Source organism: Streptomyces sp. NPDC058052 (assembly GCF_042885515.1).
Taxonomy (GTDB): domain Bacteria; phylum Actinomycetota; class Actinomycetes; order Streptomycetales; family Streptomycetaceae; genus Streptomyces.
In genome coordinates this window covers 110,903-151,619 of sequence record NZ_JBHVRX010000020.1, presented here as the reverse complement: position 1 = coordinate 151,619, position 40,717 = coordinate 110,903, and the positions used below count along the sequence as shown (strand labels likewise).

The 40,717-nt window shown below is 73.5% G+C and carries 29 protein-coding genes (1 of these 29 only partly in view); 19 read left to right on the top strand and 10 right to left on the bottom strand.

Going from position 1 to position 40,717, the window contains the following annotated elements; translation table 11 throughout:
• Positions 1–381: 381 nt before the first annotated feature.
• A complete protein-coding gene (locus tag ACFVU3_RS25925; RefSeq protein ID WP_390069744.1) occupies positions 382–1,572 on the bottom strand; it encodes a glycerophosphoryl diester phosphodiesterase membrane domain-containing protein in 1,191 nt (396 codons plus the stop codon).
• Between the two features lie 356 nt (positions 1,573–1,928).
• On the opposite strand from ACFVU3_RS25925, the gene mtrA reads away from it, so the two are divergent.
• From mtrA to ACFVU3_RS25895, 6 genes are all read left to right on the top strand, one after another.
• Positions 1,929–2,606 carry a two-component system response regulator MtrA gene (mtrA, locus tag ACFVU3_RS25920; RefSeq protein WP_030498730.1) on the top strand — a complete coding sequence of 226 codons (678 nt, stop codon included), beginning with the start codon at positions 1,929–1,931 and terminating at the stop codon, positions 2,604–2,606.
• A 1-nt stretch (position 2,607) separates the two neighbouring features.
• Positions 2,608–4,593, top strand: a complete 1,986-nt coding sequence (gene mtrB / locus ACFVU3_RS25915) for an MtrAB system histidine kinase MtrB (protein WP_390069742.1) — start codon at positions 2,608–2,610, stop codon at positions 4,591–4,593.
• A complete protein-coding gene (locus ACFVU3_RS25910; protein ID WP_390069740.1) occupies positions 4,583–6,448 on the top strand; it encodes an LpqB family beta-propeller domain-containing protein in 1,866 nt (621 codons plus the stop codon). The genes mtrB and ACFVU3_RS25910 overlap by 11 nt, the downstream gene beginning before the upstream one ends.
• Positions 6,449–6,559: 111 nt before the next feature.
• On the top strand, positions 6,560–7,360 hold the full coding sequence (locus tag ACFVU3_RS25905; protein WP_390069738.1) for a ComF family protein: 801 nt from the start codon (positions 6,560–6,562) through the stop codon (positions 7,358–7,360).
• A 292-nt stretch (positions 7,361–7,652) separates the two neighbouring features.
• Positions 7,653–8,339: a ribosome hibernation-promoting factor, HPF/YfiA family gene (gene hpf / locus ACFVU3_RS25900; protein ID WP_390069736.1), complete on the top strand. Its 687-nt coding sequence runs from the start codon at positions 7,653–7,655 to the stop codon at positions 8,337–8,339.
• A gap of 308 nt (positions 8,340–8,647) precedes the next feature.
• Complete coding sequence (locus tag ACFVU3_RS25895; RefSeq protein WP_390069734.1) at positions 8,648–9,412, top strand: response regulator; 765 nt, start codon at positions 8,648–8,650, stop codon at positions 9,410–9,412.
• Between the two features lie 10 nt (positions 9,413–9,422).
• Here ACFVU3_RS25895 and ACFVU3_RS25890 read toward each other — a convergent pair whose 3' ends face one another.
• Both ACFVU3_RS25890 and ACFVU3_RS25885 read right to left on the bottom strand, forming a co-directional pair.
• Positions 9,423–10,610, bottom strand: a complete 1,188-nt coding sequence (locus tag ACFVU3_RS25890; protein WP_390069732.1) for a winged helix-turn-helix domain-containing protein — start codon at positions 10,608–10,610, stop codon at positions 9,423–9,425.
• Positions 10,611–10,619: 9 nt separating this feature from the next.
• Positions 10,620–11,261 (bottom strand): GNAT family N-acetyltransferase, encoded by a 642-nt coding sequence (locus ACFVU3_RS25885; RefSeq protein WP_390069730.1) that lies wholly within the window; start codon positions 11,259–11,261, stop codon positions 10,620–10,622.
• Between the two features lie 239 nt (positions 11,262–11,500).
• On the opposite strand from ACFVU3_RS25885, the gene secA reads away from it, so the two are divergent.
• A complete protein-coding gene (secA, locus tag ACFVU3_RS25880; protein WP_390069728.1) occupies positions 11,501–14,305 on the top strand; it encodes a preprotein translocase subunit SecA in 2,805 nt (934 codons plus the stop codon).
• Between the two features lie 54 nt (positions 14,306–14,359).
• Here the strand turns inward: secA and ACFVU3_RS25875 are convergent, their stop codons facing one another.
• A complete protein-coding gene (locus tag ACFVU3_RS25875; RefSeq protein ID WP_390069726.1) occupies positions 14,360–15,142 on the bottom strand; it encodes an Rv3235 family protein in 783 nt (260 codons plus the stop codon).
• A 216-nt stretch (positions 15,143–15,358) separates the two neighbouring features.
• On the opposite strand from ACFVU3_RS25875, the gene ACFVU3_RS25870 reads away from it, so the two are divergent.
• Together ACFVU3_RS25870 and ACFVU3_RS25865 are read left to right on the top strand one after the other, a co-directional pair.
• Positions 15,359–15,865: a DUF6912 family protein gene (locus ACFVU3_RS25870; RefSeq protein WP_390069724.1), complete on the top strand. Its 507-nt coding sequence runs from the start codon at positions 15,359–15,361 to the stop codon at positions 15,863–15,865.
• Positions 15,866–15,889: 24 nt separating this feature from the next.
• A complete protein-coding gene (locus tag ACFVU3_RS25865; RefSeq protein WP_390069722.1) occupies positions 15,890–16,552 on the top strand; it encodes an HAD family hydrolase in 663 nt (220 codons plus the stop codon).
• Positions 16,553–16,594: 42 nt separating this feature from the next.
• Here ACFVU3_RS25865 and ACFVU3_RS25860 read toward each other — a convergent pair whose 3' ends face one another.
• Positions 16,595–17,149 carry a DJ-1/PfpI family protein gene (locus tag ACFVU3_RS25860; protein WP_383463926.1) on the bottom strand — a complete coding sequence of 185 codons (555 nt, stop codon included), beginning with the start codon at positions 17,147–17,149 and terminating at the stop codon, positions 16,595–16,597.
• 420 nt (positions 17,150–17,569) lie between these two features.
• Here ACFVU3_RS25860 and ACFVU3_RS25855 point away from each other — a divergent pair, with 420 nt between their 5' ends.
• Entirely contained in the window at positions 17,570–22,531 is a 4,962-nt protein-coding gene (locus tag ACFVU3_RS25855) for an NAD-glutamate dehydrogenase (RefSeq protein WP_390069720.1), read from the top strand.
• 132 nt (positions 22,532–22,663) lie between these two features.
• Here the strand turns inward: ACFVU3_RS25855 and ACFVU3_RS25850 are convergent, their stop codons facing one another.
• From ACFVU3_RS25850 to ACFVU3_RS25840, 3 genes are all read right to left on the bottom strand, one after another.
• The gene (locus ACFVU3_RS25850; RefSeq protein WP_390069718.1) at positions 22,664–23,974 is read right to left on the bottom strand and encodes a glycosyltransferase 87 family protein; all 1,311 of its coding nucleotides are present in this window, start codon (positions 23,972–23,974) and stop codon (positions 22,664–22,666) included.
• Between the two features lie 34 nt (positions 23,975–24,008).
• Positions 24,009–24,728, bottom strand: a complete 720-nt coding sequence (locus tag ACFVU3_RS25845; protein WP_390069760.1) for an ABC transporter ATP-binding protein — start codon at positions 24,726–24,728, stop codon at positions 24,009–24,011.
• 205 nt (positions 24,729–24,933) lie between these two features.
• Positions 24,934–25,881, bottom strand: coding sequence for an ABC transporter permease (locus ACFVU3_RS25840; protein ID WP_390069758.1), 948 nt, complete (start codon positions 25,879–25,881; stop codon positions 24,934–24,936).
• A gap of 222 nt (positions 25,882–26,103) precedes the next feature.
• Between ACFVU3_RS25840 and ACFVU3_RS25835 the strand changes: the two genes are divergently transcribed.
• Positions 26,104–26,727 carry a TetR/AcrR family transcriptional regulator gene (locus ACFVU3_RS25835; protein WP_390069716.1) on the top strand — a complete coding sequence of 208 codons (624 nt, stop codon included), beginning with the start codon at positions 26,104–26,106 and terminating at the stop codon, positions 26,725–26,727.
• Positions 26,728–26,948: 221 nt separating this feature from the next.
• Here the strand turns inward: ACFVU3_RS25835 and ACFVU3_RS25830 are convergent, their stop codons facing one another.
• Positions 26,949–30,908: an FHA domain-containing protein gene (locus ACFVU3_RS25830; RefSeq protein ID WP_390069714.1), complete on the bottom strand. Its 3,960-nt coding sequence runs from the start codon at positions 30,906–30,908 to the stop codon at positions 26,949–26,951.
• Positions 30,909–31,465: 557 nt separating this feature from the next.
• On the opposite strand from ACFVU3_RS25830, the gene ACFVU3_RS25825 reads away from it, so the two are divergent.
• The 4 genes from ACFVU3_RS25825 to ACFVU3_RS25810 all read left to right on the top strand — a co-directional run bounded on the left by ACFVU3_RS25825 (position 31,466) and on the right by ACFVU3_RS25810 (position 37,142).
• Complete coding sequence (locus tag ACFVU3_RS25825; protein ID WP_390069712.1) at positions 31,466–33,235, top strand: protein kinase; 1,770 nt, start codon at positions 31,466–31,468, stop codon at positions 33,233–33,235.
• Between the two features lie 184 nt (positions 33,236–33,419).
• A complete protein-coding gene (locus tag ACFVU3_RS25820) occupies positions 33,420–34,673 on the top strand; it encodes a serine/threonine-protein kinase (protein ID WP_390069710.1) in 1,254 nt (417 codons plus the stop codon).
• Positions 34,674–34,740: 67 nt separating this feature from the next.
• Positions 34,741–35,850, top strand: coding sequence for a peptide chain release factor 2 (gene prfB / locus ACFVU3_RS25815; RefSeq protein WP_390069708.1), 1,110 nt, complete (start codon positions 34,741–34,743; stop codon positions 35,848–35,850).
• 365 nt (positions 35,851–36,215) lie between these two features.
• Entirely contained in the window at positions 36,216–37,142 is a 927-nt protein-coding gene (locus ACFVU3_RS25810; RefSeq protein ID WP_390069706.1) for a hypothetical protein, read from the top strand.
• Between the two features lie 111 nt (positions 37,143–37,253).
• Here ACFVU3_RS25810 and ACFVU3_RS25805 read toward each other — a convergent pair whose 3' ends face one another.
• The gene (locus ACFVU3_RS25805; protein ID WP_384671217.1) at positions 37,254–37,436 is read right to left on the bottom strand and encodes a hypothetical protein; all 183 of its coding nucleotides are present in this window, start codon (positions 37,434–37,436) and stop codon (positions 37,254–37,256) included.
• 237 nt (positions 37,437–37,673) lie between these two features.
• On the opposite strand from ACFVU3_RS25805, the gene ftsE reads away from it, so the two are divergent.
• From ftsE to smpB, 4 genes are all read left to right on the top strand, one after another.
• Positions 37,674–38,363 (top strand): cell division ATP-binding protein FtsE, encoded by a 690-nt coding sequence (ftsE, locus tag ACFVU3_RS25800; RefSeq protein ID WP_053648390.1) that lies wholly within the window; start codon positions 37,674–37,676, stop codon positions 38,361–38,363.
• A gap of 21 nt (positions 38,364–38,384) precedes the next feature.
• A complete protein-coding gene (ftsX, locus tag ACFVU3_RS25795; RefSeq protein WP_390069704.1) occupies positions 38,385–39,302 on the top strand; it encodes a permease-like cell division protein FtsX in 918 nt (305 codons plus the stop codon).
• Positions 39,303–39,380: 78 nt separating this feature from the next.
• A complete protein-coding gene (locus ACFVU3_RS25790) occupies positions 39,381–40,574 on the top strand; it encodes a S41 family peptidase (protein WP_390069702.1) in 1,194 nt (397 codons plus the stop codon).
• 18 nt (positions 40,575–40,592) lie between these two features.
• Positions 40,593–40,717, top strand: the beginning of a protein-coding gene (gene smpB / locus ACFVU3_RS25785; protein WP_390069700.1) for an SsrA-binding protein SmpB. Its footprint extends 412 nt past the window's final position; the window shows 125 of its 537 coding nt (coding positions 1–125); the start codon lies at positions 40,593–40,595; the stop codon falls past the right edge of the window.

The window sequence follows — 40,717 nt, the reverse complement described above, 5'->3', positions numbered from 1 at the left end:
GGGACCCTGTGGGAGAGTAGGACGCCGCCGAACAATCATTGTGGGAAAGCCCCGCACCTCATGGTGCGGGGCTTTTCTGCGTTCACCGGGACTTTCGCGGGAACGGTTGTGAGGGATTCTGGGGGGTTCCCTCCCGGAGGGTGCCCCCCTTGTGCCGGGAGGTGCCGGCGGGGCGGTGGAGGGGCCGGTGGGGGCCTTCTCGCGGGTGCTTTCGGATGGTGCTGCCGCCTCCGTCCAGGGCGGTCCCGGGACGTGCGTACACGCGGGGCTCAGGAGGAGAGCGGGGAGAGGAACACCGGCCGGAACGGGGACAGCTCCCGTCCTCGGTGCCTTGAGGGCTCGAGGACGGGAGCTGTCGGGGGTTTCGCGGGGTGGGGCCCGTCAGTGCCGGGAGGGGGATTCCGCGGGGGTCTCGGCGGCCTTGGTGAGTTCCACGTCGAGGGACTCGCGGCGGATGCGCTGGTCCACGTAGAGAAAGACGGTGACGCCGGCCGCGACCGGGTACGTGAGGGCGCTGCTGACGATTCCGCCGACGGCCATCACGATCAGATAGGTCCAGGTGAGGGTCAGGCCGGACGCCGGGGCGCCCCCGTCGACGGCGAACGCGATCGCCGTGAACGGGATCGTCAGGACCATCGTGAAGACGGTGATGAGGAGCTGGGCCAGCACCGTGATGCCGAAGACGCGCCACCAGGAACCGGTGACCAGCTTCGCGGAGCGCTTCAGCGCCGCGACGACGCCCTGGCGCTCCAGCATCAGGGCCGGAGAGGCCAGGCTGAAGCGGATCAGCAGCCAGATGACGGCGAGGAACGCGGCCGTACCGCCGAGGAACGCCAGCGTCGCGCCGCCGGCGCCGCCGAGCAGCAGACCGGGGAGCATCGCCACGAAGGCGAGGAGCCCCGCGCCCAGCGGCAGCGCCAGGGAGAGCACGAGCAGCTGGGGCAGACGGGGGCTCGCTTCCCGCCACGCCTCGGAGAGGGTCACCGGACGGCCGAGGACGGCCCGGCTGACCACCACCGTGAGCAGGGCGCTGGTGAAGACCGAGGCGGCCACGGAAACCAGCATCGTCGGGCCCAGCTCGCTGACGGAGGCACGGAGATAGGCGGAGATCGCCTCCAGCTGCTCGGCCGGCGTCGCGTCCGCGTGCAGGGCCGGGGCCTTGGCGGACAGATAGCGCTGGACGAACATCAGGGCGACCTGAGTGACCACGGCCACCGGGATCGTGACCGCCAGCACCGTCCGCCAGTAGCGGCGGAGCGTCGAGACCGAGGCTTCGAGGATCTCGCCCACGGCCAGCGGGCGGAGCGGGATCACGCCCGGCTTCGGGACCGCCGGGCCGTGGCCGCCCCAGCCGCGCTGCGGGGGAGGCGTCGCCCAGGCGCGGCCGGGAGCCGGCGGGCGGTTGCGGCCGGGGGCCGGCGGGGACCACCGGCCGGCGGGCGGCTGGTCCTTCGACCACTGGGGAGCGGAGTCGTTCGGCTCCGTCGGGGAGGACTGCCCGGGGATCGCGGGGCCGTCCTGGCCGTCGGAAGGGGCGGATCCGGGCGTATTCCGGCCCGGAGTGTCGTTCACGGTCGTCCACCTCGGCGGATTGGGTCGCGGTGCCGGTCGGCGAACCGGCTCGGTCACGGCGGCCGTCCACGGGCGGGCGGCGGGCCGGCTGCCATCGTGTCATGAGGGGCCCCGCCGTGGCCCGGGGCGGAACTCCTTCTCGTACCGGGGTACGAAGGTTGTTCCGGAACGTGGGCGTTCGGCGCCCGGCGGGGTACGGTTCTGGGCGACCACGGGGGCACGGGGGTGACAGTCGTTACTGGCGGCGGGACGCGCGGACACAGGGAGTCAAGGCGCCCGTCCGAGACGTCGTCGCAGGTCAGTGAGGTATCTCACCAGCCGCCTTGAGACTGATACGGAAATGGGATGATGTCGATATGAAGGGACGCGTTCTCGTCGTCGACGACGACACCGCACTGGCCGAGATGCTCGGGATCGTGCTCAAGGGTGAAGGGTTCGAGCCGTCGTTCGTCGCGGACGGCGACAAGGCTCTCGCCGCATTCCGGGAGGCCAAGCCGGACCTGGTGCTGCTGGACCTCATGCTGCCCGGACGGGACGGCATCGAGGTGTGCCGGCTCATCAGGGCCGAGTCAGGCGTGCCCATCGTGATGCTGACGGCCAAGAGCGACACCGTCGACGTCGTCGTGGGCCTGGAGTCCGGGGCCGACGACTACATCGTCAAGCCGTTCAAGCCGAAGGAGCTCGTCGCCCGCATCCGGGCGCGGCTGCGGCGCTCCGAGGAGCCCGCGCCGGAGCAGCTCACCATCGGTGACCTCGTCATCGACGTGGCCGGGCATTCCGTGAAGCGGGACGGGCAGTCGATCGCCCTCACGCCGCTCGAGTTCGACCTGCTGGTCGCGCTGGCGCGCAAGCCGTGGCAGGTCTTCACCCGCGAGGTGCTCCTGGAGCAGGTCTGGGGCTACCGGCACGCGGCCGACACCCGGCTGGTGAACGTGCACGTCCAGCGACTCCGCTCGAAGGTCGAGAAGGACCCGGAGAGGCCGGAGATCGTGGTGACCGTCCGAGGAGTCGGCTACAAGGCGGGACCGAGCTGATATGAGCAAGGGCAGTGCTGCTCCGGAGTCCCGGGACCCCGGGGGCCGTACGGGGCGGGCTGCCGGACCGGGACGGGGGGGCTCGCGTACCGGCCGCCTGACGCGCGGAGGACGGCTTCTCCAGGACGGGACGCCGGGCGGACGGGTCTTCCGGATCGTCGCCCGGCTGGTCCGCCGGCCGCTGCTGCCGGCGATACGGCTGTGGCGGCGGAACATCCAGCTGCGGGTCGTCGCCGGCACCCTCCTGATGTCCCTCGGCGTGGTCCTGCTCCTCGGCCTCGTCGTCATCGGGCAGGTCCGCAACGGTCTGCTCGACACCAAGGAGAAGGCCGCCCAGATCCAGGCCGCGGGCGGGTTCTCCGCCGCCCAGGACCGGGCGGCGACCACGCCCTTCGTGCCCGGGCAGGACGGCGTACGGGCCGGATCCTCGGTGAACTGGCGCTCCACGCTCGTGGAGCAGCTCGCCAGCGGTGGCCAGAACGCGTTCAACGTGGTGGCGCTCTCGCTGGACTCCAGCGACACCGCGAGCCGCGGCGCCCGCGCCTCCGGCGAGGTCGACCCCGCGCGGTCCGTCCCCGCCGACCTGCGGCAGCAGGTGGCGCAGGGCAACGTGCCGTACCAGAAGTTCGGGCGCATCCACTACACCAGCGACAAGCAGTCCGAGCCGGGGCTCGTGATCGGCAAGCGGCTCAACGACGCCGAGGGCAAGCAGTACGAGCTGTACTACCTCTTCCCGCTGACCCAGGAGGAGGACTCCCTCGCCCTGGTCAAGACCACCCTGGCGACCGCCGGACTCTTCGTGGTGGTGCTGCTCGGGGCGATCGCCTGGTTCGTGGTGCGGCAGGTGGTGACCCCCGTGCGGATGGCCGCCGGGATCGCCGAGCGGCTCTCCGCCGGCCGGCTCCAGGAGCGGATGAAGGTCACCGGCGAGGACGACATCGCGCGCCTCGGCGAGGCGTTCAACAAGATGGCGTCCAACCTTCAGCTCAAGATCCAGCAGCTGGAGGAGCTGTCGCGGATGCAGCGGCGGTTCGTCTCCGACGTCTCGCACGAGCTGCGGACGCCGCTGACCACCGTCCGGATGGCGGCCGACGTCATCCACGAGGCCCGGGTCGACTTCGATCCCGTCACCGCGCGCTCCGCGGAACTCCTCGGCGACCAGCTCGACCGCTTCGAGTCGCTCCTCGCCGACCTGCTGGAGATCAGCCGCTTCGACGCCGGCGCCGCGGCCCTGGAGGCCGAGCCGATCGACCTGCGGCAGGTGGTGCGCCGGGTCATCGGCGGCGCCGAGCCGCTGGCCGAGCGGAAGGGCACCAGGATCGTCGTCGTCGGCGACGAGCAGCCCGTCGTGGCCGAGGCGGACGCCCGCCGGGTCGAGCGGGTGCTGCGCAACCTGGTGGTCAACGCCGTCGAGCACGGCGAGGGCAAGGATGTCGTGGTGAAGCTGGCCGCGGCCGGAGGGGCCGTCGCCGTCGCCGTACGCGACTACGGCGTGGGTCTGAAGCCGGGCGAGGCGACCCGGGTCTTCAACCGGTTCTGGCGGGCCGACCCGGCCCGCGCGCGGACCACCGGCGGTACGGGCCTCGGCCTGTCGATCGCCGTCGAGGACGCGCGGCTGCACGGCGGCTGGCTCCAGGCGTGGGGCGAGCCGGGCGGCGGTTCGCAGTTCCGGCTCACGCTGCCGCGCACGGCGGACGAGCCGCTGCGGGGGTCGCCGATACCCCTGGAGCCCGAGGATTCCCGGCGCAACCGGGAGCAGGCCGCCGGCCGGACCGCGTCGGTGCCGGCCCAGCCGGCCGGGGGGCGGCCTCCGCTGACCCCCGTGCCGCCGAGGATCCCGGCACCGCCGAGGGCGGCCGTCGACCCGGCGGCGCTGCCCGGCAGCGGGGCCCGGGTGGTGGCCCGGACGGCGGCGGAGACGGAGCACGGCCACGGCACGGGCGCGGCGGGGAACGCGGAGCGGGAGGACGGCACAGGTGGGCGCTGACGCGCGACTGCGGGCGGGGCGGGGACGGGGCGGACGGACGCTGGTGCTGGCCGCCTGCGGCGGACTCCTGGCGACGGGCTGCGCGGCCATGCCCGACAGCGGTGACGTCCAGGCGGTACGGGGGGCCAACCCCGGGGACTCGCAGGTGCGGGTCTACGCGGTCGCGCCCCGGGAGAACGCGGACCCGGACGAGATCGTCGACGGTTTCCTGGAGGCCATGACCAGTGACGACCCCGGCTTCGCGACCGCCCGCAAGTACCTGACCCAGAAGGCCGCCAGGAACTGGAAGCCGGAGCAGAGCATCACCGTGCTCAGCACCGCGCCCGACCGGCAGCCGGCCGACCGCAACGCGGACCCGGGGACCCAGGGCCGCGCCTACCCGATATCCGGCCGGACGATCGCGACCGTGGACGCCCGGCACGCGTACCAGCCGAAGAGCGCGGTGGAGTACGCGGAGGCGATCCACGTCGTGCAGGAGACCGACGGCAAGGAGAAGCGGTGGCGCATCGACGCCCTGCCGCCCGGCCTGGTCCTCGGTGAGGCCGACTTCCTGCGGAACTACCGGTCGGTCAACCGGTACTACTTCGCGTCCGGCGAGGACCTCCTGGTCGCCGACCCCGTGTACATCCGGCAGCGGCAGGACCCCGTCACCCGGATGGACCCGGTGACCCAGACGGTGAAGGCGCTCCTGGCGGGGCCCACGCACTGGCTGCGGCCGGCCGTCGACTCGCCCTTCCCGTCCGGCACGGAGCTGCGCAAGGGCGTCACCACGCTGACCTCGGACGACCAGTCCACGCTCAAGGTGCCGCTCAACGTGAAGGCCGACCGGTTCGGCGGCGAGGTGTGCCGGCGGCTGGCGGCCCAGCTGCTCGTCACGCTCGGCGACCTTCCCTCCGTACGGGTCGACCAGGTGGAGCTCCAGGACGTCGACAACAAGGTCGTGTGCCAGCTGGGGAAGGGGCAGGCGGCGGATTTCGAGGCGGTCCAGGACACCGGGCAGGCCGAGACCCCGTACTTCGTCGGCGAGGACGGCCGGATGATGGCGCTCACGTCCAGCGGGAAGGACTCGGTCCAGCCGACCGAGGTGCCGGGGCCGCTCGGCAAGGGCGCGGTGCGGCTGGGCTCGGTCGCCGTCGCCCGCGGCGGGACCCGGGCGGCCGGGGTCTCCGAGGACGGCGGTTCGCTCTACGTCTCCTCGATCACCACCGAGCAGGAGCAGCCGCAGGCGGTGCTCAGGAGCTCGGCGGGCGCCGCGGTGGATCCGAAGGACCGGCTCTCGCAGCCCAGTTGGGACGGTCGCGGCAATCTGTGGATCGCCGACCGGGCCAAGGGGCACCAGCGGCTGGTGGTCGTGCCCGACGGCACCGGCAAGTGGATCGAGGTCCGCGCGGACTGGCTGACGGACGACACCCGGGTCGAGTCGCTGCGGGTCTCGGCGGACGGGGTGCGGATCGCGCTCCTGATCACCCGCGAGGGGCGGACCACCCTCCAGATCGGCCGGATCGAGCGGCAGGACGGCATGGACGAGCAGGTCGTGTCGGTGGACGACCTCCGGCCGGCCGCGCCGCGCATGGAGTCGGTCTCGTCCGTCTCCTGGGCCGGGCCGTCGCGGCTCGTCGTGGTCGGCCGGGAGGCCGGCGGCGTGCAGCAGATCCGCTACCTCGAGACCGACGGCTCCACCTCCGCGAGTTCGGTGCTGCCGGGCCTCAACGGGGTCGACGGGGTGGCCGCGCCGTACCGGGAGAGCGAGCCGCTGATCGCCGCCTCCGGCAACGACGGGATCGTGCGGCTGATGCCGGGGGCCACCTGGCAGCCGGTGGTGAAGTCCGGGTCCGAGCCGGTCTACCCCGGGTAGGAGCGGTCCCGGGGGCTTGTTCGTCCCCGGGGTCCCCGGCCGGTCCCCGTTGTCCACAGGGCGTCGTCCACAGGGGTGGCGGGGGCTGCCGGACGTGGCCAGAGTGGTCGCATGCGGGGCTGGTGGCGCGAGATCTCCGGGCTGGTGCTGCCCGTCGCCTGCGAGGGGTGCGGGGCGCCTCGGGGCGGGCTGTGCGCGCGGTGCGCGGGCGAGCTGGCCGGGTCCGGGACGGGGGCCGTCCGGGTGCGGCCGGCGCCGGAGCCCGCGGGGCTGCCGGAGGTGCACGCCGCCGTGCCGTACGAGGGGGCGGTACGGGCGCTGCTGATCGCCCACAAGGAGCGCGGGGCGCTGGGGCTCGCCGCGGCGCTGGGAGAGGTGCTCTCGCGGGCCGTGGAGGCCGCCGTGGGGGAGTGCGGGGGGCGTCCGCTGCTCCTGGTGCCGGTGCCGTCCTCGCGGCGCTCGGTGCGGGCGCGGGGGCATGATCCGACGCGGCGGGTGGCGCTGGCCGCGGCGGCGCGGCTGCGGCGCGCGGGACGGCCGGCGCGGGTGGTGCCGGTGCTGCGGCAGCGGCGGGCGGTGGCGGACCAGGCGGGGCTCGGGGCGCGCGGACGGTGGGCGAACCTGGCCGGCGCGCTGGAGGTGGTGCCGGGCGGCGCGCGGCTCCTGGCGGCCGGACGGGTGGTCGTCGTGGACGACCTGATGACCACCGGCGCGACGCTCGCGGAGGCGGCGCGTGCCCTCAGGGTCGTACACCCTCCGTTCATCCCCGGAACGGCGGAAAGATCCCGCGGTGATTCCGCGCAGCACGAATTCGAACAGCGGGTGGCGGCTGTGATCGCATCATCTCCCGCTTCGTTCGAAATAAACCGGAACTCGCCAAGAACTTGGATCGTTGCAGGTGGTGAGAGGTGAAAGCCTCCGAATGGAGGTAAGTCTCGGCAGCGGGTGCCGACACCCGTCCGAAGGGGCTATGTTCGGTTGTGAGGGCGGACGAAAGTCCGATCCTTCGATGCATACATGGTTGCGCACAGGACAGGAGTTAAAGGCGAATTAACCTCTCGTCGACGGGGTGGCGATCTTGTCGACTGGGGAGGACGAGGTCGAAGTCGCCAAGTCCGAGCTCCGGTGGAACGCCGGGGCTGGTGCAAAGGGAGATGCCCGTCGGCCTAGGAGCCGGACGGGCGATCCGGGAACGGAGTTCTGCGTGGACATCGTCGTCAAGGGCCGCAAGACAGAGGTGCCCGAGCGGTTCCGCAAGCACGTGGCCGAGAAGCTGAAGCTGGAGAAGATCCAGAAGCTCGACGGCAAGGTGATCAGCCTCGACGTCGAGGTGTCCAAGGAGCCCAACCCGCGGCAGGCCGACCGGTCCGACCGCGTGGAGATCACCCTCCACTCCCGAGGCCCGGTCATCCGGGCGGAAGCGTCGGCCGGCGACCCGTACGCGGCCCTCGACCTGGCCAGCGACAAGCTGGAGGCCAGGCTCCGCAAGCAGCACGACAAGCGCTACACCCGCCGGGGCAACGGGCGGCTCTCCGCGGCGGAGGTCGCCGACGTCGTCCCCGGCGTCGCCCAGCTGAACGGCCACGGCGAGCTCGTCGCCGACGAGACCGGCGGCGAGGTGCCCACCACGATGATGGGCTCGATCGAGGTCCAGGGCGAAGGTCCGCTGGTGGTCCGCGAGAAGACGCACCGGGCCGCCGCGATGGGACTCGACCAGGCCCTCTACGAGATGGAACTGGTCGGGCACGACTTCTATCTCTTCGTCGACGCCGAGACCAAGCAGCCGAGCGTCGTCTACCGGCGCCACGCCTACGACTACGGCGTCATCCACCTGGAGAACGACCCGCTCGCCGAGAACAGCGGCGGCGCGGGCGGTGCGCTCGGCGGCTGACCCGTCGAACGGCTGACCGGCCGGCCCCGCCGACCGGTCCCCGCCGATCGGCCGACGGGCCGCCCGGAGGCCGGGCTGCGGCAGCGCTCTCCGCACACCGCGCCCGCACCGCACCATCCGCCACATGAGTACCGTCCGGTGCCCCTGGAGCGCTCCCCGCGCCCCCCAGGGGCACCCCTGTGCGCCCATGGGGCCACCCCGGGACCGCCGGGGCATGAAATCATGGCGCGCACGCCAACCGGTGCTTCCCGGGCAGTGGTTGGAGGACCGGAAATGAATTCAGGCCACGGCCTTCAGGGGGAGGAACGATGGCAGACAGCTTCGGCCCGGTGCTCAGCGGGCACGAGCGCGGCGCGCTCGCCCATGAGGGTGTTCAGGAAGGACCGGAATCGGCCAACGAGGTCTATCGCAAGGAGCCGATCCGGGTGCTGGTCGTGGACGACCACGCGCTCTTCCGGCGCGGACTCGAGATCGTCCTCGCGCAGGAGGAGGACATCCAGGTCGTCGGCGAGGCCGGCGACGGGGCCGAGGCGGTGGACAAGGCGGCGGACCTGCTGCCCGACATCGTCCTGATGGACGTGCGGATGCCCCGGCGCGGCGGCATCGAGGCGTGCACCTCCATCAAGGAGGTCGCGCCCAGCGCGAAGATCATCATGCTGACGATCAGCGACGAGGAGGCCGACCTCTACGACGCGATCAAGGCGGGCGCCACCGGCTACCTCCTCAAGGAGATCTCCACCGACGAGGTCGCGACCGCGATCCGCGCCGTCGCGGACGGGCAGTCGCAGATCAGCCCGTCGATGGCGTCGAAGCTCCTCACCGAGTTCAAGTCGATGATCCAGCGCACCGACGAGCGCCGTCTCGTCCCCGCGCCCCGGCTCACCGACCGCGAACTGGAGGTCCTCAAGCTCGTCGCGACCGGAATGAACAACAGGGACATCGCCAAGGAACTCTTCATCTCCGAGAACACGGTGAAGAACCACGTGCGGAACATCCTGGAGAAACTTCAGCTGCATTCCCGCATGGAGGCCGTGGTGTACGCCATGCGGGAGAAGATCCTGGAGATCCGGTAGGCGCCGGGCGCTACGCGTCCAGCGCCTTCGTGAGCGGCGGGGCCGCCTCCGGCGGGTCCACGCGCTCCACGCGGACCGCGTCGCAGCCGACCCACGCGGCGGCCTCGCGGAGCGCCTGGGCGACCGCGGGCACCGCCTTCGGGCCGTCCAGGGAGACCTGCTTGGCGACCAGGGTGCGGCCCTCGCGGGCCGGGTCCACGCGGCCGACCAGACGGCCTCCGGCGAGGACCGGCATCGCGAAGTAGCCGTGCACCCGCTTCGGCTTCGGCACGTACGCCTCCAGGCGGTGCGTGAAGCCGAAGATCCGCTCCGTGCGCGCCCGCTCCCAGATCAGCGAGTCGAAGGGGGAGAGGAGCGTCGTGCGGTGCCGGCCGCGCGGCTCCGTCGCCAGCGCCGCCGGGTCCGCCCAGGCCGGCTTCCCCCAGCCCTCCACCGTCACCGGCACCAGGCCCGAGTCCGCCACCACCGCGTCGAACTGCTCCGCCCTCAGCCGGTGGTAGTCGGCGATGTCCGTGCGCGTGCCGACGCCGAGCGCCTCGCCCGCCTGCCGGACGAGGCGCCGCACGCACTCGGTGTCGTCCAGGTCGTCGTGGCGCAGCGGCTCCGGGATCGCGCGCTCCGCCAGGTCGTACACGCGCTTCCAGCCGCGCCGCTCGGTGACGACGACCTCGCCGTACATCAGCGCCCGCTCGACCGCGATCTTGGTGTCGGACCAGTCCCACCACTCGCCCTTGTTCTTGGCGCCGCCGAGCTCGGTCGCCGTCCGCGGGCCCTCGGACCGCAGCTGGTCGATCACCTTGGCGTAGGAGCCGTCCGAGAGCGCGTGGTGCCAGTGCGGGCGGTCGCGGTAGGCGCGGCGGCGGAAGGCGAAGAGCGGCCACTCCTCGACCGGCAGGATGCAGGCGGCGTGCGACCAGTACTCGAAGGCGTGCCCCTCCGACCAGTACGCCTCCTCCACCGCCGGGCGGCCGACCGCGCCGAGGCGCGCGTACGGGATCAGTTCGTGCGAGCGGGCCAGGACCGAGATGGTGTCCAGCTGGACCTGGCCGAGGTGACGGAGCACCCCGCGGACCCCGGCCCGGCGGTCGGGGGCGCCGAGGAAGCCCTGGGCGCGCAGGGCGATCCGGCGGGCCTCGGCGGCGGAGAGGTCGGCGACGGGCTGGGGAGCGGGCTTCGGAGCGGTCGGCACGGTCGTCATGCGGAAACCCTAGGCCCCCGGACCGACAGTGCCGGGGGCCTCCGGGGCGGCGGTCGCCCGGGGGTCCACGGAGGCCGGCGCCTGCCGGGGCGGCAGGTACGGGACGGGGCTGGGCAGGCCGAAGTCGGAGGGGAGCAGCGAGCCGATCCAGGCGTCCCGGAGCGTGCCGTTGTGCAGCAGGCCCGCGCGCTGGACGCCCTCCAGGGCGAAGCCGACCCGCTCGGCGACGGCGCGCGAGCCGGTGTTGCCGATCTCGGCGCGCCAGATCAGCCGGACGCAGCCCAGGCCGGTGAAGGCCCAGTGGGCGACGGTCCGGACCACCTCCGTCATGTAGCCCTTGCCGCGCTGTCCGGGGGCCAGCCAGAAGCCGACCTCCCAGACGCCGGTGCCGCGGTTGTGCAGGCCGACGGCGGCGATCAGGGGGCCGCCGTCCAGCGGCTCGACGGCGAAGGCGTAGTCGGTGTCGTCGCGCCAGCCGTCCGGGACGATCCGGTTCAGGAAGAACGAGGCGGCCTCGCGCGGATACGGATCCGGCACGGTCGTCCAGCGGCGGATGGCGGGGTCCTGGCAGTGCGCGTACACGATGTCCTCGTCCTCGGGGACGAAGACGCGGAGCCGGAGGCGTTCGCTGGTGAGCGTGATGGGATCCATGCCCGGATTGTGGGGAGCGCGCCGGACGGAAGCGAACACTTTTCGGAAGGCGCGGCACCTTCCGACCACCTCGGGCGTTCTCTTTCCGGGCGGACGTGCGGCGGCTACCCTGCGGGCCTCCCTCCGTGAGGGTGGTCTCGCTTACGATGGCCGTTGCGGTGGGGACCACCTGCCGTGCCCGCGCTCGTGTCCGTGACAAGACCCAGTGCCAGGCCCGACCGGCAAGGAGACCAGCCTCAGTGTCCGTCTTCAACAAGCTCATGCGTGCAGGCGAAGGCAAGATCCTGCGCAAACTGCACCGCATCGCGGACCAGGTCAACTCCATCGAAGAGGACTTCGTCAACCTCTCCGACGCCGACCTGCGGGCCCTCACGGAGGAGTACAAGCAGCGGTACGCCGACGGCGAGAGCCTCGACGACCTGCTGCCCGAGGCGTTCGCCACCGTCCGCGAGGCGGCCAAGCGCGTCCTCGGCCAGCGCCACTACGACGTCCAGATCATGGGCGGCGCCGCGCTGCACCTCGGCTACGTCGCCGAGATGAAGACCGGTGAGGGCAAGACCCTCGTCGGCACGCTCCCGGCGTACCTCAACGCGCTCTCCGGCAAGGGCGTGCACCTGATCACGGTCAACGACTACCTGGCCGAGCGCGACTCCGAGATGATGGGCCGGGTCCACAAGTTCCTGGGTCTCCAGGTGGGCTGCATCCTCGCCAACATGACCCCGGCGCAGCGCCGTGAGCAGTACGGCTGCGACATCACGTACGGCACGAACAACGAGTTCGGCTTCGACTACCTGCGCGACAACATGGCCTGGTCGAAGGACGAGCTCGTCCAGCGCGGCCACAACTACGCGTGCGTCGACGAGGTCGACTCGATCCTGGTCGACGAGGCCCGTACGCCGCTGATCATCTCCGGCCCGGCCGACCAGGCCACCAAGTGGTACGGCGACTTCGCGAAGCTCGTCACCCGTCTCACCAGGGGCGAGCCCGGCAACCCGCTGAAGGGCATCGAGGAGACCGGCGACTACGAGGTCGACGAGAAGAAGCGCACCGTCGGCATCCACGAGGCCGGTGTCGCCAAGGTCGAGGACTGGCTCGGCATCGACAACCTCTACGAGTCGGTGAACACCCCGCTCGTCGGCTACCTGAACAACGCCATCAAGGCGAAGGAACTGTTCAAGAAGGACAAGGACTACGTCGTCATCGACGGCGAGGTCATGATCGTCGACGAGCACACCGGCCGTATCCTCGCCGGCCGCCGCTACAACGAGGGCATGCACCAGGCCATCGAGGCCAAGGAGGGCGTGCAGATCAAGGACGAGAACCAGACGCTCGCCACGATCACCCTCCAGAACTTCTTCCGCCTCTACGACAAGCTCTCCGGCATGACCGGTACGGCCATGACCGAGGCGGCCGAGTTCCACCAGATCTACAAGCTCGGCGTCGTCCCGATCCCGACGAACCGGCCGATGCAGCGCAAGGACCAGTCCGACCTGATCTACCGGACCGAGGTCGCCAAGTTCGCCGCCGTCGTCGACGACATCGTCGAGAAGCACGAGAAGGGCCAGCCGGTCCTCGTCGGCACCACCTCGGTCGAGAAGTCCGAGTACCTCTCGCAGCAGCTCTCCAAGCGCGGTGTCCCGCACGAGGTGCTGAACGCCAAGCACCACGAGCGCGAGGCCAGCATCGTCGCCCAGGCCGGCCGCCGCGGCGCCGTCACCGTCGCCACCAACATGGCCGGCCGCGGTACCGACATCAAGCTCGGCGGCAACCCGGACGACCTCGCCGAGGCGGAGCTGCGCCAGGCGGGTCTGGACCCGGTCGAGCACGTCGAGGAGTGGGCCGCGGCCCTCCCCGCCGCCATGGAGCGCGCCGAGAAGGCCGTGAAGGCGGAGTTCGAGGAGGTCAAGGAGCTCGGCGGCCTGTACGTGCTGGGCACCGAGCGCCACGAGTCGCGCCGTATCGACAACCAGCTGCGCGGTCGTTCCGGCCGTCAGGGCGACCCGGGCGAGTCGCGCTTCTACCTGTCGCTCGGCGACGACCTGATGCGCCTCTTCAAGGCCCAGATGGTCGAGCGCGTGATGGCCATGGCCAACGTGCCGGACGACGTGCCGATCGAGAACAAGATGGTCACCCGGGCCATCGCCTCCGCCCAGTCGCAGGTCGAGACCCAGAACTTCGAGACGCGCAAGAACGTCCTGAAGTACGACGAGGTCCTCAACCGGCAGCGCGAGGTCATCTACGGCGAGCGCCGCCGCGTCCTGGAGGGCGAGGACCTGCACGAGCAGATCCGCCACTTCATGGACGACACCATCGACGACTACATCCGCCAGGAGACCGCCGAGGGCTTCGCGGAGGAGTGGGACCTCGACCGGCTGTGGAGCGCCTTCAAGCAGCTCTACCCGGTGAAGGTCACCGTCGACGAGCTCGAGGACACGGCGGGCGACCGCGCGGGCATCACCGCCGAGTTCATCGAGGAGTCCATCAAGGACGACATCCACGAGCAGTACGAGGCGCGCGAGACGCAGCTCGGCTCGGAGATCATGCGTGAGCTGGAGCGCCGGGTCGTCCTCTCGGTCCTCGACCGCAAGTGGCGCGAGCACCTCTACGAGATGGACTACCTCCAGGAGGGCATCGGCCTGCGCGCGATGGCGCAGAAGGACCCGCTGGTCGAGTACCAGCGCGAGGGCTTCGACATGTTCACCGCCATGATGGAGGGCATCAAGGAGGAGTCCGTCGGCTACCTGTTCAACCTGGAGGTCCAGGTCGAGCAGCAGGTCGAGGAGGTCCCGGTGCAGGCCGGCGCGCCGTCTCTGGACAAGGGCGACGCCGTGCCGGCGGGCGGCCGTCCGGAGATCCGCGCGAAGGGGCTCGACGCCCCGCAGCGTCCGGACCGGCTGCACTTCTCCGCGCCGTCGGTGGACGGCGACGGCGGTGTCGTCGAGGGCGACTTCGGCGCGGACGGTGACGCGGAGGGCGACGGCATGACCCGCGCGGAGCGCCGCAAGGCGCAGAAGAACGCGGGCGGGCGCCGCCGCAAGAAGTAAGGGCGGCCCGAACCGTCGAAGGGCCCTGCCGGATCCGTCCGGCAGGGCCCTTCGTCATGGCTGGGCGCCGCCGCCGACGAGCCGGCCCAGGCCGTCCAGCTCGACGGAGGCGCAGCGCCAGCGGTGGTCGGGGCCGCGCTCCAGGCGGAAGGCGAGGGCGCGGACGCGGTGGCCGGCGGCGAGCGAGGCGAAGACCTCCAGGACGGTGTCGCCGGAGTGCGGCTGGGCGGCGCACCGGCGCAGGACCGGGCGGGGGCCGGGTCCGCGGACCGTGCTCCTGGGCGCGAGCCGGACCAGCTGCTCGTACGCCTCCCCGACGGTCAGCCCCAGCATCGAGTGCACCGGCCGGTCCCCGCTGAGCACCGCGAGCAGCCGCTCCGCGAAGGCGGTGTGGACGGGGAGGGCCCGGGGCGCCACCGCGCCGGCGCCGCACCCGGGCCGGCCGCCGGCGGTGCCCTGGGCGGGTACGGCGGCCCGTGGACGGCCACCGGGGCCGCCGGAGGCGCCCGCGTGGCGCGGGGCGCGTCCGCCGCGCCGGACGGCGGTCTGCGGGGCTCCGCGGGGCGCGGGGGCGGTGAGGGCGGGAGGCGCGGGAGGCGCGGCAGGCACGGTGAGGGCGGGAGGCGCGGGAGGCGCGGTGGGGGCCGGGCGGACGCCGGCGGGGTGGCCGGTGCCGGCCGGTGAGGGCGTGTGGGGGTGGGGGACGAGGGTGCCGGCGGGGTGGTCGGTCCTGGGCGGCGGGGGCGTGTGGGGGCGGATGGCGGGGGTGCCGGCGGGGTGGTCGGGCCCGGGAGGGGGAGCCGGGTGGGGGTGGGTGACGGAGGCGCGGTGCGGCATGGGACCCCTTCCGATGTGACCGTGTGATACCGGTCGGTAACTTTCCGTGGGGATCTTGTACAAGGCCCGTTCCGGCCGCCGCAAGGGTGGTGGAGGCGGCGGCGGACACGCTGAGTGATTCACCTATCAGGGCGGCGGCGGCCCACGGGTGGACATCCCGGGGCGGTGGGGCCGGACGTATCCTGAGGGCGTTTCCGACTACGAAAGCGGCCAGTCATGCGCGTGTACGTCCCTCTGACCCTTCCCGGTCTCGCACAGGCGCACAAGGCGGGCGAGCTGGGCCCCGGCCCGCTGACCGCCTACGCCGTCACGCCGGCGCTGCGCGAGTGGTACGTCTCCGACGACATCGAGGAGCTGGAGTACGCGGCGCTGAGCCGCGCCGCCGCCGCCTCGCTGCGGCTCGTCGCGGGCGACCCGGAGGCGCCGCGGCGCCGGGTGGTCGTCGCCGTCGACGTGGCCGACAAGGACGCCGCCGCGGACCCGGACCGCGGGCTCGACGCCGGTGCGATCGGCGAGGTGCGGATCGCCGCGGCCGTCGCCCTCGCCAAGGCCGCCGCCGTGCACGCCGACGCGGACGACGCCGAGGCGGACGTCACCGCCGCGGCCGCCGCGCTCGGCGCCGCCGACCTGGGCGACGACGACGCGCAGTTCGTCGTGGACGGGGCCGAGGACCACGAGCTGCTCTGGTTCGGGGTGCAGGAGATCCCCTCCCTCCTCCGCTGAGGCCGCGGCCTGTACCGTCGCTCCATGGGGAAGCAGCACACGGGGAAGCATCTGGTCTGGGACTGGAACGGCACCCTGCTCGACGACACCGGCGCCGTCATCGGCGCCACCAACGCGGCCTTCGCGGAGCTCGGCCTCGAACCGATCACGCTGGAGCGGTACCGCGAGCTGTACACCGTCCCGGTCCCGAGGTTCTACGAGCGGCTGATGGGCCGGCTGCCCACCGACGCCGAGTGGACCCTGATGGACGGGACCTTCCACCGGCACTACTGGGAGCGGGCCGAGGGGTGCGGGCTGACCTCGGGCGCCGCCGAGCTGCTGGCCGCCCGGCAGGCCGCCGGGGCCACCCAGTCGCTGCTGTCGCTGGCGCCGCACGCCGAGCTGCTGCCGCTGGTGCGGCGGTACGGGATCTCGGAGCGGTTCCTCCGGGTCGACGGGCGCCCCGACAGCTCCACGGACGGCAAGTCCGGGCACATGGTCCGCCACCTGGAGGCGCTCGCCGTCCCGTCCGAGCGGATCGTCGTCATCGGCGACGCCGCCGACGACGCGATCGCCGCCGCGCACGTCGGGGCGAAGGCCGTGCTCTACACCGGCGGCTCGCACAGCCGGGCCTCGCTGGAGCGGGTCGGCGTGCCGGTGGTCGACTCCCTGGAGGAGGCCGTCGCCGTCGCGGAGGAGCTCGCGTAGCCGGATGGACGGGGCCGCCCGCCGGGCGGCCCCGCGGGGGCGTCAGCCCTTGGCGCGCAGCACCTTCAGGAATTCGCGCATCCACGTCGGGTGGTCCGGCCAGGCGCGCGAGGAGACCAGCAGTCCGTCGACGACCGCCGCCGAGTCCTGGAAGTCGGCGCCAGCGGCCTGCATGTCCGGTTCGAGGGCCGGGTACGCGGTGACCCGGCGCCCCTCCAGGCCGCCGACCGCCGCCGTCAGCAGCGGGCCGTGGCAGATCTGGGCCACCGGCTTGTCCGCGTCGAAGAACGACTTGAGGATCTTGCGGAGCTCCGGGTCGTTGCGCAGGTACTCCGGGGCGCGGCCGCCCGGGATCACCACCGCCACGTAGTCGCCCGGGTCGACCTCCGAGAACGCCAGGTCGGCGGGCCAGGTGTAGCCGGGCTTCTCCGTGTACGTGTCGTAGCCGGGCTCGAAGTCGTGGACCACGAACCGGAGCTGTTTGCGCGCCGGAGCGGCGATGTCGACCTCGTACCCTTCTTCGAGCAGACGCTGGTACGGGTACAACACCTCCAGCGATTCCGCCGCGTCCCCCGTCACGATCAAGATCTTCGCCATGGTTCTCCCGGTTTCAGGGATGGTCGTCCGTCGTCGTGCTCGCGTCCACGCTGCACCGTTCCGCGCGATCCGCCAAGAGTGCATGTGTCGCTGTCCAGAACGTCAAACTTCCACCCCCGCTTTTGTACACATACGGCTCATGACGGGGCAGGGGGCTTGAGCGATAGGCTTTTCCCGTGATCAGCGCGATACGCCGCGGGGGCAGAGCGGCCCCCGGCTGCCGCCCGGTCCGCTCACGCGGCCGGGCCGAGCGTGCGTGCGCCGATCCCCTCCGTCCGGAATCGCCGCGCTTCGTGGCCGGTTTCCCTCCGGGCATCTCTCAGCCGGGCATAACGTCGACTTCGACCGGAATCACCGCGTCGAGGCGTTCTGCCCTACCCACCGACGTCACGCAACGGCGCGCGACAGGAGTCAGAGGACATGCAGACCAAGCTGGACGAAGCAAAGGCCGAGCTGCTCGAGAGGGCCGCCCGCGTAGCTGAGCACAGCCCGGTCGGGGGGCGACTTCCGACGGGCCCGGAGGGCGAGCGCCCGGACCGGGACACCGTGCTCGACTATCTCCAGCGCTACTACCTGCACACCGCCCCCGAGGACCTCACGGACCGCGACCCGGACGACATCTTCGGCGCCGCGCTGTCCCACTACCGGCTCGCGGAGAACCGCCCCCAGGGCACCGCGAACGTCCGTGTGCACACCCCGACGGTCGAGGAGAACGGCTGGACCAGCAGCCACTCCGTCGTCGAGGTCGTCACCGACGACATGCCGTTCCTCGTCGACTCCGTCACCAACGAGCTCTCCCGCCAGGGCCGCGGCATCCACGTCGTGATCCACCCGCAGGTCCTCGTCCGCCGTGACATCACCGGCAAGCTCATCGAGGTCCTGTCGACCCAGATCCACGGCGAGCTGCCGCACGACGCGCTCGCCGAGTCCTGGATCCACGTCGAGATGGACCGCGAGACCGACAGGGCCGACCTCAAGCAGATCACCGCCGACCTGCTCCGCGTCCTCTCCGACGTCCGCGAGACCGTCGAGGACTGGGAGAAGATGCGCGACGCCGCGCTGCGCATCGCCGACGGCCTCACCGCCGAGCCCACCGCCTCCGACCTGCGGCCCACCGAGGTCGAGGAGGCCCAGGAGCTGCTGCGCTGGCTCGCCGACGACCACTTCACCTTCCTCGGCTACCGCGAGTACGAGCTCGTCGACGGCGACGCGCTCGCCGCCGTCCCCGGCACCGGCCTCGGCATCCTGCGCTCCGACCCGCACCACACCGACGGCGAGTCCGGCCACCACGCCCACCCGGTCTCCCCGTCCTTCAGCCGGCTGCCCGCCGACGCCCGCGCCAAGGCCCGCGAGCACAAGCTGCTCATCCTGACCAAGGCCAACAGCCGCGCGACCGTGCACCGCCCCTCGTACCTCGACTACGTCGGCGTGAAGAAGTTCGACGCCGACGGCAACGTCATCGGCGAGCGCCGCTTCCTCGGCCTCTTCTCGTCCGCCGCGTACACCGAGTCGGTCCGCCGGGTCCCCGTCGTCAAGCGCAAGGTCCAGGAGGTGCTGGCGGGCGCCGGCTTCTCCCCGAACAGCCACGACGGCCGCGACCTGCTCCAGATCCTGGAGACCTACCCGCGCGACGAGCTGTTCCAGACCCCGGTCGACCAGCTCCGCTCCATCGTCACCAGCGTCCTGTACCTCCAGGAGCGGCGCCGGCTGCGGCTCTACCTGCGCCAGGACGAGTACGGCCGCTACTTCTCGGCCCTCGTCTACCTGCCGCGCGACCGCTACACCACCCGCGTCCGGCTGCGGATCATCGACATCCTCAAGGAGGAGCTGAACGGCGCCTCCGTCGACTTCACCGCCTGGAACACCGAGTCGATCCTCTCCCGCCTCCACTTCGTCATCCGCGTCGAGCCCGGCACCGAGCTCGCCGCCCTCACCGACGCCGACGTGGACCGCATCGAGGCCCGGCTCGTCGAGGCCGCCCGCTCCTGGGCCGACGGCTTCGGCGAGGCCCTCAACGCCGAGTTCGGCGAGGAGCGCGCCGCCGAGCTGCTGCGCCGCTACGGCAACGCCTTCTCCGAGGGCTACAAGGCCGACCACTCGCCGCGCGCCGCCGTCGCCGACCTGGTCCGCATGGAGGCCCTCGTCGCCAGCGGCAAGGACTTCGCGCTCTCCCTCTACGAGCCCGTCGCCGCCGGCCCCGGCGAGCGCCGCTTCAAGATCTACAAGACCGGGGAGCAGGTCTCCCTCTCCGCCGTCCTGCCGGTCCTCAACCGCCTCGGCGTCGAGGTCACCGACGAGCGCCCCTACGAGCTCCGCTGCGCCGACCGCACCCACGCGTGGATCTACGACTTCGGCCTGCGGATGCCGGCGCCCACCGGCAACGGCGGCGACTACGCCGGCGACGACGCCCGCGAGCGCTTCCAGGAGGCATTCGCCGCCACCTGGACCGGCGAGGCCGAGAACGACAACTTCAACTCCCTCGTCCTCTCCGCCGGGCTCACCTGGCGCGAGGCGATGGTGCTGCGCGCCTACGCCAAGTACCTCCGCCAGGCGAGCTCGCCGTTCAGCCAGGACTACATGGAGGACACCCTCCGCAACAACGTCCACACCACCCGGCTGCTCGTCTCCCTCTTCGAGGCCCGGATGGCGCCGGAGCGGCAGCGCGCCGGCACCGAGCTGATCGACGCCCTGCTGGAGGAGCTGGACGCCGCCCTCGACCAGGTCGCGAGCCTGGACGAGGACCGGATCCTGCGGTCCTTCCTCACCGTCATCAAGGCCACCCTGCGGACCAACTTCTTCCAGAGGACGGCCGACGGCACCCCGCACTCCTACGTGTCGATGAAGTTCGACCCGCAGGCCATCCCCGACCTGCCCGCCCCGCGCCCCGCCTTCGAGATCTGGGTGTACTCGCCCCGCGTCGAGGGCGTCCACCTGCGCTTCGGCAAGGTCGCCCGAGGCGGTCTGCGCTGGTCCGACCGGCGCGAGGACTTCCGTACCGAGATCCTCGGCCTGGTCAAGGCGCAGATGGTGAAGAACACCGTCATCGTGCCCGTCGGCGCCAAGGGCGGCTTCGTCGCCAAGCAGCTCCCGGACCCCGCCGTGGACCGGGACGCCTGGATGGCCGAGGGCATCGCCTCGTACAAGACCTTCATCTCGGCGCTGCTCGACATCACCGACAACATGGTCGCCGGCGAGGTCGTGCCCCCGCTCGACGTGGTCCGCCACGACGAGGACGACACCTACCTCGTCGTCGCCGCCGACAAGGGCACCGCCACCTTCTCCGACATCGCCAACGGCGTCGCGGAGGCGTACGGCTTCTGGCTGGGCGACGCCTTCGCCTCCGGCGGCTCCGCCGGCTACGACCACAAGGGCATGGGCATCACCGCCCGCGGTGCCTGGGAGTCCGTCAAGCGGCACTTCCGCGAGCTGGGCCACGACACCCAGACCGAGGACTTCACCGTCGTCGGCGTCGGCGACATGTCCGGCGACGTCTTCGGCAACGGCATGCTGCTCTCCGAGCACATCCGCCTCGTGGCCGCCTTCGACCACCGCCACATCTTCATCGACCCGAACCCGGACGCGGCCACCTCGTACGCCGAGCGCCGCCGCCTCTTCGACCTGCCCCGCTCCTCCTGGGCCGACTACGACACCTCGCTCCTGTCGGCGGGCGGCGGCATCCACCCCCGCACCGCGAAGTCGATCCCGGTCAACGCCCACATGCGGGCCGCGCTCGGCATCGAGGAGGGCGTCACCAAGCTGACCCCGGCGGAGCTGATGAAGTCCGTCCTCCAGGCCCCCGTGGACCTGCTGTGGAACGGCGGCATCGGCACCTACGTGAAGTCGTCGGCCGAGTCCAACGCCGACGTCGGCGACAAGGCCAACGACGCCATCCGCGTCGACGGCCAGGACGTCCGCGCCAAGGTCGTCGGCGAGGGCGGCAACCTCGGCGCCACCCAGCTCGGCCGCATCGAGTTCGCCCGCGTCGGCGGCCCCGAGGGCGACGGCGGCAAGATCAACACCGACGCCATCGACAACAGCGCCGGCGTCGACACCTCCGACCACGAGGTCAACATCAAGATCCTGCTCAACGGGCTCGTCGCCGACGGCGACATGACCGTCAAGCAGCGCAACAGGATCCTCGCCGAGATGACCGACGAGGTCGGCCGGCTCGTCCTGCGCAACAACTACGCGCAGAACGTCGCCCTCGCCAACGCCGTCGCCCAGTCGCCCTCCCTGCTCCACGCCCACCAGCGCTTCATGCGCCGCCTGGGCCGCGACGGGGCGCTCGACCGCTCGCTGGAGTTCCTGCCCAACGACCGGCAGATCCGCGAGCTGCTCAACAACGAGAAGGGCCTCAGCCAGCCCGAGCTCGCCGTCCTCCTCGCGTACACCAAGATCACGGTGGCCGACGAGCTGATCGGCACCGAGCTGCCCGACGACCCGTACCTGGCCGGCCTGCTCCACGCCTACTTCCCGACGCTGCTGCGCGAGAAGTTCGGCGAGGCCGTCGACGGGCACGCGCTGCGCCGCGAGATCATCACCACCATCCTGGTCAACGACACCGTCAACACCGGCGGCTCGACCTTCCTGCACCGCCTCCGCGAGGAGACCGGCGCGTCGCTGGAGGAGATCGTGCGGGCCCAGACCGCGGCCCGGACCATCTTCCGGCTCGGCGAGATCTGGGACGCCGTCGAGGCCCTGGACAACCAGGTCCCGGCCGAGGTCCAGACCCGGATGCGGCTGCACTCCCGCCGGCTCGTCGAGCGCGGCACCCGCTGGCTGCTCAACAACCGGCCGCAGCCGCTCGCGCTCGGCGAGACCATCGACTTCTTCGCGGAGCGGGTCGAGCAGGTCCGGGCGCAGCTGCCGGAGCTGCTGCGCGGCTCGGACGCGGAGTGGTACCGCTCGATCCTCGACGAGCTGACCGGCTTCGGGGTCCCGGAGGAGCTGGCCGTGCGCGTCGCGGGCTTCTCGTCCGCCTTCCCGACGCTCGACATCGTCGCGATCGCCGACCGCACGGCGAAGGACCCGCTGGCCGTCGCCGAGGTCTACTACGACCTGGCCGACCGCCTGCGGATCACCGACCTGATGGACCGGATCATCGAGCTGCCGCGGGCCGACCGCTGGCAGTCCATGGCCCGCGCCTCCATCCGCGAGGACCTCTTCGCCGCCCACGCGGCGCTCACCGCCGACGTCCTGGCCGCCGGCAACGGCACCTCGACGCCGGAGGAGCGCTTCAAGGCGTGGGAGGACAAGAACGCGGCGATCCTGGGCCGCGCCCACACCACCCTGGAGGAGATCCAGGGCTCCGACACCTTCGACCTGGCGAACCTGTCGGTGGCCATGCGGACGATGCGGACGCTGCTGCGCACGCACAGCTAGCCGTCGAGAGACGGCCCGGCCGCGCGACGCGAGGGGCCCCACCGGACAGCACTCCTGTCCGGTGGGGCCCCTCGCCGTGTGCGGGGCGCTCCCGTACGGGGCCGGCGGCTACTCCCGTACGGGGGCCGGCGGCTACTCCCGTACGGGGGTGACCGTCGACGTCCACAGGCGGACGGCGGCGACGGCGGCCGCGGCCAGCAGCAGGGCGTTGCGGAGGGCCATCACCGTCAGGCCCGCGGGGGTGCCGAGGACGACGTCGGCGTAGAGGACGGGGTACGCGAGGGCGCTGAGGGCCGCCGCGGGGAGCAGGAGCAGCGCCACCGGGCGCATCACGGTCCGGCGGGAGGTCAGGCAGACGGCGGCGAGGCCGAGCAGCCAGACCAGGTACTGGGGGCTGATCACCCGGCTCGTCACGGTGAAGAGCAGGACCACGGCGAGGGCCGCGTCGAGCGGGGTGGCCTCGTTCCAGCGGGTGGCGCGGAGTCGCCACAGCACCAGCCAGATCACGGCCGCGACGGTCAGCAGCAGGAAGAGGTGGCCGAGGGTGGAGACGTACGGGCCCACGTACTCGTAGGCGCCGTAGCGGATCTGCGCCGTCCCCGGCCAGAGACCGGCCGCGCGGGCGAGGGCGAGCGCGGTGCCGCCCAGGGACTCGATCTGGATGCCCCGGGCGCCCTGCTGGCGGAGGAAGCCGAGCGTGTCGGAGAAACAGAGCGCGAGCACCCCGAGGAGGGTGCCGGCGGTGACGGCGGCGGCCGTCCACGCCTCGCGGGTGGTACGCCCCCGGGGCGTGCCGATCAGCGCGAGCGCCGGCCACACCTTGACCAGGGCGCCGAGCCCGGCGAGCGCGCCGCCGAGCCGGTGGGCGGCGGGGGAGCGGCCCTTGAACAGCAGCAGGGCGAGGACGGCGAGGGCGGTGGCCTGGACGTCGTAGCGGGCGAGCGGGAGGTGGAGGAGGAGCGGCAGGGCGCAGACCCAGTACCAGGCGCCGTGGGTGATCCGGGAGCGGTCGGCGACGGCGAGTCCGAGGGTGATGACGGCGTCGGCGAGCAGGGTCAGGGCGACGAACGCCTGGGTGTAGCCGAGCCAGGGCATCAGCAGCCCCGGCGCCATGATCACGAGCCCGGCGCCCGGCGGGTACTGCCAGGTGGGGTCGGAGGGCGGGAAGGTCCCGTCGGCGAAGAGCCCGTACCAGTAGCGGTAGAGCAGCTGGACCTCGTGGCCCACCCCGCCGATGCCGAGGCTGTCGCCGGCGAGCAGCACCAGCATGCCCACGCGCGTGAGCAGCCAGACCGCGGCGAGCGCGAGGACCGGGCCGCTCCCGACGGTGACGAAGGTGGCGGACGTGAAGGTGTCCGACTCGAAGGGCGAGCGGGTCAGCGAGGGGGGCGAGGGGGAGGGGGGACCGGAGGCGCGGGAGCGGGGGCGATCGGGCGTCGTCACGCTCCGACCTTAGGTCCGCCATGTGTCATATGTCTTATTTGTCGGGCCTGATGGCGCCCGTCCTGGTGAACTCCTCGTACGCCGCCACCACCTCGTCCGCCGGCCCGTCCATGCGCAGCGTCCCCGCCTCCAGCCAGAGGGCCCGGTCGCAGGTGTCCCGGATGGTCGCGTTCGCGTGGGCGACGAGGAAGACCGTGCCCGCCGCGGCCCGCAGTTCCTCGATCCGGCGGCGGCTGCGGCGCTGGAAGCGGGCGTCCCCGGTGGCCAGGGCCTCGTCGATGAGGAGCACGTCGTGGGTCCGGGCGGTCGCGGAGATCGCGAAGCGCAGACGGGCGCCCATGCCGGAGGAGTAGGTCCGCAGGGGGCGGGCGAGGGGGTCGTCCTCCGGCCGGTCCGGCGTGGCGAGGCCGGAGAAGTCGACGATCTCGTCGTAGCGGGACGCGATCTCCTGGCGCCTCATGCCCATGGCGAGCCCGCCCAGGATCACGTTCCGCTCGCCCGACAGGTCGCCCATGAGGGCCGCGTCGACGCCGAGGAGGGCGGGGCGGCCGCGGGTGTAGATCGTGCCGCTCTCCACCGGCTGGAGACCCGCGATCGCCTTCAGGAGGGTGGATTTCCCGGATCCGTTCGAACCGATCAGGCCGATCGCCTCGCCGCGCCGGGCGACGAAGCCGACGCCCTTCACGGCGTGCACCCGGCGGCTGCCGCCGGGGCCGGCCGGCACGGTGTACGCGATGTGGACGCGGTCGGCGATGACGGTGGGGGCGGGCGGTGCGGCCGCCTCGCCGGTCGCGCCGGATGCTCCGGTCGCTCCGGTCGCTCTGGTCGCTCCGGTCGCTCCGGTCGCGCCGGATGCGCCGGATGGTCCGGACGCTGCGGCCGTCGTGGTCGCTCCGGCCGTCGTGGTCGGTTCGGTCGCTCCGGTCGGCGGGGTCGCCGTCGTCGTCTTCGCTCCTGTCTCAGCCACGGCCGTACGTCTCCTCCGCCTTCCAGAACCACACGAAGCCGCCCGCGAAGGCGAGCGCCGCCCAGCCGGCGGCCAGCGCCCACACGTGGGGCGGCAGGTTGTCCGCGGTGAAGCTGTCGACCAGGGCGAAGCGGACGAGGTCGATGTAGACCGCCGCCGGATTGCACTGGAGGGCGAGGACCACCCCGTCCGGGAAGCGGCCGCTCGACGCCATGGAGCCGATCGACCACATGACGCCGGAGACGTACATCCAGGTGCGCAGCACGAACGGCATGAGCTGGCTGATGTCCGGGGTGCGGGCGGCGAGCCGGGCGAGCGCGAGCGAGACGCCGGCGCTGAAGAGGGCCTGGAGCGCGATCGCCGGCACCGCGAGCAGCCAGCTCCACGTCGGGAACTCCCCGAAGCAGAACAGGATCACGACGAGCGCCCCGAGCGACAGCAGCAGCTGCTGGAGCTGGAGGAGCGCGAGGGAGAGGGGGAGGCTCGCGCGGGGGAAGTGCAGGGCGCGCACCAGGCCGGTGTTCCCGCTGATCGCGCGGGTGCCGGCGGTGAGCGTGTTGGCGGTGAAGGTCCACACGAAGACGCCGGTCAGGAGGAAGGGGAGGTAGTCCGGGACGCCGTGCTGGACGTCCATCAGGACGCCGAACATCAGGTAGTACACGGCCGCGTTGAGCAGCGGGGTCATCAGCTGCCACAACTGGCCGAGCCGGGCCTGGCTGTACTGCGCGGTCAGCCGGGCCGTCGCGAAGGCGGCGATGAAGTCGCGCCGGGCCCAGAGCTGCCGGACGTAGACGGGGAGGGAGGGCCGCGCGCCGCTGACGGACAGGCCGTGGCGGCGGGCGAGGGCCCGGAGGTCCTCGCTGGAGAGCGGCGGGGGCGTCGGCGGCGTCGGCGGCGTCGGCCGTGCGGTGGTCGCGGTCGGCGGCGGGGGCAGTGTCAGGGTCACGTGCGGGCGCTTTCGACGGAGGGCGTGGAGTGCGGGTGCCGTGCGGGGTGTCGGGTGGGTGGCCGGGTGGGTGGCCGCGTGGGGGCGTGGCGGCGCGCTTCGACACGTCGGGACGAGTGCGTTGCGTCGGGACGGGTCCGTATCGTCGTGAGGTGAGCCTAGGCCGCCTTCACGTCGGAACGCAACCGTCTCGTCGTGACGTCGGCGCTGGATAGGATGCGGTGCATGAGCACCCCCACGCCCCGTCGCGCTCCCGCCGGAGCCGCCGTGCTCCGCGAGGACGTCACCGAGGCCATCCGCGCCGCCGTCTTCGAGGAACTCGCCGCCGTCGGCTTCGCCCGGATGTCCATCGAGGGCATCGCGCGCCGCGCGGGGGTCGGGAAGACCGCCGTCTACCGGCGGTGGAAGTCCAAGCTCGCCCTCGTCCTCGACCTGGTCGGAGCCGTCGCCGCGCAGGGTCTCCCGGCGCCGGCCACCGGCTCGCTGGAGGGGGACGTACGCGCCCTCCTCACCGTCGCCTCGCACGCCCTGCGCCACCCGATCGCCTCACAGGTCATCCCCGAGCTCCTCGTCGAGGCCGCGCGGCAGCCCGAGATCGTCGAGCCCGTCCGCACGGCGCTCCTCGACGGGCAGGAGGGCGTCGTCGCCCAGATCGTCCGCGAGGCGGTGGCCCGCGGCGAACTCCCCGAGGGCACCGATCCCGGCCGCGCCCTCGACCTCGTCGTGGGACCCCTCTACTGGCGCCTCGTCGTCGTCCGCACGGACCTCCCGAAGGGCTACGTGGACGACCTCGCCCGCGCGGCGGTGGCGGGTCTGCGGACGCTGCCGCCGGGGGCCTGACGGAGGTCTGACGGGGCCTCATGAGGGCCGGAGGAGCCTGATGGGCCCTGACCGGGCCCGACGCGGCTGACGGGGTCGGGCGGGGGCCCGAGCGGGGTCGGGCGGGTGGGCGCCGACCGGTCGGCGCCCACGGCGTCCGCCACCCGCCACCCGCCGTGAGTCGTCCGGCGGGCCGGGCCGTCCCGGGCCCGTGGCCGGCTCCCCGGCTCTCCGGGCCCGGGTCAGGCGTGGGTGAGCGGGGGGACCGGGGCGGCTTCCACCGAGCGGGCCGCGCGGTCGAGCGCGCTGGCGAGCAGGGCCAGGTCCGTCGGGCCGTTGCCCAGCTCGCGGACCGGGCGGCGGGCGGGCGGGTCGCCCATCCGCTCCCACTCCAGCGGGACGACGGTCGGCCGCAGCGTCGCCGTCCGGGGGATCCTGCCCGTGATCCGGCCGGCCTGGAACGGCGTCACCCGTCCGTCCGGATGCCCCAGCCGGCCCCGGCCGGGCGCCGGTACGTCGGGCCCCGGCACGCTCGCGGGCGCGTCCAGCACCACGCGGAGCCGGGCGCCGTTCGCCAGGTCGGTGTCGACGGTCCGGTCCGGCCGGGCGGAGGTCGCGATCAGGTGCACCCCGAGCCGTTCGCCGTGGCGTGCGACCGCCTCCAGGGCCCGGACGACGGACCCGGCGGCGGGCCGCCCCGACGCGCCGAGGGCGGGGGCGACGAGGGCGTCGAAGTCGTCCACGAGGACGACGAGCCGGGGCAGCGGCACCCGGCCGCCGGCGGGCCGGGGCAGGTGGTCCTCCTCGCTGCCCGGGCGGGGCACGCGCGCGCTGCTCCGCTCGCCGATCGAGCCCGGTCCGTAGTCGGCCCGCGGCGCGTGCGCCGCCCGCCCGCCCGCGGAGCCGCGTACGTCTCCGCCCGCCGCCGGGTACGCCGTACGGCCGCTCGCCGAGCCCGGCAGGTCGCCCGCGCCCGGGTACGCCGTGCGCCCGCTCGCCGAGCCGGGCAGATCGCCCGCGCCCGGGTGGGCCGTACGGCCGCTCGCCGAGCCCGGCAGGTCGCCCGTGCCCGGGTACGCCGTACGGGCGCTCGGGTTCCTGGAGAGGTCGGAGGCGCTCGGGTACGGGGCACGGCCGCCGGCCGTGCCGGTCACGTCCTGGGCGCCGGGGTAGGCGGTGCGGCCGCTCGCGGAGCCGGGGACGTCGCCCGCGCCGGGGGAGGACGCACGCCCGCCGGCGCCGCCCGGGGTGTCCCCCGTGCCCCGGTGGGCCGTACGCCCGCTCGCCGAGCCGGGCAGGTCGCCCGCGCCCGGGTGGGCCGTACGGGCGCTCACAGTGTCGCGGAGGTCGTCGACGCCCTGCGGAGAGTCGTCGGTGCGGAGGGTGCGGCCGCTGGGGCGGCTGGGCAGGTCACCGGGGCGGCCGCCCGGGCGGCCGTTGAAGGCGGCCGGGAGATCGCCCACGTGGGCGCGGCCGCCCAGGCGGTCGCTGGGCGTCGGGGGCAGCTCGTCGGAGGCGCCGGCGGGGCGGGGGACACGGGCCGAGGGGCGGCCGGTGAGGTCGTCCGCGCCCTGGTACGGCGTCCGGGCCCCCGGCGGGCTGTCGCCCACCGCGCCCGCGCCCGTGCGCAGGGTGCGGCCGCTCGGGCGGCCGCCCAGGTCCGCGTCGGGGAGCCGGAGGCTCGTCCGGACGCCCTGCGGCACCGCCTCGGCGGCGCTCGGGGTCCGCTGGCCGATCACCGCGCGCGTGCTCCGGCGGTCGGCGAAGTCCGCGTCCCCGAGCAGCTCCGCGCGGCGCTTCAGCTCCGCACCCAGCGCCTGGGCGAACTCCCGCATCCGGACCGGGTCCGACGCCACCAGGTGCTCGGTGACGTGCGGGAGCTCCGTACAGGCCGCGAGGCCCTCGCCGCGCTCGCCGCCGGCGCCGTCCACCAGGAGCAGCCCGAGCCGGTCCGGGCGGGCGCCGGCCGCGAGGGAGGCGGCGACGGAACGCAGCAGCTCCGTCCGGCCACTGCCCGCGGGGCCCTCGATCAGCAGGTGCGGGCCCTCCGCCGTGAGGTCCACCGAGAGCGGGCCGCGCGGGCCCGCGCCGAGGACGGCCGTGCCCTCCCCGGCGGACGCCCAGCGGGCCATCAGGGACGCGGGCGTGGCCCGGGCCAGGCCGAGCTCGTCCAGGAGCCGGGACGACGGCGGCAGCGCGGCGGCCCGCCCCGGCGCGGCCGACGCCGCGTCCGTGCGCAGCGGGGCCAGCGCCCGCCCGAAACGCTCCGCCCAGGCGACGGAGACCGCGTCCACGACGCCGACCGTGCCGTGGCCCGCGACCCGCCCGCCGGACGTCCGCAGCAGCCGCAGCGCCGTCGCCACGTCACCGCTGAGGAGGGCCGCGGCCCCGCACTCGCGGAAGGCGAGGGAGGCCGCGCAGGCCGCCTCGTAGGTGGCGGCGACCGGCGAGGCCGGGGAGGCCGAGGGCGCCTCGGCCAGACAGATCAGATGGATGCCGGCCGCCGCGCCGGCCCCGGCGAGCCGGGCCACCGTCTCGCGCAGCGCCGCCGTGCCGGGGTCGCCGTCCACCACGACGACGGTCGCCGGGCCCGCGTACCGCGCGGCGGCCTCCGCGACCGCGGCCCGGTCCGCGCTGGCCCAGCCGGGCCCGAGCGGCCCGTCGTCGAGGCGCCGGGTCAGCTCGGCCGTACGGGCCTGGGCCTGCTCGCGGTCGTACGCGAGGAGCAGCCGGCAGTCCTGGCCGTGCGCGGGCCGCGCGTGCGGGAGCCAGCCGAGCCAGCCCCAGGCGCGCCGCCGCTCCTCCAGGGGGCGGTTCCGGTCGGCGCTGACGAGGACGATCTCCAGGTCGGCGGGGGAGTGCAGCGCGGCCAGCTGGGCCACCACGGCCCGGGCCAGTCCGGCCAGCCGGTCCGCCGGTCCGGCCAGGCCCAGGGAGCCCGCCTCGCGCAGCCCGACGGTGACGGGCACCCCGGACAGCTCCGCGCGGTCGGCGGTGCCGAGCCGGACCACCAGGGCCTCGGCGTGGCCCGGGTCCCGCTCCCACAGCCGGGGGCCGGGGCCGAGCGCGGTGAGCAGCACGGCCGCGGGGTCGGGCCAGGTGTCGGGCGCGGCGGTCCCGCCGGGCGCGTCGGACCGGGCCGCCTCGGGCGCGGCCGGGGACGCCGGCACGCCCGCCGCGGGGTCCGCCTCGCGGCCGCCCGCGAGCCGTCGGGCCCAGGCGCCGAGTCCGCGCCGGCCGGTCCTGCGGGTGGCCGGGTCGGCGCCGTCGGAGCCCGTACGGACCCGGCTGTGCGCCTCGCCGCCGTCGCCGCCCTCGGGGTCCCGGACCCGCGCGTGCCCGGCGTCCGGCCAGGCGTCGGCGAGCGGCACGCCACCCGCGCCGTGGGTCTCGGGGCCGTGTCCGGTCCAGGAGGACGGGGCGGAGGCGCCCGTCGGGGCGGGGATCTCGCCGGGTCCGGCCCACGCGCCGCCCGCGTCGGGCCCGGGGGAGCGGCCGGGCCGCCCGCCGCCGTCCGCGTCCGCGCAGGGCTGCGGCGGGGGCACGCGCAGGTGGCCCTCGCCGTCGGGGGCCGTGGGCAGCGTCCCGGAGTCCGCCGGGGCGTCGTCGGGGACGGTGAGCCGCAGGGTGGACTCGCCGAGGCGGAGGAGGGCGCCGGGGCGCAGCCGGACCGGGCGGTCGCCGACGGGCGCGCCGTCGAGCGTGGTGCCGTTGGTGGAGCCGAGGTCGGCGACGGTGACCCGGCCGTCGCCGGCGACGGTCACCGTGCAGTGGGCGCGGGAGACGTCCGGGTCGTCCAGCGGCACGTCCGCCTCCACGGAGCGGCCGACGCGGATCGCCCCGCCGTGCAGCAGGTGCACCCCGCCCGCGTCCGGGCCGGCGACGACGTGCAGCCGGGCGGCGGAGGAGGCGGTGGTGGCGAGGCCGGCGCGGTCGTCCGGGTCGGGGGCGTGGAGCGCGAGGACCGCCCCGTCGACCAGCGGCGGCTCGCCCAGCACGCAGCGGCGGGCGTCCAGCCGCTCCGCGCCCGCGTACAGCACGGGTGTGCCGCTTCCGGCCGCGTCGGGGCCGGTGACGGCGGCGGCGAGGTTCGAGGCCACGGCGGACAGCGCCGTGCCCGCGGGGGCCGTGACGAGCACGTCGCAGGCGCGGCCGGCGCCGTGGCCGGCGTGCGGCGCGAGGACGGTCAGCCGGATCTGCATCGCCGTCAGCGGTCCCTTCTGCGCGACATGCCCGGCAGGGGACCGCCCCGTGTCACCCCCCACCCGGCACGGACGCGTCGCCCGGTACAGGTCGGCACGGCGCGGGGGCTCCCGACCCCACCGATGCGACGTGCTGGAGGCATCCTCGCACCTGCCGCCGACACTCCGCCGCCGGGTCGCCCGGAAGTGATCTTGAACAGTCGTCCGGAGCCGCCGGGTGTGACGCGAAAACGCCAGGTCGTCCGGTGGGGCGGGGCCGGTGCGGCAACCATCCGGACCGGAGGAGCGTCTTCTTCCGGACAAGTTCGGACGGAATCCGGGTGGGATTCCGGCGGCGATCACAGGCGGAGGCGGACGGCCGTCCGGAGGCCCGGAGGGTCAGGACGTGTCAGCGGAAATCGGCCTGTGGACGACCGGGCTGTGACCCGTTCGGCGGCACTAGAGTGGGTCGGACACCCGGACGGGTCACAACAGAGACAAGAGGGCCTCCGGGGCCCGGCTCGGCTCGCCGAGCGGGACCGGCCATCCAGGACCAAGACCAGCAGGGAGCGCGTGACGTGCGGCCAATCGGCAGCAAGTACCTGCTCGAGGAGCCGCTCGGCCGCGGCGCCACGGGCACCGTCTGGCGAGCCCGCCAGCGGGAGACGGCGGGCGCCGAGGCGGCCGTGCCCGGCCAGCCCGGCGAGACCGTCGCGATCAAGGTCCTCAAGGAGGAGCTGGCCAACGACGCGGACATCGTGATGCGCTTCCTGCGCGAGCGGTCCGTCCTCCTGCGGCTCACGCACCCGAACATCGTGCGCACCCGCGACCTGGTCGTCGAGGGCGATGTCCTCGCCCTGGTCATGGACCTCGTCGAGGGTCCCGACCTGCACCGCTACCTGCGTGAGAACGGCCCGCTGACCCCGGTCGCCGCCGCCCTGCTCACCGCGCAGATCGCCGACGCGCTCGCCGCCAGCCACGCCGACGGCGTCGTCCACCGCGACCTCAAGCCGGCCAACGTGCTGGTGGCCGAGCGGGACGGCGCCATGCACCCGATGCTGACCGACTTCGGCATCGCGCGCCTCGCCGACTCCCCGGGCCTCACCCGCACCCACGAGTTCGTCGGCACGCCCGCGTACGTGGCGCCGGAGTCCGCCGAGGGCCGCCCGCAGACCTCCGCCGTCGACATCTACGGCGCCGGCATCCTCCTGTACGAGCTGGTCACCGGCCGCCCGCCGTTCGCCGGCGGCACGGCCCTCGAAGTCCTCCACATGCACCTCAGCGAGGAGCCCCGGCGCCCCTCCACCGTGCCCGCGCCCCTGTGGACGGTCATCGAGCGCTGCCTCAGCAAGGACCCCGCGCGGCGGCCCAGCGCCGTCAACCTGGCGCGCGGCCTGCGCACGGTGGCCGCCGGCATCGGCGTCCACTCCTCGCCCGCCCAGATCGAGGCCGCCGAGGGCGTCGGCGCCCTGCTCGCCCCGGACCCCGATCCGGCGCAGGTCCCCGGGACCCCCGGTGCCGCGGACCCCACGCAGGTGCTGCCCGCCGGCGCCGGCGGCCACTTCGACCCGGCCGCCGCCACCAGCGTCCTGCCCACCGGCGGACCGGCCGGCTCCGCCGACCCGACCACGGTCCTGCCGGCCGGCGCCCCCGGCGCGGCGGACCCGACCGCCGTCATGCCCGCCATGCCGGCGAACCCGCCGGCGGAGGACCCGCACCCCTGGCAGAGCCAGCTCGCCGCCGCCCGGGACCGCAACGAGCAGACCCAGGTCCAGTACCTGGACCCCAGCGAGGACCCGCTGCGCCGCCGCCCCCCGCGCCGCCCGCAGCAGCCGCCGCAGGCCCCGCCGTACCAGCAGGGCCCGCCGCCGCAGCAGTACCAGCAGCAGCCGCCGCCCTACCAGCAGCCGCAGCAGCCGCCGCCGTACCAGCAGCAGCGCCCCGCGCCCCAGCGGCCGGCGCCGAGCCCGCAGCCGTACCAGCAGCAGCCCGCCCCGCAGCGGTACGCGCCCCCGCCGCCCCCGCAGCAGCAGTACGCGCCGCCTCAGCAGCCGCAGCAGCCCCAGCGGCCGCAGCCGCCCGCCCCGGCCCCGCGCGAGCCGCGCCGGCGAAGCGCCAACCCGGTGCGGATCCCCGGCCTCGGCTGCCTGAAGGGCTGCCTGGTCATGATCGTCCTCTTCGTGGTGGCCGGCTGGCTCGTCTGGGAGCTCACCCCGCTCCAGGACTGGATCGCCCAGGGCAAGGGCTACTGGGAGGCCATCGGCGACGGCATCGCCACCGTCAGCGACTGGATCTCCACCATCGGGGACGCCACCGGATCCTCCGGATCGGGCGGCACCGGCCAGTAGCCGCCGCCCCCCAGAGCGGTACCGGCGGCCGTACCAGGAGCGGCATCGAGGGCAGTACGACCGCCGGAACGCGGTCGTACTGCCGATTTATCGACTTCCGAGGGGTGATTTCGCTCCGGAAGTGACGTGCGGCGGCCCGGGACGCGTAACTTTGACGCGAACCGCAGCCGCTGAGGGAGCAGTCTTGGCACGGAACATCGGCAGCCGCTACACCGCCCACCAGATCCTCGGGCGGGGCAGCGCCGGAACGGTGTGGCTCGGCGAGGGGCCCGAAGGCCCCGTCGCCGTCAAACTCCTGCGCGAGGACCTGGCCTCCGACCAGGAGCTCGTCGGCCGTTTCGTGCAGGAGCGGACCGCCCTGCTCGGACTCGACCACCCGCGCGTGGTCAAGGTCCGCGACCTCGTCGTCGACGGCAACGACCTCGCCCTCGTCATGGACCTGGTCCGCGGCACCGACCTGCGCACCCGCCTCGACCGCGAGCGCCGGCTCGCTCCGGAGGCGGCCGTCGCGATCATCCGGGACGTCGCCGAGGGCCTCGCCGCCGCCCACGCGGCTGGCGTCGTCCACCGGGACGTCAAGCCGGAGAACATCCTCCTCGACATGGAGGGCCCGATCGGCCCCGGCGGCGCCCACCCCGCCCTCCTCACCGACTTCGGCGTCGCCAAGCTCATCGACACCCCCGGCCGCACCAAGGCCACCCGGATCATCGGCACCCCCGACTACCTCGCCCCCGAGATCGTCGAGGGCCTGCCGCCGCGCGCCGCCGTCGACATCTACGCCCTCGCCACCGTCCTGTACGAGCTGCTCGCCGGCTTCACCCCGTTCGGCGGCGGCCACCCCGGCGCCGTCCTGCGCCGCCACGTCACCGAGACGGTCGTCCCGCTCCCCGGCATCCCCGAGGAGCTGTGGCAGCTGCTCGTCCAGTGCCTCGCGAAGGCCCCCGCCTCCCGGCTGCGCGCCTCCGAGCTGGCCGCCCGCCTCGCCGACGTCCTGCCGCTGCTCAAGGGCATCCCGCCGCTGGACGTGGACGAGCCCGACGCCGAGCCCGCTCCCCCGGAGCCGTACGAGGACCCCGCGTACGCCACCGCCGCCGGCGCGGCCACCGACACCGGCCGCCGCCGTGCCGCCGTCCCGCTGGTGCCCGGCGCCTCCGCCGACTCCCACCGCGACACCCACACCTCCATGCGCGTGCCCGGCCCCGAGGAGCTGTCCGGCGGCCCGCACGGCACCGCCCGCGCCCCGCGCCCGGCCGGCGCCCGCCGGCCCGGTTCGGCGCGCAACCGGTCCGGGGTGGTCCGCAAGCGCCGGATCGCCCTCGGCATCGCGGCCGCCGTGGCCGCGGGAGCGCTCGGCGTCGGCGGCTATCTGGCGCTCGCCGGGGACGGCGGGACCCCGCCCCAGGACTCCCGGCCGTCCTCGCAGCCCGCGCAGCCGTGACCCCGCCCGTCCACAGGGCGGACGGGCACAGGTTCGGCTCCCGGCCGGGAGCCGTTACGCTGGACGCGTGGCAGTCGTCGATGTATCCGAAGAGCTGAAGTCCCTCTCCTCGACCATGGGGTCGATCGAGGCCGTCCTGGACCTCGACAAGCTGAGGGCCGACATCGCCGTGCTCGAAGAGCAGGCCGCGGCCCCGTCCCTGTGGGACGACCCGGAGGCGGCGCAGAAGATCACGAGCAAGCTTTCCCACCTCCAGGCCGAGGTCCGCAAGGCCGAGACGCTGCGCGGCCGCATCGACGACCTCGAGGTCCTCTTCGACCTCGCCGAGGAGATGGACGACGCGGACACCCGCGCCGAGGCGGAGGCCGAGCTCACCGCGGTGCGCAAGGCGCTCGACGAGATGGAGGTCCGCACCCTCCTCTCCGGCGAGTACGACGAGCGCGAGGCGCTGGTCAACATCCGTGCCGAGGCCGGCGGCGTCGACGCCTCCGACTTCGCCGAGCGCCTCCAGCGCATGTACCTGCGCTGGGCCGAGCGCCACGGCTACTCGACCGAGATCTACGAGACCTCGTACGCGGAAGAGGCCGGCATCAAGTCGACCACCTTCGTCGTCAAGGCCCCGTACGCCTATGGCACCCTCTCCGTCGAGCAGGGCACCCACCGCCTGGTGCGCATCTCGCCCTTCGACAACCAGGGCCGCCGCCAGACCTCCTTCGCGGGCGTCGAGATCCTCCCGGTCGTCGAGTCCTCGGACCACGTGGAGATCGAGGAGTCGGACCTCCGGGTCGACGTGTACCGCGCCTCGGGCCCCGGTGGCCAGGGCGTCAACACGACCGACTCGGCCGTGCGCATCACGCACCTCCCGACCGGCATCGTGGTCTCCTGCCAGAACGAGCGCTCGCAGATCCAGAACAAGGCGAGCGCCATGAACGTCCTCCAGGCCAAGCTGCTGGAGCGTCAGCGCCAGGAGGAGCGGGCCAAGATGGACGCCCTCAAGGACAGCGGCAGCTCCTGGGGCAACCAGATGCGGTCGTACGTCCTCCACCCGTACCAGATGGTCAAGGACCTCCGGACGGAGTTCGAGGTCGGCAACCCGCAGTCCGTCCTGGACGGCGAGATCGACGGCTTCCTGGAGGCCGGCATCCGCTGGCGCAAGCAGCAGGAGCAGGCGAAGTAACCGCCCCGCAGCGTTCGTTTCCGGGCCCCGCACCTTTCGGTGCGGGGCCCGGCGCGTTCGCCGGTGCAAGCGGTTCGGAGGTGGGTGAGGTGCTTTGTCGACAAGGGAACTGCCCCCGCAGGGCCTGCAGTTCCGGGTTTACGTCACAGTTGCATCGTCACATGTCGGCCAACTGGTGATCTTTCGGGCATCGCACGCGCAACGGCCTTGACGCTGCATCGGAAACTCGGAAGGGTGGCTGGATGGCATGCGCATATCTGGGGCGCGTGTGAACGGGGGCAGGTCCAGTAACCATGACGCTTCCCGTGCCCGGGGCCCCTGGCGCTGCCCCATGACGAGATGAAGCTACTGGGGGTAGCAACCAGATGACCAACAAGACGCGAGTCCGCCTGGCGCGAGTCGCGGCCGGTGCCGTGATCATCGCCGGTGCGTCCCTGACCGCGGCCGGCGCCGCGCAGGCCGTCAGCAGTGGCAACGACGGCGGCTCGACCCTCGAGGTGACGGTCGGCGCGCTGGGTGACAGCGACGGAAACACCACCATCGGTGACATCGAGGGTGGCGAGAACGGCGGCAACGACGGCGGTGCCGATGGTGGCGACGGCGGTGCGGCCGACGGCGGTGCCGATGGTGGCGACGGTGGCGCGGCCGATGGTGGCGCCGATGGTGGTGCGGCCGACGGTGGTGCCGACGGTGGCGACGGTGGCGCGGCCGACGGCGGTGCCGACGGTGGCGACGGTGGCGCGGCCGACGGTGGCGCCGATGGTGGCGACGGTGGCGCGGCCGACGGCGGTGCCGACGGTGGCGCGGCCGACGGCGGTGCCGACGCCGGCAACGGTGGCAACGGCAACGGCGGGAACGGGAACGGCGGGAACGGGAACGGCGGCAACGGCGGCTCCTCCACCACCGGCGGTTCCTCGACCGGCGGCGGCTCGTCCACCACCGGCGGTTCCTCGACCGACGGTGGCTCCTCCGCCACCGGCGGTTCCTCGACCGACGGCGGCTCGTCCGCCGACGGCGGCTCCGGCACCTGCACCGTCGAGCTCGACGGTGTCGAGTGCGTCGCCGACGGCTCGACCGGCTCCAACGGTTCGACCGGTTCGAACAACAACACCGACACCCAGCAGGCCGGCTCGCAGCCGGTGCAGCAGGGCGAGGCCAAGGAGGAGCTCGCCGAGACCGGTGCGGCCGAGACCTCGTTCCTGATCATCGGCGCCGCCACCATGATCGCCGGTGGCATCGGCTTCCGCTTCCTGCCGCGCCTCGTCGCGGGCGGGCGCGGCGCCGCCGCCTGACGACCGCTTGATCGCGGACTGAACGCGCGCTGAACACGCGGAAGGGCCGGGGAGGATCTCCTCCCCGGCCCTTCCGTCGTTCCGGCTCGTGTACGGGCCTCAGGCCCTCGCCTACACCGTGCGGACCGCCGCCAGCAGTGCCAGCGTCGCCAGCAGGGCGATCACCAGCGTCAGTACCATCGCGGGGGACAGTCCCTGCGGTGCCAGGCGCTCGCGGTTGGCCCGGCAGACGGGGCAGCGACCCTCGGCGACCGGGGCCGCGCAGTTGGCGCACACCAGTCGGTCGTAGGTCATACGCTCTCCTCCTCCCGCACGGGGCTCACACCAGGACAACGTCCGGCACCATCCGGACGTTCCCCCTACCACTGTGCCAGCTCCGCGAGGTTCCGGCGCGCCCCGGCCGTGAACGCTTCCGTTCCGCCCCCGAGGGCGAAAAAGGATAAAGCACGCAAGCCCGGACCGCGACTGCGCGGGGCTTCCCGGTTCGCGTAAGGTCACGCACACCTACTCCCGGCCGACCGTGGTGCATTCGTGATCCGATTCGACAACGTCTCCAAGTCCTATCCGAAGCAGAACCGCCCCGCGCTCCGGGATGTCTCCCTGGAGATCGAGAAGGGGGAGTTCGTCTTCCTCGTCGGTTCGTCCGGCTCCGGAAAGTCGACCTTCCTCCGGCTGCTCCTGCGTGAGGAGCGCGCCAGCCAAGGGCAGGTGCACGTCCTCGGCAAGGACCTCGCCCGGCTCTCCAACTGGAAGGTGCCGCACATGCGGCGCCAGCTCGGCACCGTCTTCCAGGACTTCCGCCTGCTGCCGAACAAGACCGTCGCGCAGAACGTGGCCTTCGCGCAGGAGGTCATCGGCAAGCCGCGCGGCGAGATCCGCAAGGCCGTCCCCCAGGTGCTCGACCTGGTCGGCCTGGGCGGCAAGGAGGACCGCATGCCGGGCGAGCTGTCCGGTGGTGAGCAGCAGCGCGTCGCCATCGCCCGCGCCTTCGTCAACCGCCCGATGCTGCTGATCGCGGACGAGCCCACCGGCAACCTCGACCCGCAGACCTCCGTCGGCATCATGAAGCTGCTCGACCGCATCAACAGGACAGGGACCACCGTCGTCATGGCGACCCACGACCAGAACATCGTCGACCAGATGCGCAAGCGCGTCATCGAGCTGGAGAAGGGCCGCCTCGTCCGCGACCAGGCGCGCGGCGTCTACGGCTACCAGCACTGACGGCGGGGGAACCAGAACACCATGCGCGCTCAGTTCGTGCTCTCCGAGATCGGCGTCGGCCTCCGGCGCAACCTGACGATGACCTTCGCGGTCATCGTCTCCGTGGCCCTGTCGCTGGCCCTGTTCGGCGGTGCCCTGCTCATGCGCGAGCAGGTCTCCACGATGAAGGACTACTGGTACGACAAGGTCAACGTCTCCATCTTCCTCTGCAACAAGACGGACGCCTCCAGCTCGCCGAAGTGCGCCAAGGGCGCCGTCACCAAGCAGCAGCGCGAGCAGATCCAGGCCGACCTCAAGGACATGGACATCGTGGAGAACGTCATCCACGAGACGGCCGAGGAAGCCTTCAAGCACTACAAGGAGCAGTACGGCGACACCGCCATCGCCTCCGTCATCACCCCGGACCAGATGCAGGAGTCGATCCGGGTGAAGCTGAAGGACCCGGAGAAGTACAAGGTGGTCGCCACCGCCTTCGCCGGCCGGGACGGCATCGAGTCCGTCCAGGACCAGCGCTCCATCCTGGAGACGCTGTTCAACATGATGCGGAGCGTCAACTACGCGGCCGTCGCGCTGATGCTCCTCATGCTGGTCATCGCGCTCATGCTGATCATCAACACGGTCCGCGTCTCGGCCTTCAGCCGCCGCCGCGAGACCGGCATCATGCGGCTGGTCGGCGCCTCCAGCTTCTACATCCAGATGCCGTTCATCATGGAGGCCGCGTTCTCGGGCCTCATCGGCGGCGCCTTCGCCTGCGTGCTGCTCCTCGCCGGCCGGTACTTCCTCGTCGACCACGGCCTCAACCTCGCCGAGCAGATGCCGCTGGTGAACTTCATCGGCTGGGACGTGGTCCTCGCCCAGCTGCCGCTGGTGATCGTCATCGGCCTGCTGATGCCGTCCGTGGCCGCGTTCATCGCGCTGCGCAAGTACCTGAAGGTGTGAGAAGAGACCCCTGACGGCGGATGGCGTCCTGAGGCCAAAGCCTCGGTGGCGCCGCCGCCTTGTCCTAGAGTGGGCGCCATGCCGGCCGGCCCCGCGCCCCTCTGTCTCCGGCCCCGCGGTGTCGTCCGCGGGGCCGTTCTCACGTTGGTCTTCGCCGGAGTGCTCGCCACGGCCGCCGCGACCGGCGCGCTGCCCCGGGAGGACGGCGCCGGGCCGGAGCCGCGGGCCGGCGCCGGGGACCGCGCCGTCCTCGACCGGGCGGCCCTCCACCGCGTCGCCGCCGAGGCCGTCGCCGACGGCAAGTCCGGCAAGCAGGCCGCCGAGGAGTTCGTCAGCCGCAGCGGCGACCGCTGGGGCGCGGTCTACGACCAGCGGGAGTACGCCGAGTTCGAGCAGTCCCTCGACGGCGCCTACACCGGCGTCGGCCTCTCCGCCGGGGCGACGGCGGAGGGAGAGGGCCGTACGTCCTCCGGGGACGGCGTCCGGGTCACCCGGGTGCGGGCCGGCGGCCCCGCCGGCCGGGCCGGGGTGCGGACCGGCGATCTGCTGCTCGCCGTCGGCGGGCGCGCCACCGAGGGCCTGTCCGTCTCCGAGGTCGTCTCCCTGCTGCGCGGCGACGGCGTGCCCGGCTCCGCCGTGTCCCTGCGGATCGGGCGCTCCGGCATGACCTGGACCCAGACCCTGCGCCGGGAGCGGCTCGCGACCGACCCCGTCACCGTCTCCCGCCCCGACCCGAGGACCGTCGTCATCCGGGTCGCCGCCTTCAGCAAGGGCGCCGGCGCCCGGGTGCGGGACGCGGTCCGCACCGCCCCGGCCGGCGCGGGGGTCCTGCTCGACCTGCGCGGGAACTCCGGCGGGCTGGTCGACGAGGCCGCCGTCGCCGCGTCCGCCTTCCTCGACGGCGGGCTGGTCGCCACGTACGACGTCGAGGGCGAGCAGCGGGCCCTGTACGCGGAGCGGGGCGGCGACACCGGCCGGCCCCTGGTCGCGCTGATCGACGGGGGCACCATGAGCGCGGCCGAGCTGCTCACCGGCGCGCTCCAGGACCGGGGCCGGGCGGTCACCGTCGGCACCAACACCTTCGGCAAGGGCTCGGTGCAGATGCCGAGCAGGCTGCCCGACGGCTCGGTCGCCGAGCTCACCGTGGGCCACTACCGCACCCCCGCGGGGCACGAGGTGGACGGACAGGGCATCGCGCCCGACCTGCCGGCCGGGGAAGGGGCGGAGGAGCGGGCCCGCACGGTATTGAGTGGCCTCGGAGGGGGCTCGTAGTGCGAAAATGGCCGCACTATGGCTAAGGGACTCGTCAACGTGCAGGGCAAGCCTGCCAAGAAGGCCCAGGACAAGGGGCCGGAGCGCAAGCTCATCGCGCAGAACAAGAAGGCGCGCCACGACTACCTCATCCTCGACACGTA

Coding starts and splice junctions, on each gene's coding strand:
- mtrA (WP_030498730.1), top strand. CDS start 1,929: ATGAAGGGACGCGTTCTCGTCGTCGACGACGACACCGCACTGGCCGAG.
- mtrB (WP_390069742.1), top strand. CDS start 2,608: ATGAGCAAGGGCAGTGCTGCTCCGGAGTCCCGGGACCCCGGGGGCCGT.
- ACFVU3_RS25905 (WP_390069738.1), top strand. CDS start 6,560: ATGCGGGGCTGGTGGCGCGAGATCTCCGGGCTGGTGCTGCCCGTCGCC.
- ACFVU3_RS25895 (WP_390069734.1), top strand. CDS start 8,648: ATGGCAGACAGCTTCGGCCCGGTGCTCAGCGGGCACGAGCGCGGCGCG.
- ACFVU3_RS25890 (WP_390069732.1), bottom strand. CDS start 10,610: ATGACGACCGTGCCGACCGCTCCGAAGCCCGCTCCCCAGCCCGTCGCC.
- ACFVU3_RS25885 (WP_390069730.1), bottom strand. CDS start 11,261: ATGGATCCCATCACGCTCACCAGCGAACGCCTCCGGCTCCGCGTCTTC.
- ACFVU3_RS25875 (WP_390069726.1), bottom strand. CDS start 15,142: ATGCCGCACCGCGCCTCCGTCACCCACCCCCACCCGGCTCCCCCTCCC.
- ACFVU3_RS25870 (WP_390069724.1), top strand. CDS start 15,359: ATGCGCGTGTACGTCCCTCTGACCCTTCCCGGTCTCGCACAGGCGCAC.
- ACFVU3_RS25865 (WP_390069722.1), top strand. CDS start 15,890: ATGGGGAAGCAGCACACGGGGAAGCATCTGGTCTGGGACTGGAACGGC.
- ACFVU3_RS25860 (WP_383463926.1), bottom strand. CDS start 17,149: ATGGCGAAGATCTTGATCGTGACGGGGGACGCGGCGGAATCGCTGGAG.
- ACFVU3_RS25855 (WP_390069720.1), top strand. CDS start 17,570: ATGCAGACCAAGCTGGACGAAGCAAAGGCCGAGCTGCTCGAGAGGGCC.
- ACFVU3_RS25835 (WP_390069716.1), top strand. CDS start 26,104: ATGCGGTGCATGAGCACCCCCACGCCCCGTCGCGCTCCCGCCGGAGCC.
- ACFVU3_RS25830 (WP_390069714.1), bottom strand. CDS start 30,908: ATGCAGATCCGGCTGACCGTCCTCGCGCCGCACGCCGGCCACGGCGCC.
- ACFVU3_RS25810 (WP_390069706.1), top strand. CDS start 36,216: ATGACCAACAAGACGCGAGTCCGCCTGGCGCGAGTCGCGGCCGGTGCC.
- ACFVU3_RS25805 (WP_384671217.1), bottom strand. CDS start 37,436: ATGACCTACGACCGACTGGTGTGCGCCAACTGCGCGGCCCCGGTCGCC.
- ftsX (WP_390069704.1), top strand. CDS start 38,385: ATGCGCGCTCAGTTCGTGCTCTCCGAGATCGGCGTCGGCCTCCGGCGC.
- ACFVU3_RS25790 (WP_390069702.1), top strand. CDS start 39,381: ATGCCGGCCGGCCCCGCGCCCCTCTGTCTCCGGCCCCGCGGTGTCGTC.